The organism is Bacillus sp. S/N-304-OC-R1, assembly GCF_019749375.1.
Lineage (GTDB): Bacteria > Bacillota > Bacilli > Bacillales > Cytobacillaceae > Cytobacillus.
The window spans coordinates 288,358-346,028 of record NZ_JACWFE010000004.1 but is presented as its reverse complement, the minus strand read 5'-3'; the positions used below and the strand labels follow the sequence as shown (position 1 = coordinate 346,028).

The 57,671-nt window shown below is 34.0% G+C and carries 67 protein-coding genes and 2 pseudogenes (2 of these 69 only partly in view); 15 read left to right on the top strand and 54 right to left on the bottom strand.

Annotation, left to right across the window (positions count from 1 at the left end; genetic code table 11):
- From H0173_RS06815 to H0173_RS06800, 4 genes are all read right to left on the bottom strand, one after another.
- Positions 1-90, bottom strand: partial view of an NAD(P)H-dependent glycerol-3-phosphate dehydrogenase gene (locus H0173_RS06815; protein WP_313770618.1) — the 5' portion only. Its footprint begins 834 nt before the window's first position; 90 of the gene's 924 nt are visible here — the first part of the coding sequence; it begins with the start codon at positions 88-90; its stop codon lies off the left edge, out of view.
- Positions 91-340: 250 nt separating this feature from the next.
- Entirely contained in the window at positions 341-751 is a 411-nt protein-coding gene (locus tag H0173_RS06810) for a hypothetical protein (RefSeq protein ID WP_221845581.1), read from the bottom strand.
- Between the two features lie 157 nt (positions 752-908).
- Positions 909-1,214 (bottom strand): hypothetical protein, encoded by a 306-nt coding sequence (locus tag H0173_RS06805; RefSeq protein WP_221845580.1) that lies wholly within the window; start codon positions 1,212-1,214, stop codon positions 909-911.
- Between the two features lie 206 nt (positions 1,215-1,420).
- On the bottom strand, positions 1,421-2,602 hold the full coding sequence (locus H0173_RS06800; RefSeq protein WP_221845579.1) for a YhgE/Pip domain-containing protein: 1,182 nt from the start codon (positions 2,600-2,602) through the stop codon (positions 1,421-1,423).
- 171 nt (positions 2,603-2,773) lie between these two features.
- Here H0173_RS06800 and H0173_RS06795 point away from each other — a divergent pair, with 171 nt between their 5' ends.
- Both H0173_RS06795 and H0173_RS06790 read left to right on the top strand, forming a co-directional pair.
- Positions 2,774-3,382 (top strand): TetR/AcrR family transcriptional regulator, encoded by a 609-nt coding sequence (locus tag H0173_RS06795; protein ID WP_221845578.1) that lies wholly within the window; start codon positions 2,774-2,776, stop codon positions 3,380-3,382.
- 499 nt (positions 3,383-3,881) lie between these two features.
- A complete protein-coding gene (locus H0173_RS06790; protein WP_221845577.1) occupies positions 3,882-4,283 on the top strand; it encodes a hypothetical protein in 402 nt (133 codons plus the stop codon).
- A gap of 300 nt (positions 4,284-4,583) precedes the next feature.
- On the opposite strand, the gene H0173_RS06785 is transcribed toward H0173_RS06790, so the two are convergent.
- The 7 genes from H0173_RS06785 to H0173_RS06755 form a co-directional block, all read right to left on the bottom strand.
- Positions 4,584-5,081, bottom strand: a complete 498-nt coding sequence (locus tag H0173_RS06785; protein WP_221845576.1) for a DinB family protein — start codon at positions 5,079-5,081, stop codon at positions 4,584-4,586.
- A 1,151-nt stretch (positions 5,082-6,232) separates the two neighbouring features.
- Positions 6,233-6,955, bottom strand: a complete 723-nt coding sequence (locus H0173_RS06780) for a class I SAM-dependent methyltransferase (protein WP_221845575.1) — start codon at positions 6,953-6,955, stop codon at positions 6,233-6,235.
- 148 nt (positions 6,956-7,103) lie between these two features.
- The gene (locus H0173_RS22200; RefSeq protein WP_260631081.1) at positions 7,104-7,235 is read right to left on the bottom strand and encodes a YczI family protein; all 132 of its coding nucleotides are present in this window, start codon (positions 7,233-7,235) and stop codon (positions 7,104-7,106) included.
- A gap of 400 nt (positions 7,236-7,635) precedes the next feature.
- Positions 7,636-8,121 carry a GNAT family N-acetyltransferase gene (locus tag H0173_RS06770; RefSeq protein WP_221845573.1) on the bottom strand — a complete coding sequence of 162 codons (486 nt, stop codon included), beginning with the start codon at positions 8,119-8,121 and terminating at the stop codon, positions 7,636-7,638.
- 106 nt (positions 8,122-8,227) lie between these two features.
- A complete protein-coding gene (locus H0173_RS06765) occupies positions 8,228-9,202 on the bottom strand; it encodes a DUF2268 domain-containing protein (RefSeq protein ID WP_260631060.1) in 975 nt (324 codons plus the stop codon).
- A gap of 206 nt (positions 9,203-9,408) precedes the next feature.
- Positions 9,409-9,729: an antibiotic biosynthesis monooxygenase family protein gene (locus H0173_RS06760; RefSeq protein ID WP_221845572.1), complete on the bottom strand. Its 321-nt coding sequence runs from the start codon at positions 9,727-9,729 to the stop codon at positions 9,409-9,411.
- Positions 9,730-9,910: 181 nt separating this feature from the next.
- Positions 9,911-10,810 (bottom strand): DMT family transporter, encoded by a 900-nt coding sequence (locus H0173_RS06755; RefSeq protein WP_221845571.1) that lies wholly within the window; start codon positions 10,808-10,810, stop codon positions 9,911-9,913.
- 146 nt (positions 10,811-10,956) lie between these two features.
- Between H0173_RS06755 and H0173_RS06750 the strand changes: the two genes are divergently transcribed.
- Both H0173_RS06750 and H0173_RS06745 read left to right on the top strand, forming a co-directional pair.
- A complete protein-coding gene (locus H0173_RS06750; protein ID WP_221845570.1) occupies positions 10,957-11,643 on the top strand; it encodes an ArsR/SmtB family transcription factor in 687 nt (228 codons plus the stop codon).
- 249 nt (positions 11,644-11,892) lie between these two features.
- The gene (locus H0173_RS06745; RefSeq protein ID WP_221845569.1) at positions 11,893-12,525 is read left to right on the top strand and encodes a LysE family translocator; all 633 of its coding nucleotides are present in this window, start codon (positions 11,893-11,895) and stop codon (positions 12,523-12,525) included.
- A 362-nt stretch (positions 12,526-12,887) separates the two neighbouring features.
- On the opposite strand, the gene H0173_RS06740 is transcribed toward H0173_RS06745, so the two are convergent.
- The 13 genes from H0173_RS06740 to H0173_RS06680 form a co-directional block, all read right to left on the bottom strand.
- Entirely contained in the window at positions 12,888-13,523 is a 636-nt protein-coding gene (locus H0173_RS06740; RefSeq protein ID WP_221845568.1) for a serine hydrolase, read from the bottom strand.
- 136 nt (positions 13,524-13,659) lie between these two features.
- Positions 13,660-14,229 (bottom strand): nucleotidyltransferase domain-containing protein, encoded by a 570-nt coding sequence (locus tag H0173_RS06735; RefSeq protein WP_221845567.1) that lies wholly within the window; start codon positions 14,227-14,229, stop codon positions 13,660-13,662.
- Between the two features lie 312 nt (positions 14,230-14,541).
- A complete protein-coding gene (locus tag H0173_RS22685; RefSeq protein ID WP_221845566.1) occupies positions 14,542-14,760 on the bottom strand; it encodes a TIGR04104 family putative zinc finger protein in 219 nt (72 codons plus the stop codon).
- A 314-nt stretch (positions 14,761-15,074) separates the two neighbouring features.
- Positions 15,075-15,518 (bottom strand): ABA4-like family protein, encoded by a 444-nt coding sequence (locus H0173_RS06725; RefSeq protein WP_221845565.1) that lies wholly within the window; start codon positions 15,516-15,518, stop codon positions 15,075-15,077.
- 21 nt (positions 15,519-15,539) lie between these two features.
- Positions 15,540-16,433, bottom strand: coding sequence for a hypothetical protein (locus tag H0173_RS06720; RefSeq protein WP_221845564.1), 894 nt, complete (start codon positions 16,431-16,433; stop codon positions 15,540-15,542).
- Positions 16,434-16,566: 133 nt separating this feature from the next.
- Positions 16,567-17,070: a TetR/AcrR family transcriptional regulator gene (locus H0173_RS06715; RefSeq protein WP_221845563.1), complete on the bottom strand. Its 504-nt coding sequence runs from the start codon at positions 17,068-17,070 to the stop codon at positions 16,567-16,569.
- 493 nt (positions 17,071-17,563) lie between these two features.
- Positions 17,564-17,707, bottom strand: coding sequence for a hypothetical protein (locus tag H0173_RS06710; RefSeq protein WP_221845699.1), 144 nt, complete (start codon positions 17,705-17,707; stop codon positions 17,564-17,566).
- The gene (locus H0173_RS22680; protein WP_396021192.1) at positions 17,670-18,059 is read right to left on the bottom strand and encodes a CPBP family intramembrane glutamic endopeptidase; all 390 of its coding nucleotides are present in this window, start codon (positions 18,057-18,059) and stop codon (positions 17,670-17,672) included. The genes H0173_RS06710 and H0173_RS22680 overlap by 38 nt, the downstream gene beginning before the upstream one ends.
- Before the next feature lie 32 nt (positions 18,060-18,091).
- The gene (locus tag H0173_RS06700) at positions 18,092-18,334 is read right to left on the bottom strand and encodes a hypothetical protein (RefSeq protein ID WP_221845561.1); all 243 of its coding nucleotides are present in this window, start codon (positions 18,332-18,334) and stop codon (positions 18,092-18,094) included.
- Between the two features lie 267 nt (positions 18,335-18,601).
- The gene (locus H0173_RS06695) at positions 18,602-19,108 is read right to left on the bottom strand and encodes a hypothetical protein (protein WP_221845560.1); all 507 of its coding nucleotides are present in this window, start codon (positions 19,106-19,108) and stop codon (positions 18,602-18,604) included.
- A gap of 630 nt (positions 19,109-19,738) precedes the next feature.
- Positions 19,739-20,188 carry a CPBP family intramembrane glutamic endopeptidase gene (locus H0173_RS06690; protein WP_260631059.1) on the bottom strand — a complete coding sequence of 150 codons (450 nt, stop codon included), beginning with the start codon at positions 20,186-20,188 and terminating at the stop codon, positions 19,739-19,741.
- A complete protein-coding gene (locus tag H0173_RS06685; protein WP_221845559.1) occupies positions 20,155-20,970 on the bottom strand; it encodes a hypothetical protein in 816 nt (271 codons plus the stop codon). The genes H0173_RS06690 and H0173_RS06685 overlap by 34 nt, the downstream gene beginning before the upstream one ends.
- A gap of 365 nt (positions 20,971-21,335) precedes the next feature.
- On the bottom strand, positions 21,336-21,791 hold the full coding sequence (locus tag H0173_RS06680) for an NUDIX hydrolase (protein WP_221845558.1): 456 nt from the start codon (positions 21,789-21,791) through the stop codon (positions 21,336-21,338).
- A gap of 473 nt (positions 21,792-22,264) precedes the next feature.
- Between H0173_RS06680 and H0173_RS06675 the strand changes: the two genes are divergently transcribed.
- Entirely contained in the window at positions 22,265-23,500 is a 1,236-nt protein-coding gene (locus H0173_RS06675) for an IS110 family RNA-guided transposase (protein ID WP_221845557.1), read from the top strand.
- Positions 23,501-23,679: 179 nt separating this feature from the next.
- Here the strand turns inward: H0173_RS06675 and H0173_RS06670 are convergent, their stop codons facing one another.
- The 5 genes from H0173_RS06670 to H0173_RS06650 form a co-directional block, all read right to left on the bottom strand.
- The gene (locus H0173_RS06670) at positions 23,680-23,970 is read right to left on the bottom strand and encodes a TIGR04104 family putative zinc finger protein (protein WP_221845556.1); all 291 of its coding nucleotides are present in this window, start codon (positions 23,968-23,970) and stop codon (positions 23,680-23,682) included.
- A gap of 212 nt (positions 23,971-24,182) precedes the next feature.
- Positions 24,183-24,533: a topoisomerase gene (locus tag H0173_RS06665; protein WP_260631058.1), complete on the bottom strand. Its 351-nt coding sequence runs from the start codon at positions 24,531-24,533 to the stop codon at positions 24,183-24,185.
- A 207-nt stretch (positions 24,534-24,740) separates the two neighbouring features.
- On the bottom strand, positions 24,741-25,268 hold the full coding sequence (locus H0173_RS06660; RefSeq protein ID WP_221845555.1) for a hypothetical protein: 528 nt from the start codon (positions 25,266-25,268) through the stop codon (positions 24,741-24,743).
- Between the two features lie 312 nt (positions 25,269-25,580).
- Positions 25,581-25,733, bottom strand: coding sequence for a hypothetical protein (locus H0173_RS06655; protein ID WP_221845554.1), 153 nt, complete (start codon positions 25,731-25,733; stop codon positions 25,581-25,583).
- 366 nt (positions 25,734-26,099) lie between these two features.
- A complete protein-coding gene (locus tag H0173_RS06650; RefSeq protein WP_221845553.1) occupies positions 26,100-26,261 on the bottom strand; it encodes a hypothetical protein in 162 nt (53 codons plus the stop codon).
- Between the two features lie 543 nt (positions 26,262-26,804).
- On the opposite strand from H0173_RS06650, the gene H0173_RS06645 reads away from it, so the two are divergent.
- The 5 genes from H0173_RS06645 to H0173_RS06625 are packed head-to-tail and all read left to right on the top strand — an operon-like array spanning position 26,805 to position 29,120.
- Entirely contained in the window at positions 26,805-27,050 is a 246-nt protein-coding gene (locus tag H0173_RS06645) for a spore gernimation protein GerQ (RefSeq protein ID WP_221845552.1), read from the top strand.
- A gap of 16 nt (positions 27,051-27,066) precedes the next feature.
- Complete coding sequence (locus H0173_RS06640) at positions 27,067-27,435, top strand: spore coat protein (RefSeq protein WP_221845551.1); 369 nt, start codon at positions 27,067-27,069, stop codon at positions 27,433-27,435.
- An 18-nt stretch (positions 27,436-27,453) separates the two neighbouring features.
- Entirely contained in the window at positions 27,454-28,590 is a 1,137-nt protein-coding gene (locus tag H0173_RS06635; protein WP_221845550.1) for a zinc-dependent alcohol dehydrogenase, read from the top strand.
- A gap of 17 nt (positions 28,591-28,607) precedes the next feature.
- Positions 28,608-28,802 carry a hypothetical protein gene (locus H0173_RS06630; RefSeq protein WP_053362408.1) on the top strand — a complete coding sequence of 65 codons (195 nt, stop codon included), beginning with the start codon at positions 28,608-28,610 and terminating at the stop codon, positions 28,800-28,802.
- Between the two features lie 18 nt (positions 28,803-28,820).
- Positions 28,821-29,120 (top strand): spore coat protein, encoded by a 300-nt coding sequence (locus H0173_RS06625; protein WP_221845691.1) that lies wholly within the window; start codon positions 28,821-28,823, stop codon positions 29,118-29,120.
- Positions 29,121-29,266: 146 nt separating this feature from the next.
- On the opposite strand, the gene H0173_RS06620 is transcribed toward H0173_RS06625, so the two are convergent.
- The 3 genes from H0173_RS06620 to H0173_RS06610 all read right to left on the bottom strand — a co-directional run bounded on the left by H0173_RS06620 (position 29,267) and on the right by H0173_RS06610 (position 32,401).
- Complete coding sequence (locus H0173_RS06620; RefSeq protein WP_221845549.1) at positions 29,267-30,364, bottom strand: L-dopachrome tautomerase-related protein; 1,098 nt, start codon at positions 30,362-30,364, stop codon at positions 29,267-29,269.
- A 467-nt stretch (positions 30,365-30,831) separates the two neighbouring features.
- A complete protein-coding gene (locus H0173_RS06615; protein WP_221845548.1) occupies positions 30,832-31,494 on the bottom strand; it encodes an HAD family hydrolase in 663 nt (220 codons plus the stop codon).
- A 241-nt stretch (positions 31,495-31,735) separates the two neighbouring features.
- Positions 31,736-32,401, bottom strand: coding sequence for a hypothetical protein (locus H0173_RS06610; RefSeq protein ID WP_221845547.1), 666 nt, complete (start codon positions 32,399-32,401; stop codon positions 31,736-31,738).
- A 138-nt stretch (positions 32,402-32,539) separates the two neighbouring features.
- On the opposite strand from H0173_RS06610, the gene H0173_RS06605 reads away from it, so the two are divergent.
- Positions 32,540-33,409: a helix-turn-helix transcriptional regulator gene (locus H0173_RS06605; protein ID WP_221845546.1), complete on the top strand. Its 870-nt coding sequence runs from the start codon at positions 32,540-32,542 to the stop codon at positions 33,407-33,409.
- A 338-nt stretch (positions 33,410-33,747) separates the two neighbouring features.
- Here H0173_RS06605 and H0173_RS06600 read toward each other — a convergent pair whose 3' ends face one another.
- Together H0173_RS06600 and H0173_RS06595 are read right to left on the bottom strand one after the other, a co-directional pair.
- A complete protein-coding gene (locus H0173_RS06600; protein ID WP_221845545.1) occupies positions 33,748-34,539 on the bottom strand; it encodes a VanZ family protein in 792 nt (263 codons plus the stop codon).
- Positions 34,500-34,862, bottom strand: coding sequence for a PadR family transcriptional regulator (locus tag H0173_RS06595; RefSeq protein ID WP_221845544.1), 363 nt, complete (start codon positions 34,860-34,862; stop codon positions 34,500-34,502). Before H0173_RS06595 ends, H0173_RS06600 begins: the two co-directional genes overlap by 40 nt.
- Positions 34,863-35,306: 444 nt before the next feature.
- On the opposite strand from H0173_RS06595, the pseudogene H0173_RS22880 reads away from it, so the two are divergent.
- Positions 35,307-36,381, top strand: a pseudogene (locus H0173_RS22880) (IS110 family RNA-guided transposase); the annotation flags it as partial.
- 184 nt (positions 36,382-36,565) lie between these two features.
- Here H0173_RS22880 and H0173_RS06585 read toward each other — a convergent pair.
- A complete protein-coding gene (locus H0173_RS06585; RefSeq protein ID WP_221845690.1) occupies positions 36,566-37,066 on the bottom strand; it encodes a GNAT family N-acetyltransferase in 501 nt (166 codons plus the stop codon).
- Positions 37,067-37,340: 274 nt separating this feature from the next.
- Between H0173_RS06585 and H0173_RS06580 the strand changes: the two genes are divergently transcribed.
- Positions 37,341-37,709 (top strand): hypothetical protein, encoded by a 369-nt coding sequence (locus H0173_RS06580; protein WP_221845543.1) that lies wholly within the window; start codon positions 37,341-37,343, stop codon positions 37,707-37,709.
- Between the two features lie 886 nt (positions 37,710-38,595).
- Here the strand turns inward: H0173_RS06580 and H0173_RS06575 are convergent.
- Positions 38,596-39,006 carry a hypothetical protein gene (locus tag H0173_RS06575; protein ID WP_313770614.1) on the bottom strand — a complete coding sequence of 137 codons (411 nt, stop codon included), beginning with the start codon at positions 39,004-39,006 and terminating at the stop codon, positions 38,596-38,598.
- Between the two features lie 468 nt (positions 39,007-39,474).
- Here H0173_RS06575 and H0173_RS06570 point away from each other — a divergent pair, with 468 nt between their 5' ends.
- Positions 39,475-39,768, top strand: coding sequence for a hypothetical protein (locus H0173_RS06570; RefSeq protein ID WP_221845542.1), 294 nt, complete (start codon positions 39,475-39,477; stop codon positions 39,766-39,768).
- A gap of 159 nt (positions 39,769-39,927) precedes the next feature.
- On the opposite strand, the gene H0173_RS06565 is transcribed toward H0173_RS06570, so the two are convergent.
- The 6 genes from H0173_RS06565 to H0173_RS06545 form a co-directional block, all read right to left on the bottom strand.
- Positions 39,928-40,395, bottom strand: a complete 468-nt coding sequence (locus H0173_RS06565) for a DUF3995 domain-containing protein (protein WP_221845541.1) — start codon at positions 40,393-40,395, stop codon at positions 39,928-39,930.
- 256 nt (positions 40,396-40,651) lie between these two features.
- On the bottom strand, positions 40,652-40,783 hold the full coding sequence (locus tag H0173_RS22185) for a hypothetical protein (RefSeq protein ID WP_260631055.1): 132 nt from the start codon (positions 40,781-40,783) through the stop codon (positions 40,652-40,654).
- A 178-nt stretch (positions 40,784-40,961) separates the two neighbouring features.
- Positions 40,962-41,789, bottom strand: a complete 828-nt coding sequence (locus H0173_RS06560; RefSeq protein ID WP_221845540.1) for an ABC transporter permease subunit — start codon at positions 41,787-41,789, stop codon at positions 40,962-40,964.
- Positions 41,789-42,691 carry an ABC transporter ATP-binding protein gene (locus H0173_RS06555; protein ID WP_221845539.1) on the bottom strand — a complete coding sequence of 301 codons (903 nt, stop codon included), beginning with the start codon at positions 42,689-42,691 and terminating at the stop codon, positions 41,789-41,791. The genes H0173_RS06560 and H0173_RS06555 overlap by 1 nt, the downstream gene beginning before the upstream one ends.
- A gap of 543 nt (positions 42,692-43,234) precedes the next feature.
- Positions 43,235-43,891: a response regulator transcription factor gene (locus tag H0173_RS06550; protein WP_260631054.1), complete on the bottom strand. Its 657-nt coding sequence runs from the start codon at positions 43,889-43,891 to the stop codon at positions 43,235-43,237.
- A 10-nt stretch (positions 43,892-43,901) separates the two neighbouring features.
- Complete coding sequence (locus H0173_RS06545; protein ID WP_221845538.1) at positions 43,902-45,077, bottom strand: sensor histidine kinase; 1,176 nt, start codon at positions 45,075-45,077, stop codon at positions 43,902-43,904.
- Positions 45,078-45,258: 181 nt separating this feature from the next.
- Between H0173_RS06545 and H0173_RS06540 the strand changes: the two genes are divergently transcribed.
- Positions 45,259-46,029 (top strand): CPBP family intramembrane glutamic endopeptidase, encoded by a 771-nt coding sequence (locus H0173_RS06540; RefSeq protein ID WP_221845537.1) that lies wholly within the window; start codon positions 45,259-45,261, stop codon positions 46,027-46,029.
- Positions 46,030-46,118: 89 nt separating this feature from the next.
- Here H0173_RS06540 and H0173_RS06535 read toward each other — a convergent pair whose 3' ends face one another.
- From H0173_RS06535 to H0173_RS06480, 12 genes and pseudogenes are all read right to left on the bottom strand, one after another.
- Complete coding sequence (locus tag H0173_RS06535; protein WP_221845536.1) at positions 46,119-46,550, bottom strand: DUF4395 domain-containing protein; 432 nt, start codon at positions 46,548-46,550, stop codon at positions 46,119-46,121.
- Between the two features lie 83 nt (positions 46,551-46,633).
- A complete protein-coding gene (gene nagZ, locus H0173_RS06530) occupies positions 46,634-48,412 on the bottom strand; it encodes a beta-N-acetylhexosaminidase (RefSeq protein ID WP_221845535.1) in 1,779 nt (592 codons plus the stop codon).
- Positions 48,413-48,582: 170 nt separating this feature from the next.
- The gene (locus H0173_RS06525) at positions 48,583-48,939 is read right to left on the bottom strand and encodes a M56 family metallopeptidase (protein WP_313770617.1); all 357 of its coding nucleotides are present in this window, start codon (positions 48,937-48,939) and stop codon (positions 48,583-48,585) included.
- Positions 48,940-49,271: 332 nt separating this feature from the next.
- Positions 49,272-49,688: a VOC family protein gene (locus H0173_RS06520; RefSeq protein ID WP_221845534.1), complete on the bottom strand. Its 417-nt coding sequence runs from the start codon at positions 49,686-49,688 to the stop codon at positions 49,272-49,274.
- 933 nt (positions 49,689-50,621) lie between these two features.
- Positions 50,622-51,188 (bottom strand): hypothetical protein, encoded by a 567-nt coding sequence (locus H0173_RS06515; protein ID WP_221845533.1) that lies wholly within the window; start codon positions 51,186-51,188, stop codon positions 50,622-50,624.
- 609 nt (positions 51,189-51,797) lie between these two features.
- Positions 51,798-52,058 carry a hypothetical protein gene (locus H0173_RS06510; protein WP_221845532.1) on the bottom strand — a complete coding sequence of 87 codons (261 nt, stop codon included), beginning with the start codon at positions 52,056-52,058 and terminating at the stop codon, positions 51,798-51,800.
- Between the two features lie 428 nt (positions 52,059-52,486).
- Positions 52,487-53,035: a DUF6609 family protein gene (locus tag H0173_RS06505; RefSeq protein WP_221845531.1), complete on the bottom strand. Its 549-nt coding sequence runs from the start codon at positions 53,033-53,035 to the stop codon at positions 52,487-52,489.
- Between the two features lie 47 nt (positions 53,036-53,082).
- Positions 53,083-53,328, bottom strand: coding sequence for a DUF3658 domain-containing protein (locus tag H0173_RS22180; protein WP_313770613.1), 246 nt, complete (start codon positions 53,326-53,328; stop codon positions 53,083-53,085).
- Between the two features lie 160 nt (positions 53,329-53,488).
- A pseudogene (locus H0173_RS06495) lies at positions 53,489-54,091 on the bottom strand (class I SAM-dependent methyltransferase).
- 909 nt (positions 54,092-55,000) lie between these two features.
- The gene (locus tag H0173_RS06490) at positions 55,001-55,456 is read right to left on the bottom strand and encodes a hypothetical protein (RefSeq protein ID WP_221845530.1); all 456 of its coding nucleotides are present in this window, start codon (positions 55,454-55,456) and stop codon (positions 55,001-55,003) included.
- An 805-nt stretch (positions 55,457-56,261) separates the two neighbouring features.
- Entirely contained in the window at positions 56,262-57,107 is an 846-nt protein-coding gene (locus tag H0173_RS06485; protein ID WP_221845529.1) for a DUF2785 domain-containing protein, read from the bottom strand.
- 414 nt (positions 57,108-57,521) lie between these two features.
- On the bottom strand, positions 57,522-57,671 hold the 3' portion of the coding sequence (locus H0173_RS06480; RefSeq protein WP_221845528.1) for a hypothetical protein. 117 nt of this gene lie beyond the right edge of the window; 150 of the gene's 267 nt are visible here — the last part of the coding sequence; its start codon lies beyond the right edge, outside the window — the gene reads right to left on this strand; its stop codon occupies positions 57,522-57,524.

Sequence of the window (57,671 nt, the reverse complement as noted above, 5' to 3'; positions counted from 1 at the left end):
TCTCGTTTCTTTTAATCCAGTAAAATTATTAGAACTTTCTCTCCCCCATAGCATTACATCATGACCAATTTTATTAGCATACCAAGCTATAAATGTGCCCTATCGACCGCATCCTAAAACAGAAATTTTCATTATTCTTCAATCAACCTGCTGCTTTACTTCAATTAGATAAAGCCATAATCTGCTTATTCAACAAAAAAACGATAACCAAACTTTGATTATCGTACCTGTTACTTTAAGTAAAAGATTTCACAATGTCTAAAATATTTTTAGAAATTACCTTTTTTGCACAATCCATCAATCTTTGCAATCATCTGATAAGGGTAATTCCTTGGCGAATTTATTTTAATTCAATTATATAAGAAGTGCATTCTTTTACTTTTGAATTATTTCGTGAACTATTAAATTTGAACACGTTACAGAATGCATACCTCTTCCTATTTTCCAATATTAAAGTACCGTTTATTGAACCATCATATCCATGAGTGATAATGTTACTAATGTGCAGTTCTGATACCTCATTATTCTGCATTTGTTTTAATGTTTCGACAGAACTTTCTTTCCCTTTGATAAGTTTTTTTCCGATTATATTCCAATTAAAATCATCTGTAATATTATCAATAATAAAAATCAAATCGTTTTTAACAAGAGCAATGTTGAATTCCTTAAGATGCTGTTTTTTGGGTGCATTTCCGCAATCTTCAGGGCAAATTATTTTTATTTCATTGTATTCGTTCTTGGGAGTATCCAATTTTCAATCTCCTTTAATCCACAAATTTTTATTATTTAATCATAAAATTTATATGTCTGAAAGTAAATATAGGATGTAGCTTAATACAGTACCCTGCCCCGTTCAATAAAAAAGGAGCAATCTCCTACTTGAAGTATTGCCCCCGTTCGTAATATGGTTACTTTCCTACTGGATAGTTTTGTGGATTATGGAAGAAGTCAACGTAGTTGTATCTTCCTATCAAGTCAAAGGTTTTCTTATCCTCATTAAATTCAAGTACAAATACTTCTCCACGCATTCCAGAATTTAAAGTATTATCAACGATTGCTATTCTATTTTCACCAAGTTGTACAACACTCTCACCAGCCGAAATATCAACCGATGACGGAATTTCAGATTGAAATGATGGAACCGGTTTTAAAGCAATTACAATTAAGCATATTAAAATACCTATCATTACATTTTTAGTTGATTTATCAGACATAAACTCCACCCTTTTTATACTTATTTTACCATAACGAAACCAATTGTCTTTATTGAAGTAAACTGCTCCTTTAGTACAATAAGTTTAACAAAAATATGCGTTAACCCTTCTAAGATTAACGCCCTCATTAGTTTAGGTACATTATTTCACATACTTCACAATAAAAGCCGTTTTCTATATATGAGAAATAGCTTTTATTACACTAGTTATTCAAACGATTTAGTTTCATCCTTCATTTTATTTCGTTTTAAAACTGTACCTAGAATTATAATCATGCCCAATATACCAATCCAAACAAGTGCAGAAACCATATCCCATGATAATGCATTACCGAAGAAGAAGATTTTTCTTAAACCTTGGATCATAAAACGCATTGGTAGCCAAGAGTAAATCCAATCCTGATAAAATGGTGACATCATTTCAGGTGCCAAAGCCAATAAAGGAGCCCCGAAGAATAGCAATAATACAAAGATGGCGATTCCCTTTATCCCAACTAACGAAAGTACAGCTAAAATCATTAAAAAGAAGCTAAATGATGTAATTGATAAAAATATAGCTGTATCCATAAAATTCGAAATATTCAACCTTATCATTCCATCTGCAATCCAGGTTAAGCCGAATCCTATGACTAGTGCTCCAATTGCGCCCATTGCTATCTGTCCTATTTTTGTCAAAAGACTTTCTTTACGAGTGGTGATAGGAAGTTTGTTAACGGAAATAAATAGAATAGCTGCCATAGCTAAACTGGCCATCCATAATGGTTGGAATAAAGAAACAGGAGAGTTTCCATTAGCACTATTAGTTCCGACTTCATTTACATTTGAAACTACTTTAGCGATTGGAACGGCAAGGGCTGCTGCCTGTTCAGGTGTTAAATTTCCGCCTTGTGCTTTAAAACCGTCAAGTAGTTGTTGGCGGACCATATTGTTCATGTTGTCAACTACACCGTTCAAAACCTGACCCGCCATCGTTGAAGCAGCAGTATTCATTCCTTGGTTAATAAATATTTGTACTTCAGGTGCAGAAGGTACTTGTGTCCGTAATGATGCTTGTTTAGCACTAAAATCTTTTGGAATGACTAAAGCCGCGTAATACTTTTGATTGTCTAACCCTTTTTGGACTTCCTCAGCGTTTTTTACTTCCATCCATTTTACAGCAGGTTCTTTATCCTTTGTTGTTGCTGAAGACTTTTGTATCATGTCAACAATTATCTGACCCATATTCATCTTTGATTGATTAGGAATTTCCACTCCCTCGTCCTCATTTACGATTGCAATAGGCAGGTTTTTCGGTTGTGGGTGAACCGATGGAAATAATGTTAGTGAAAAAATAAAAATAATTGTAAATGAAATAATTGGTGAAACCAATACCAGTTTATTTTTGAACATTTTTGCCCCTCCTTTGTTTTTGAATAAAAAAGACAACGTGTTGCTTTTTTATTTACATTCAAATTATAATTTGGGTACGAGTATAGTTTCAATAAGCATAAATTGCTCATGTGTTGGTTAAGGAACACTTTATATATTTGTGTCGCAAAAAAGTCAGGAGGGTTATAAAGAATGCAAGAAAATAATACAGATTTACGTGTTATTCGTACAAAGCAATCTATTCGAGATGCTTTTGTAGAATTAATAGAGGAAAAGGGTTTCGAAGCCATTACGGTTAAGGACATTACAACTAGAGCAAATATTAATAGAGGGACATTTTATGCACATTATCAAGACAAATTTGACTTAATGACCAAATATGAAGAAGAAATTATGTTTGATTTGTCCAAAATTGCAGAACAGAACTTCCAAAGTATTGTCACTGCACTTGAATCCAATTCGCCAACTACAGGACCTTATTCTATTGCGGTTTTAATACTTAGGCATATAAACGAAAATAGTGGGTTTCTGAAAGCTGTGTTAGGTCCAAAAGGAGACTTGTCCTTTCAAACTAGACTTAAAGATTTTATGTGGAGAACAATCTTTGGAAATGGTTTTATTAAGGAGGAAAATTTACTTGTTCCTGGGCAATACTTAGCATCTTACATAGCTTCTGCTCATATTGGTGTTATTCAGCAATGGTTGAATAGTGGCAGAAAAGAATCTCCAGAAGAAATGGCTCGTATTCTATCGACCATTATGGTAAATGGTCCCCTCTTTGCTGCTGGTTTTAAAAAGTAAATATCAAAATATAAGGGACAATACATTTCAAATAGGTGCTATTCCTTAATTTTCGATAAGATTATTCAACTAACCTGCTACGTTCCTTATAAGTACAGAATTTCACAATATCTTTTAAATTTTATCCTATAAATCAAATTGTTTTAGAGGCATTGCTCAAAAATTCGGCCCTTTACATAAAAAAAGGGCGGAATTCTTGCTGTGAACTGCATACTTTACTTCAATAGGAAATATAAAAATTAATATACCAATCAGAGATACAATTACTCTTGCCCAAAACAATTTATTATTGATTCCAGCTTTTTTTTCTAAAAAACTGATGTAATTCAATAGTGAGGGAAATTTTGAGAATTACTGGTGATTAGGAATAGCAAACTCTAATTAATGAAGCACCAATTTAAATTATTAAAATACTAAATCTGATGGTACTGGGATTTTTTAAATAAGAAATTTAGGGAAATAGAATGATATCAAAAAAAGTTTGATAAGGAGGTTTAACATGCGTCCTAAGTGGTCAATATGGGTCTTGAAATTACTATGGTTTGCAGGGTTATTGGGATTGTTATTTATTAGTAATCATTTTGAACTTATTGTAAAGAAAAAAGTGAATGAAACTTTTATTACATTGCCTCTAATTTGGTTTTATTCGATTGTACCTTTTATATTTGGTGTATACATTTCTCTTCTTTTAGTAAAAAAGTGGTTGTTTAAAATGAATAAACAATTATTTCTATGTGTGACAGTACCATGTCTGATTATTTCGTTTTACTATCCAATCGTAGCTACTTTTTTTCCAAATGCAGCATTTCCTTTTGTTTTTTGGATCATTAATCCAACCTCTGCTGGAATTGCCTCAATTGTGGCTGGTTTGAGCATTATTATGGCTTTTTTCCGGAGTTAATCAGCAAACAGCCCAATAAGTTTTGAAGTGAAAAATAAAAAAAAGCAGCCTTTTAGCAGCTGAACAATAAATATCAAAAAAAGGTATGGGTTTTTCAATTATATGACCCTTTTCATGAAAGGAGACGCTACTCTTATTCAGAAAAGCGCCCGATTGTTGAACAATGCAATATGCAAGAGATCGCACTGCAAATGCGTTATTTGAATATAACACCCGCTTTACCATTGAGACTGAAAAGTACTTCACACCGTCAATACTGCTTCTACGGCTGTGCAAGGAGGGGAGCTGAATTATGGCGCTTTAGGACCAATCAACACCACTCCAACAGGATTGCAGCTTTCGCAACAGGACAATTTGGCCGAGATGGTACGTATCGTGCATCATAATATTGCTAAGTAAACGCTCAATAGAGTACCTGTTAGCTGCATACGGAGCTTTTAACTTTTCATCGTCAAGGTCCGCAATGACCATTTTTAACTTATTCATGACTTCATTATATTGCTGCACAGTCTGGGCCCACCCAATTTCGTCTTCTGGATCCCCCGGATTTCCAAAAGTTTCTTCATTGCTTTCTGCCTTACACGGATTCTCTGTGCCCTTAATACGATGGATTACATCTTCATTCCAAAATATCAAGTGGTTGACAATCTGCCAAATTGAATTGCTGATTCCCGAATTTGTCCATGCTGCCTCAGCAGCGTTCACTCCATGAAGCGCCTGATCCATGGATGCAAACCATTCATTCTCATGGCAATGCATGTCTAGTTGTTCTAAGAACATTTTGGTTACATCTTGCATACAACCAATCTCCTCACTGTTTAGTTTAATCTTTCATATCATTAATTTTGAGAATACAACAAAATCATGATCACTATGACTTATTCGGCTCATCCAACTTTTATTCCTTCATCTTGACAACTAAAGTACGCTATAGGGCAGACCTTTTTAAGTTGAAATAATCCAGAGTAACACATCTGGGGAGGAGAACTTAGTATAGTTTGTTATTATTAGGAGATTCGGAAGGGATGGTAATATTATAAAAAACATCTCTACCCCTTTTGCACCCCTTTAGGTAAATAGTATATAAAATTAAGAAATTATTTACCCAAAAAATCTCCAGTTAAAATTTCATACAGATTTTCTGAATCTTGTTTTGTTAATTTCACATACCTATCGCTATCGGTGACAATTTCGAGATTTTCACCATTTGAGCTAACAATTGAAATTGATAGTCAGCAAAACGTGCCATTTTTCATCTATTTCCCCCTTATTATTGCTTTCTTATAGCACTAACCTGCCCCGTTGTTCTATGTATAAAGTTTCACGAACTCGTCTAAGCTTTCACCTAGATATCTAGGAGTTAATAACTGAATCTGGCTCTTAATTGAAAATAAGCGTAGCTCTTATTTCAGATAAACGCCCGATTGTTAAAAAACAATTAATAATTAAATTATCTAGGTAGCAGTAGCGTATGAAAGTTTATTTTTAATAACAAAATAAGTTAATACACCTAAAACAAGGTATATAACCAACATGCCACTTCCCATTACAGCCGAATAATCAAATCCAACAATTAAAGAGTATATACTTAATAATAGATAGATAGTTAAAAATACAAAACCTCTCTTTCTACTATTCACAAAAACAGTAGTAAAAATTGCCAATATTAAACTTACACTTACTATGTGACCTAAAAAGAAAATTGAATACATTAATATACTATTCCCCATCTAATTCTCCTCGTTACACACTTCTGCAAATAAAAGTAAAATCAATGGTATACTATACTGTCTTTTAAATACACTTTTTCACGAGCACCATCTATCATTACCGTAAGTATGCAATTTTTCTTGATTTTCTTCCTACATTAAAAGGCCCTTAACATAAAGAAAGAACCTATTTTGCTGCAGATTTGCGCTCTTTTTGGAAAACATAAAAGTCACCACAAGCTAAATGTCCATAAATTTTTTTGACGTAGCTTTTACAATAAGGAAATGAGGGCTGGTCATGAGATAGCAATATGATTTTTCTTTTATTTCTTTCATCTTTTCTTGCGGTTGTGGTTCAATTAGCTGATCTAGATTGAAATATTGAGTAGTTTCACTTACGATGCTTTGAAGGGGTCTTCTGTAAAAGCTAACATCAATTGTAATATTAGGTTTATTCCAGGTTTCTGATAGGAGCTGAGTTTTAAAGTAATCTTCACAATCATGTCTTGTGTAGTCCATAAATGGGTGATGAACTGAAAATAAAAAGGTTCCGCCTGCTTTTAGAATGCGGTTGAATTCTTGAAATGTGTAAGTCCAATCCTTTAAATAATGAAGAGTAAGTGAGCTTACAATCACATCAAAGGAATCTTCCTTAAACGGTAGGGATTCTTGAAGATCATGACAAAGGAATGTTGCCTCTTCCCCTAAACGTTGCTTCGCTGCTTTCACCATTTCGGGACTTACATCAATACCAGTAACTTCTGCCCCTTGATGCAATAATTGATAAGAATACCATCCAGCCGAACAACCAGCATCAAGCACCTTTTTCCCTTTTAATTGAGAAGGCAAAGCCGTAATCATAGCTGGGCGTTCATAGTATGCGTTATAAGGACTCCCCTCATCTACATCGTATCTATACGTATCTGCTAATTTATTATAAATGTCTCTCGTAGTATTGCTCATTTAATTTCCACCCTTCATAGTCCTGATATATTACATCAATTTTATGATCGTTTTTTTCGTGAGAAGTCCTGCTCTTATTGCATTAAATTTAGAAAGGTGAATTTCCTGCTCCTGAAGTACGCCCTTTTATGTCGGAAGTCTTCTTTAGCTAAAATGTATAGATTGAAACAAAGAGTACAAAAACTGATGCGGTGAAAGATATAATTGCATTTGTCTTTCGTTTTACTTTTAGTTCAGAAATTCCTGTACACAACATCATTACTCCTAAGAAAAATAACATATAAGGCATTACCTGATATTTACTAGTTATCAATGAGTACCCTGCTAAACAGAATGCAATCACCGCAAAGATACCCCTTAATGTGTTTAACAAATAAGTCGAACCCCCAATTTTAAAATCGTTTCTATAACTCATTATAACATTTAATCCCATTAATTAGTTTTTTTTACAATTTACTCATTTCACTAAATTCCCCTTTACATATAAGTACCCTCTCTTTACAAGCTTTTCTAACCATTAACATAGATACGCATTTTTCAAAAGGTGTGGTTCCACAATCTGGCCCTTTTCAAGAATAAAGACGCTTTCCCTCTTTAGAAAAGCGCCAAATAGTTGAATAATAATGCTTGTTAAATTAACACAGTAGCAAATACAACTAAAATACAAGAAGTAAATCCAGCTAAGATATTTTGATAGAATAAATGGCTTGTTCTGCTCCAAATCGGGTAATTGTTCGTTCAAAATTCATACCTATTCTCTCTAAAAGTCTACAAGAGGACTTATTTGCAATTTGTGTTTCAGCAATTACTTTTGAAAGTTTTAATTCATTTAAAGCATAGTTAACTATCAACTGAACAACTTCTGTTGCATAACCATTTCCCCACCATTTCGGTAAAAATTGATAGGAGAGTTCATGGTAAACTCCCTCGTGGTGAGGATCAAGTGAAACTAACCCAACGAAACTATCCGTGTGTTTTTCTCTAACAACCCAATAATAAGAGTCAGTGCTGGAATTAAGCATAACTGCAAATACTTCTTTAATCGAGTTTTCATCACGTATTCCACCAAGAAATTTTCTAACTTCCTGATTGCCATATAATTTTTTCACGTCAACATAATCAGATTTTTCTATGATAGTAATAAAACATCTTTCTGACTCAAACAACCTAACTCCCCCTAAAAACATCAAGCTAAAATTGCTTTTTAAATAAGTACATCCTGAATTATTAATTACCTTTATTGTACTAAACTGCACATATTTTAAAAAAATATTAGCGATAATTCTTCAAATAATTTCCTTCTTCATAAATCTCTTTTGCACTTAATCCCGTCCACTCTTTTGGTGTTATATCAGGATTTAAATCAAGATATGACTGTACCATTTTGTAACCTTCACTGTAACCATAATTTCTGGGAAGGCCATTTCCACCTAGAAGGATTTCTAATGATCTTTGTAAATTATGCTTTATAAGATCAGGTTCAATTTGAGACCAATACCCTGTATTGAAACTTGAATAAATAGGGGTGAAATCAATATCTGGATAAACTAATTTCTCAAACGTGACAGCTTTCCCTTCAAATATAAGGTTATCTAGAACTGAAAATGACATATTTTTAGTCAGATGGTTTTCAGTCCAATAGCTATGGTGGTATTCATGTGCGATCCCAGCCCTTAGTACCTCATCTGTGTAATACTTATTATAAAGAACCGTAATCTTTCCCGAACCAACTGTTACCATGGAACCAAAGTTTTGATTTGTGAATGGGAACACACAAACAGTTGTTTCCTTTTCATAAGGCAATATCTCCGATGATTTCAGTAGGGCTTCCTTAATTATTTTGGTCGTTTCTTTACTCTCTATTTTTTCAGTTAATCGCTTAATGTCATTGAGGTTATCAGGGGCTGTATGCAGAATTGAATTGGCCATATGGAGATGTTCACCATTTGCAAAACAATCATTATATATAGGTTCTATCACATCTTTTTTATAAAGTTCCAAAGAGGATTTATCAGAGATATCTTCAGCTTTACTAATAAAGTTATTAAATAATTTATAAGCTTTTACTATTTTAAATTTCTCTTTGGTATCAGGATGTTCAAATACCATAATGATACTGTCATCATCTATCTGGGTACCTTTCTCCATTGGTTTATTATTGTCTATTTCCCTTTGGGAACAAGCGACCAGCAGAAGTAAAATTACTAAAATATAAATTGCGATAGCAATCTTCTTCTTATTCTTCAATAATGCGCATCCTCCTAAATTAAACATTTTTACCATTATTATGAATCGTAATAATTATTTCAAAATTCCGTGGTTTATGCAATTACTATATTCAACAATCTGGCCCTTTAATGAAAATAAGCGCTATTCCTTGTTACAGAAAAGCGCCCTTTAATGGAATAACTAAAATCTTACCTCACGCATAATATCACTTAATTCTTATAAAATTACCTTTCAAAAGAATACTCTCTTTCCATCTTTCGTACTTTATAGTTCTTATACCATTCTTTTTTCCCTTTTATTTGAGCCGCCTTATGAGCTGTATTCTCTTTCCATCTCTTTATATCTTCTAGAGACTCCCAGTATGAAATAGTAATTCCTAACTCATTATCTCTTACACTTTCAATTCCTAAGAATCCTTGTTGTCTTGAAGCTAGATCTTCCATTACTTGAGCCATCTTCCCATATCCATTTTCACCTTCTGATCTTTGTGAAGAAAAAATTACTACAAAGTAAGATTCTTTAAATTCTTTTGTATTAACAGACATTCAATGTATCCTCCATTTATTCTTAATTAAGATTGATTGGCTAGTTTAACTTATTGGATAAAACTAAGAAGCTCCAATAAAAATACTTATTTATAAAGCAACAATGCCTTAATTATTTCATGAAAGTAATCCTTCCAGGTTTTATTCTTCACCTTTAGTTGCTCCTCAATATAATTTTTTATTACTTTGTTTTATTTAGAAGGTAACCAGTATTGTTTACCTCTTCTTTTATAAAATTGTTATTTACAAGATAGATGCCGATTAAAATAAATGTTCCCCCAGCTATAAGCGAATAGGAAATAGGTTCATTTAGCAATACACTCCCAGTCAAAACACCAAAAAAGGGAGCTAGAAATAAATAAGAACTTGTTTTACCTGGATCTCCCTTTTGTAAAAGGAAATACCAAACCGCAAATTGAACAATAGAAGACATTATGCTTAACCATAGGAGAATAAATATAGAATGCTTATTAATATGAAAGAAAGGTTCTTCCAGTAATATACTTAAAAATATAAGAATGCCTCCGCCAAATAGCATTTGATAGGCAGATAGTACCCATGTATCGAAACTCCGACCCCACCTATTAACTAATAAAGTGGAAATAGCCCAAAAAACAGAGGAAGAAGCTCCAAACACTAAACCTATTCTAAAATCATTAATGCCGCCTAATGTAATCCCTACACCTACGAAGCCTAAGACAACTCCACTCCATTGATACCATTTATAACGGTTACCCATTAAAACAGTGCCAAAAATAATGACTAATAACGGATTCATAAAAGTTAAAATAGAAGATTCACTGGCTGTTATAGTTCTTAGACTTATAAATATACATCCCATTACCCCCACTGTTTGTAGAGATCCTATTATTATCACTCTTCCCCAATTTTTCATGCCACTAGGGTGTGGTCTTTTTTGTATCATCACGATAACAGTCATGATAAATCCAGCCAGAAAAAAACGTAACCCAGCCAATAACAAAGGAGAAGAGTAGCCTAATCCTATTTTTCCTATGGCAAAAGATGAACCCATTAAAACAGTAGTCAAGATAATTAATGTAAAAAAGTTGTATTTTTTCATGTATACCGTCCCCTCCCAGACAAATTTTTTATTTTCCTCTAAAATTAAAAATCTCCACCTACCTTGTGAATAGGTCTCTTTAGTATTATTATAAAACCTATATAATACGATATTTATCGAAGTATGGATTACAGAGGTGTTCAAAAATGAGTATACATCCGAATATTACGGCACTAACTGCTCTACTTGCAGAAAAGTCAAGAGCAACCATACTGGCAGCTTTAATGGATGGGAAATTCCATACAGCAAGTGAACTAGCATATATGGCCACCATTAAACCCCAGACAGCCAGTTTTCACCTTGCAAAGCTAGAAGAAAATAACCTTGTAATCAGTGAGAAAAATGGACGATTTCGATATTTTCGAATAGCAAATGATGAGGTAGCAAATACCCTTGAGATATTTATGTCCATTTCTCCTCCACCTGAAGTTCGATCTTTAAAACAATCTAGTCAATTAAAAAGATTAGAAAATGCAAGAACTTGTTACGACCATTTAGCTGGACGTGTAAGTGTTAATTTAACAAATATAATGCAAGAGGAAGGATATTTAGAGAGATGCAATAAAAAGTTTATAGTATCAGCAAAGGGAGAACTCTTTTTTAGAGACTTGGGAGTAGATTTAGTTGGTTTATCTAAAAAGCGCCGTTCCTTTTCTCATTCATGTCTTGACTGGAGTGAACGTACACATCATTTGGGAGGTGCTTTAGGAAATGGTTTATTTGAAAGGTATATTGAATTGGGTTGGATAGAGACTAAAGCAAATTCTCGAGAAATCGTTATTACTACCCGGGGAAAATCCGGCTTTAAAGACTTTTTTGGACTAGAAATTTAGATGTAAAGTTCCCTGTTTCATACTAATGTTTTACAGACTATAATAAAAGACACTTTCTATACTGAAAGTGTTTTTGTTGTCCTTTCTTTATAACATTCTAGCCATTCTTATTACGCTACCCTGCTCCGATAGTTTAAGTGCATTTTTTCACAATTTTGGAATAGCTACATAAAAAAACTTTTATTTTCATAGATGATGCTGTATTATCAATAAGGGCACCCTAAAAATAGAAAGAGGTGCTTAATTAATATGTACGGAATAATTCATTATGAAGTATTTTTACTAACAGGAATTTTGTTGAATTTAATTCCAGGTGCAGATACGATGTATATCGTTGGGAGAAGTATGTCACAAGGCAGAAAAGCTGGTGTATATTCTGTTTTGGGTATTATTACTGGTTCTTTGACTCACACGTTGTTCGTTGCGTTTGGTTTATCAATGATACTTGTTAAATCTGTTTTCTTATTTAATACCATTAAGATAATAGGTGTTATGTATTTAGTGTATTTAGGGATTCGCATGTTACTTGATAAGTCCAATTTAGCGTTTCAGGCAGCTGCATCCGACAAACTAAATATACAGAAACTATATGTGCAAGGACTTTTGACGAGTCTTACAAATCCAAAAGTATCTTTGTTTTTTATTGCGTTTCTTCCACAATTCATAGAAACAAAGGCTTCTGGACCCGTTCCATTTCTCATCTTGGGACTGACCTTTACAACCACTGGGTTGTTATGGTGTTTATTTGTGGCTTATTTTTCTTCTTATGTTACAAAAAAACTTAGAGGAAACCAAGAAATAGGAATGATTTTAAACAAAATTACAGGAATAATTTTTATCGGCATGGGGATTAAACTACTGCAAACAAAAGCCCCTAACTAAACTTAATCTAAGAATGCCCCCTACCAATATTCAAATTTAAGTTGATTCATATATAGAAAGAAGCCCTTCAGAGGTACCTCAGAAGGGCTTCTTTTCTTTACCATAATAGGGATTCGCTAACCATCTTATTCGACAAACCTGCCCGTTACCATTCAGCAGAGCTGCACCACAAAGAATGGAAATGGGTTAACTATCAATACTGATACTGACCTTAATCCAGTCACGCCCACCTCTTTTTTTGACGATTGAGCAGGGTCTTCTTAAGTATTTCCTATTTTAATGTCTAAAGGGATACTTATTTTCATGATAGCTCAATAAAAAACAGGATCGCCGAAGCAATCCCGCTGTTCAACTAAAGGAATCTATATATCTCCTATTATCCCAATATCAACTACAACATTATCTAATCCACCAGTCATATGATTTAAGAAATGGGCTGGTATTCCTTCTATTTCACCTCGTTGCCTAACTAAACCCTTAATAATTGGAATCCATAATTCGGGATTATTTTTGTACCCTTGATATATTAATCGCAAAAGTTCTAACATCTGACTCAATTCTCCGTTATTATCTAAATCCTTTGGATTTTGGGTAATATTTATATTTTTAAAAAATGATTTAATTTTTTTATTAATCTTTTCCAATCCTCCACAATATTGAAGGATTCTATTCGCAACGAAACTATCATGACAGGCTATCATCACTTCAACGGCATCTTGCAATGCCAAGGTCTTTCTGTTTTGTAAGTGAGGATATATTTCATTACTAACTTCTTCTGGATTAAAATTAATCTCCCCTACAATATCATTCCAATTATAGTGTTTTTCTTCGACTAATTTTGCTATACAAAAAGCAATTGCAACTTTAGCAGAAGAAGCAAGAGGAACTGATAATTCTTCATTTAATGAACCTAATATATCCTGTTTTGATACTGAATAAATAATAATTCCAACTTCACCTGATTCTATTTCCCTTATTTTCTCAAGAACCTTCTGCATTTTAATACCTCACTATTAACTATTATTTATTTACTTATTCTCTCTTTTGTAAAATTACTCCTTCTTCAAGAAACCTGCCCAATAGTTAAAGAAGCGACAGCCCTATTCAGCCATCGCCATTCTTAGTTAATCAAACTTAAATTAAAAATTGAAGCCACATATGTTCTGGTTCGTGTATTTCTAAAGCATTTCGAAGCCATTTTTTCTTCTCATCATCGAGATAATCCTTTATGGTGATAAAGTCTTGATGGTCTTTTTCTCTTGTGTTTTTAGCCTTATATAAAAGTACAATTTCTGGATTAAGGTACGGAATACCTGTTTTAGTAATACTGCAAATGGAATTGAGTGGATAAGAAATCCTTAAATCTCTCCTGTATATCCAATCATTTTCTTTGGTTTCATTAAGAAGAATTTCTATTTTGTCGCCGTTTAACATATTCGAAGCGTGTATTTCGTGAATTGGTAACCCTAAATACTCATTTTCCCAAATATGGAACTTACCTTTAATGACCTTTTGGAACTCCCATTCTTTGAGATAATCTTTTAGATATAGTTGGTCTTTTCGAAAAATAGCAAACTCTATATCGTTATGTTCCCTTGTTTGTTTATCAATAAAAAGGTCAATCGCCCATCCGCCAGCAAAAAACCACTTTCTATCAAAGCCTGACATTAATGAATTAATACCCAGGCATTGTTCAAATGACATATAAGATTCCCCCAAAGAAAATGTTACATAATATCTATTCTCTTTCTGTACTCGAATCTCCTTTGCCTTATTCAACTATCATACTCCGTTAGATTAAGTACATGTCTTCACAATCTCCACTTGGCTAAAGAGTTATTCAATTAAATGGCCCTATTATTGAATAAGGTACAATTCCTTTTTAAGAATTGCGCCCTTTAATGGAATAACTGAGTAGCTTATTACTGTTTTAGTTGAAGTATGATTACTGAGCTAGCTTTTTGTATTTAACAAAATATGGTGTAAAAAGAGAACCGATTATTAAAATAGCAATCCCTACACCCATTGTTGCAAAAGCATTATCAAAGGGTAAAAAAAATATCCAAACATCAGCATTGGTATGATAGTCAAAGATACAAATATTAACCTTCCAAGAACTGTTATTCTATGTTCAGTATTACAGTTTTCACATTCAATTGGTTTATACCCCCACCATAAAGATTTATATATATTACTCCAACTAAATTGCGTGTTACAGTTCTTACACTTTTGCATTGAATACACCACCACACTATTCCGGCCCATTTCATAAAGAATGACGCTTTTCCCTATTTCAGATAAGCGCCCGATTGTAGAATAAAGTAGGGGTGAATTGTAAGCTAACGTTTCCGAATAGGAGTGCTTTTCTTTAACATCCAGTGGCCATTTCTGGACAGCTTTTTTCATACAAACAGAAAGCTGGTTTATATACAGTGATGAAATTGAACATAAAAGGGCTTCCTTTAAGATAGTCGGTTTTTTGTACTTTCAAAACTAAATTTATGATACGACAAGATGTGGTTATATATAGTGTGGCTTTCGCGACTGGTCTAGACATGAAAAATCTTCTTCTCTTTTTTCAGTATTTTTCGCAGTATTAGATAACACAAAAATCCAAGAGGGCCGAACATTAGGATAAGGAATAAGATAATTGATTGGACCGGTATGGGTAAATATCGGTGTTCCATGTTATCCTTAAAAACATAATGACCGATAGTCTGGTCGAAACAAAGTATATGAAGCCAGACAAGTATAGCGAAGTTCGGTTGAGACAACAATTTAGTGACACCCTCTACAGAACCAAAATTATGGACGAATCCTAATCCAGATCCTGCAATCGTAATGATTATTCCAATAACATAAAGTGCGGCAAGATAGATAGGAAAAACGGCATTATTCACTAGAAACCGTGTAACTCGCCATTTCGGAACGATTATTAAGACAATCCAAAATGGCATAACTAAGCTTGCAAGAGAAAATAACTTTTCATACATCTTTAATATCCCCTCCTTTGATTAATCACTGTGCGATGATGTATCGAGATTCACCGTCTTCGGCCAAATAAGATTAATTACAATTGTAACAACTGATCCAAACCAGATAAGTAGCATAACGCCTGAAAGGATTGGAAGTGCAGTCCATTCAAAAACGGTACGTCCTAAGGCTGTTTGTACAGCAATCAACAGGATAGATATAGTCCAAGCTAAACTCCCAAAATGGATGTGCCGTCGTGCGTACTGATTTTCAATTCGTGCCTTCTCGGATAACCATCCTAACAGCGGTAATGCTTGCAAAGCATGAAAACCAAGACCATGGAGGACAATTAGGTTTCCTGAATCCCCTGTATATCTACTTTGCATAACAATCATCCATAAACCAGAAGCAAAGGCAAACATGACGGATAGAAATGCATACCGGATGCCCAGAACTACAAGGGGACGTTCATTCGCCTGTCTTTTGCGATAGAACGAGATAGCAATCAGCACAACTACAAGGATGATCAATAGCGAATCAAGCCCGAATAAAGCACCAGCAATTATATCGGCTGTCTTAGAACCAGTTTTTGAAAATCGTGGATTTATCCCGCGAAATTGCTGAATTGTTTCGATCGCATAAGCATAGAGAATTGCAGGAATAAAAAACCAACGAGCAGCAGCACGTTTGCGTAAACTTAGACCCGATATTGGTAAAATGGCTGCTATGGACAAAAGAAACAATGCGATTGCTGCGTCAAAGGAAAACGCACGATCTAAACTTCCTTCTGGTAAAACCACATTCCCAAATATTCCGATATAAAGAGCAACCCCAATTGCAAGTAAAAACCCGAGCAAACTAATCATTACGAGCAGCTTTTCTCCTCTAAATAGCTTCAATTCAGAAATATCAACCTTTCCATTACTCGCTTTCATCAATAAATCATTCCTTTCTTTCATTTTTGAATGGAATTAAAATTTATTTATTAATAAATAAAAAAAATTAGAATAAAAGAGGCAGATTTTCTTCTGCCTTATTTCGTTTTTATAGTTTGATTGGTTTCTTTGATTAAAAACAGAGTAATTGTGGTAAATCTAAAACTTCTGAGACCGTAATTAAGAGTCCTGATCCAATAAATTGTGAAGCTGCTTCCTCCGCTTTCAAAATTCCTGCCGATTTAAACTTCACGACAATAGTTTCATGTATGATCTGAAACTGCTTTCTCACATAATCACGAATCTCAGGTTCAGAAATGGCATGAGCTTGCATGACCATGAGAACCTCATCTCTATGGGCTTCCATGATTTGAATAAAAGCATGCCCCATCGTCTCCATTAATCGATCAGGAGGTGCTTCAACTTGGGTGAACGTTTCATATATTCGATTCATTGCCCTGTCATAAACAGCCTTGAAAAGCTCTTCTTTATTTTTAAAAAAGTGAAACACATACGGTTGTGTAACTCCTACTGCTTTAGCCACCATAGCTGTAGTTGTTTTATAATATCCAAGTTCTGCAAATAGTCCTACCGCTTTATCGATAATTTGTTGTTTGCGATTTTCGTGGCCAGTCAATACTTCCCACTCCTCAATTATTTATTAATAAATAAATTATAAAAAGATGTGGAAAAAAATTCAAGAGTTATTTTCACTTTAAATCAATGTCAATATTGTAAAAACAGATTGCTAAGTACAGCAATCGTTTCATTTTCTGTCCTGTGTCTACTCTTGAAGAGGTTGGTAAATGGTTAATTTATTCAACTATATGGCCCTTTTCATGAAGAAAGACGCTTTCCTTATTTCAAAAAAGCGCCAGTTCGTATTTGGTGAAGTATGAATATTAAACCTTTATACCGAATAACCTTGCTGCTTATTTAATAGGCTCTCCATAACGCACCTTGATGAGGAATAAAACAAGGATCCCCATATTTTATGAGACAAACCGCAGACTTTTTGAGAAACTACCTAATAAATCAATCACTCCAGCATCATTTCTCAATTAGCGTGAGTCCCCGGGCACACTTGAAATTTAATGTGAACGATGATTGCCTATTTGACTAGTCTCATATTACTGATTTAATCGAGCGGATGGCCGCCTTTGGTATAGATTGATAATCATAACTATGAGTATGATATTTACGCCAACAGACACCCACGCAACTGGATCCGACCAATCATAAGAGCTGTGTTTTTCCGTAAATACGACTGTCACTCAATGCAAATGCCCCCATATTCCATCCCCAATGAAGACCTATACTGTGCCATAAAGTAGTAGATTTTATGTATATCAAAGTGAAAACTATTCCAGAGGCAATAAGATGAAATAGATATGGCGATGACAAAAGTGATTCCCATTTTGGGAGATGGAACAAAATAAAAAGAAACATAGAAAAGACTATAGAGATGAACATTGAATGCTCTTCACGAAGCGACGAGAATACAAATCCGCGAAAAATAACTTCCTCCGTCAAAGCTATATAAAAAGTAGTAAACAGATTTATAGCTGCAGCAAGTGCTATCTGGGAAATTGCAGGAATTCCACCTACCTCGAATCCGCCTAACATCCATCTGATGACAAAAACCATTCCATACGAAATTAACCCAAGTAAGAACTATACAAAACCGTGCGTTTCTTCCAACCGCCAAGATCGAAACGAATCTTCGCTAATTTCTTTCTGTTTGTCCACCTGGTAATTTTTATTATTGCCCATGTGGATATACATGCAGCAAGCACCCATAACAAAGGTGATGTGTTCACCGCTCCAAATACAATTTCCACAATCCATGGCAGCATTTGCAAAAAACGCAACACAAAAAAAACAATTGATTTAATCCTCATAGTTTTCACCCCGTTGAATGTTCAATCACAACATGAGCCCCCTTAATTTAATTAAGTTCTAGATAGGTGGCTTTTGGTTTTATTCCACCATTATTACTTCAATAATTAAAATGAAATTACCTGCTTGCTTTTTCTACATATATGATACGGTTCACCTCAATTAATGCTAACTACATCCTCCACAATCTGGCCCAATTACCTAAAAAGGCACAATTCCTCTTCTAGCATTGCCCCCTTCATTGGAATATGACTTTGAAACTCGCAGTTCTATTCCTTTTCTTTCATTGGTTCAATTGTTGTAAGCTTACCTTCATTAGGAGTTTTTAAGTTCCAAATAAAGTTCACAATATACTTTTCATTAACTTTAACTAACTTGTATTCATTCATAGAAACCTTTATTTTTTTATCATCGAATATTAAATAATACTTCCCCTTCTCTTGAAGCTTCTCTTCAAGCTTGAATACTCCTCCAGTTGATACTTCATGAAATTGATGATTTATTATTGATAAAATTGTAATGACAGAGATAATAATAACAGCAGCTTTTATACTTGCTTTAAGATTTTCTTTTACTTTTACGCTTCCTCTTTTTCGAAAATATTTAATTAAAAAATATAAGTAGATAAGAAAGATAACTGGGACAATAAACACTGCTAAATTGAAAGGTAGGTACATTATTTCATGTAATGAATAATTGAAATCTGCAATTGCCTGGACTCTTCCCAGCTGTAAACCTATAAATGCCGAATAAATTAGTCCTAACAACCAATACAAAGCCACCTTTTGAGCCTTATACAATTTTCGAATGTCTTTTCCTCTTCACTGTTTAGTTTCAGATCAAAATACCCCCATATCTTCACAGAGTGCTTCAAAAATACCGACCTTTAATGAAAAAGTTTTTTGTTATTCCGCTTGTCAATTTAACATATATATCTAATTCATTTATAAGGGGTAATTCAACCAAAGCCCTAAAACATAATGAAATAACACAAATCTTGTTACGGAATTGCGCCCTATTCATGAATAAGTAGATACTGTTTACACCTTAGGAGTAGTCAATAAATACATAGCCATAAGGATAACTATTACCATCAAAATGCCGATGAGAATGCGTTTCAAGATACCACCCCCACACTGCTAACCGCCCATATACTGATATTTATTCTTCATTCCAGACCCTTAGTCCTTTTTCACATAATGGCCCATTTCATGAGGAAAGACGTTTTCCTTATTTAAGAAAAGCGCCCTTTAATGGAATAACTTCAATTATCCTCGAATCTAAAAACCAGTTATCCCCAGTTAAACTAACATCAGTTAGCTTAAATATATGATTTTACAAATTTTCGAATAAAAATAAACTCTGAAAATGATTATACCACCCTTTATGTAAATATCCCCGTTTGGTTAGTTAACAGCTTTACCATCCTCATTTATCATTGAATTTGGTGTTAATATGTTTTCTTTATAACTTGAAGTTTTACTTTGATTCTGAATTAAAATAATTGAAGTAAACACAATTACCCAAATTACATTTACAAATGAATAATTAGAAAAATCAACAAATAAAAATAATGGAAGTCCATAATTATTAAGTGCATGTACTATAATGGGTATCCATAAATTTTTTGTTACTATATATAGATAAATAAATATTTGCCCCATTAAAAATAACCCAAAAAGACGATTAATAGCCTCTTCATAATTTAGTTGTTCAAAGCCACCAAAACCAGTTATTGTATGAACAAAAGCAAATAATACCGAGCTTATTAACATAGTAAGGAAGATTGCATGCTTTCTTTTAAAGTAATTACTTAAAAGTATTACAAGGAAGACGGGTAAAAAAAGTCTAAACATTGCTTCCTCAAAGAGAGCGACCCAAATAGCAACCCTACAAATGAGCCAACTAAATTTAAAATGCCTGCATCTGCTATCAAGCTAGAAAGCGGTTGGTTTGAAAGCAGTTCTACTCCAAGAACAAAACCATTAGAAATTAAATAAATGATTAGTAAATAGACAAATCCTACTTTTATTTTATCTAAATGGACTACCTCATGAATCACCCTCTTGAATAAACGAGATGGAATGATTAAAAATAATATAAATGAAACGATTAGAAACAAGCTTGCATTTATTAACAAATCGAAATTTAGTAAACCGTGTGAATATTCCCGTAGTATTTTCGCTGCATTCACAATGGGTGTCTGATATGTATTAAAAAATATACTAAGAAAAGCAAAAAGAATAATAATTGATGAAAGAGACACGATAACACTTTTACTACTAGCTTTTAGATCAAAAGTAACTTTGTCTGTTAATTTTAAAAGAATGAAGCTCCATAAAATACAAGATAGGGAGTTTGCAAAAATAGAAAACAGAGTATAGTTATCCTTAAAAAAATTACTCAGCATCGTTGATATCATAGGTGTTAAACAGAATAAGATAATTGGAAAAGTGAACAAAATAAAGCCTTTTAGTCTTTTTGTAAAATGAAAATATAATAAATATAATCCAATAAACAAAAATATTAAGTCGTTGATAAAATCATTATATTGTTTATAGATATTCGTTTCTAAAATAAAAGCATTTATCAATAGAGATACTAAGATACCCGCCAAAACCCAATAAACATTTCTCAATTTTTAGATTCCCCTTAAGTCATTGTATGAATTACATTATTTGGGTAAAGTATAACAATTTACTATAAAATAGCCAATTAAGCTGTCTAATAATTACATTCAAATTTAGAAATAATATTTATTCTTCAGCAAAATAGACCTTCTCCAAGTGCTTTGGTATGAACGGTTTATTTGGCTAATGGGTCTCTTAGAAAGGGAGAAATTTCTCCTTTTCAGACGACTGCAAGAGTATTTAAATTAAATAAAAAAACTTGTTAAACCAAAATTTCGTTTGTTCAATAGAAAAAAGGACGACCTGGCGCTCCTCGCTTTCTAACTCTTGCCCCTGTTACTTTAAGTACACTTCTGCACAATATTGTTATTTCTTATTGTGAAAAAGACAGCGAATATTGTTTGATAAGATTTTTTATTAAAGGATTTAGTCCTTCTGGTAACTCATTTGCTTTAAAGAACTTAGCTTCACTAGTTTCTTGACCATCAGCTTTAAGAACTCCACCTTTAATTTCCTTTGAAATATATGCGATAGTAACAGGATAGAATTCATCACCGTTTGGTAATTTAACAAAATGCTGTTTTCCTGAAAATACACCTACTAAATCCAGTTTACCAATTTCAATTCCTGTTTCCTCTAAGACTTCTCTTCTTCCTGCTTCTTCAGTAGATTCTCCTAATTCAATAAATCCACCAGGAACTCCCCAAAGTCCATCGCTTCGTTTTTGTAATAATAATTCTCCTTTTTGGTTTATTACAGCTACCGCAACTCCAACTAATATTAGAGGTTGATTTCCAAAAACCTTGCGTAAATCTTCAATATATCCCATAGTCTCCTCCAAAAAAACACTATATTTTTTCTAAGAAACATATTTAGACAACCACGAACATTTTTCCTTCTTTTTCCACTAACCTGCCACTTTTTCTTAATTACAATGTTTCACAAATTCACCAATATTAATATAAAACCCCTTTTTAATTTAGGAGAGTCTTATTCCATTAATTGGCCCTATTATTGAATAAGGCACAATTCCTTTTTAAGAATTGCGCCCTTCGTATTATAAGACCATCCAGAAAATATTTCTGGTTGACCTTTTTTATATCGATATATGATAACGGTAGCCGGGGTAGAACGTTCGCGCCCGTGGGGCTAAGACTCCGTCCGCAAAACAGTTCGCCCCCTACTTGTAGAAACATGTTTGAGGCTGGTTGGGACAATGATCTCGTATAACAAGCGAAGCTATGACACTATAAGGAGGATTTAGGGGTTACCGGCAATTATATTATTGAAGGAGGAATTTTAATGAATCCAGTCGTTGGTCTGGATGTGGCAAAAGGTGAAAGTCAGGTTCAAGCATATTTGGAAAGAAAGAAGCCCTACAAGAAAAGTTTCAAAGTAAAACATGATCTTGATGGGTTAGCTAGTTTATTAGATTTTATTAAAGAGGTAGAACATACTTCAGGAGAACGGCCCCCTCTTGTAATGGAATCAACGGGTCATTATCACACACCTATTGTTCAATATTTTGAGGACAAAGGCTATTTAATCATTATCGTCAATCCACTCATCTCTTATAAAGCAAAAAGTTCTAGTTTGCGAAAGGTAAAAACAGATATCATTGATGCCAATCATCTCTGCGAGCTGTATTATAAAGAGGATTTAGAGCCTTATAAAAAGCGTGGTATCCAACTTACGAACTTGCGTCATCTTACGAGACAGCACGATAATATTACTGGCATGTTTGTACAAACCAAACTACAATTTCAGGCAGTCTTGGATCAAATTTTTCCTGAATATAGTAAGGTTTTTGGAGACTTATATTCGGATGTTTCTTTAAAAACATTACAAAGCTTCCCTACGTCAGAAGAAGTCTTGAAAGCTGATACTGAAATATTAGCAACTAAAATAAAAGAATTCTGCAATACTCGTTCATTGCAATGGGCAAATAAACAGGCTGAAAAGTTAATTAATGCCGCAGCTCAAAACCCTTTTAAGGAGACTTTATACTCTAGTCTTGCCCTAAGCTTAGATATGTATATTAATATGCTCTTTGAACACAAAAAACATCTATCCATGCTTGAAAATGAGATAGATGCTTTAGCAAAAAGTATTGAAGAATCTAAGATTATCCGATCAATTCCCGGTATCGGTGAAAAAATCGCTGCCACGATTATTTCTGAAATTGGGGAAATTGAAAGGTTTAATCATCCTAAGAAACTAGTGGCATTTGCCGGTCTTGATCCAAGTGTTTTTGAATCTGGCACATTCAAAGGTACTTACAATCGAATTACCAAAAGAGGCTCTAGCAGACTACGGCAAGCTTTATATATGGCTGTTAAATGTGCTATTCGTGACTGTCGCAAACAGAAAACAACGGATGAAATCCTTCCTCGTAATAAGAGATTACGAGCGTTTTATGATAAAAAACGGGAGGAAGGAAAACCATTTAGAGTAGCTGTAATAGCTTGTGCAAACAAACTCTTACATTGGATTTATGCCCTATTAAAAAGCAAAACTTCTTTCCTAGATTTAGCTTGATTAAACAATTTAGCCAAGTGGGCCATGACTTTCCAAATATAGTATTTGGACGGTTATTTGGTATGCACAAATTTAGTATAACATGATATTTTTAATATTTTTATTGAAAAATGTTGACAACTATTGGCTGGTTTAATGGAATAACTGAGTAGCTTATTACTGTTTTAGTTGAATTATGATTACTGAGCTAGCTTTTTGTATTTAACAAAATATGGTGTAAAAAGAGAACCGATTATTAAAATAGCAATCCCTACACCCATTGTTGCAAAAGCATTATCAAAGGGTGAAAAAAAATATCCAAACATCAGCATTGGTATGATAGTCAAAGATACAAATATTAACCTTCCAAGAACTGTTATTCTATGTTCAGTATTACAGTTTTCACATTCAATTGGTTTATACGCCCACCATAAAGATTTATATATATTACTCCAACTAAATTGCGTGTTACAGTTCTTACACTTTTGCATTGAATACACCACCACACTATTCCGGCCCATTTCGTAAAGAATGACGCTTTTCCCTATTTCAGATAAGCGCTCGATTGTTGAAGATCGTTATTGAACTAAAGCCCCTGTTTAAGTACATTTATTCACATACTTAGGAAACTACTTTATTTTTAAGACTGTTTGTATTCTTTAAGAACTTCACTGTTAGTATTTCTCAATCTTTATTTTTATTTTCATTTTTTCTTCCTAATTGTTTCTGTTTCAGAAACATTCTTAATAGAATCTTCAACTATTTGTTGAATCAACGTATCATCAATTTTTGCATCCTTCGGGAAACCTACTGAAACTGTTAATTCATCAGTACCACCATCTATCATTATTGCTAGTGAATCACCATCAAGTTCCGTTTGCTCTGTAATAGATACTATTATTTCATTTTTTAATTCGGATATTAAATTTGATATTCCATCATTTCCCCCATCTCTCTGAGAAACTACTACTTGGCTTTCTAATACCTTGGTTGTATTACATCCAACTAACAGGATTGAACAAAATACAATTCCTGAAATCATAGCTTTTTTCATTACTTCTAAATTCCCCTTTCAAAAATAAATTGCACATTCGACAACAATTCTCCATACGTATAGTATGACTTTATATATTGGTAAAAGTTCCAAATCTATTAATAATATTGAACTAACCTGCTCTTTACTTCAATAAGAAAAAGCCATTCTCCTTCTTGAAAAATAGCATTCCGTTAGTTCAATCGGAGAATGATTACTAAAGAATTTTTAATGACTCAGTCCTTCAATTGTTTCAAAAATTCTTGAATATACCTCTTTTATGTTTTCATCAGTTTTTTTATCATTATATAATCCAAAGCCCCAACTCTTTGACGATTTATCTTCTTTTGAGGTAATAACCCCAACAGCATAGCTAATGCCAGCAGTCCAACTCCAAGACTTATTAAATTCTGTTTCTTTTTCGGTAAAAGGGATAAGGCTATTAGCTGATATAAAAAAGAACGGAATAGTTGATTCTAAATAAATATTTGCATAATTGCTTTCAGATGCTTGAGGAAGATTTTCTTCTGTAATAAAAATGGCATCATACGAGCCTATTTCCTCGCCTGTCAGACTATCGAAAGAAATTTCATTGAAAGTAACCTGTTCTTCTTTCACTTCTGGTGGTTCCCCAACTACTGCTATTCTTAAAGATTTACCTTCATATAACTCGAAATCAGGGCTTTGAGTACAAGCCGACAATGCAAATATTAGTATTAGCAATACAAAAGATAAATAGTTCCTTCCCTTTTCCATATTCCAACCCTCACAATTTCATTGTATAATTGCAATCACTTATATATAAGACTACGAGTACAGCTAATAAAGGTTTCACCGTTTGCGTTATTGCACTAACCTGCTCCATTAGCGGAACAAGAAAAAGAGCCGCCGCCGCAGCCCCTTGTTAAACTCTTGCACGTTTAGTGGAATAAGGACCAATCCAAATGAAAATTTAGAAAACTCTCTAACCTAATTCGTGATTGGAGTTATTAATAGATTATTACTTAAAATACATGTAAAGATTAAAACCGATAAGACATCGCTCCAGGGTAATATACTTTTTGTAGGTTAACAACAGCCATGATGGAATCCATGGAGGTGGTGGTGGAAAGGATAGCCTCCATAACCCATGCCCATGCCATAACCAGGATAACCTCCGTATCCCATACCGTAACCAGGATAGCCTCCATAACCCATACCGCCAAAGAATTGTCTTTCCATTTTTTATCTCCTCCTCAAATTGTTTCAAAAATAGTGTATGTGTCCATGTTTAAAGAGGAATAGACGTTTACCTATTATTCGTGTTTTCTTGGCTGTTATTTTGCATATAGTAATATTTATGTAATACTGCTCAAAAAAATTAGATGAATTCTACGATTTACTGTCTTCTTCAATTAACCTGCTCCGTTACTTTAAGTACAAAGTTTCACAATCTTGCCTAAACTTTTACCTAGATATCTAGATTTTATTTAACAATCTGGCCCGATTACTGAAAAAAAGCACAATTCCTCTTCAAGAATTGCGCCCGATTATGGAATAACACTGAAATTGATTTGTGGGGTTGCTTGAAATGTTTTTAAGGGATAATTATTTTCCCCACAATCTAGTCCTATCAATTGGTACAATCTCCAGACCATCTAATCGTTTATGAATTATAGGATTTTTGAAAGGATCATGGTTTTCTTTTTCAATATGATGACGAGCACGAATATTTAAGCCTAAAACATCTAGATAATTACGGTAACTCATTTGGTTCATCTCCTTGAAACGTTTAAAAATATTATCTGTTTTTTTTATCAAAACATTCCAGAAGGAACAATTATCGATTATCTAGTTAACTTCATAAGAAATTAGGTACCATCATTTAACATACAGGGGCTTGGCAGAAATTGAAATACAAAACAAAAAAATGATTAATGATAAAGAATATAAAAAACTAAATTGGTTAATTCATTTTAGGAAATTTAGTTCATAGAAGTATGTATACACCACTTTATCGAATTATTCATTTTTTAATATAAAAAACCCTTATTAAGATGATGTGACCCTGTCAAGTAGACACAAAAATAAGAAAGTTAAGAAACCAGGATTCTATAGTTTCAGGTTAAATTTTTTTAGCTACAAAAAAAGAACACCGCAACAAGCATCCTCACCCATCACAATAAATGAATTTCCCCCACTTTATGAATATATCAACCATTTGGGATAACTTACAAATTTTTAAAAACATTAAAGTCCTCCTTAGTCGTTAATACTATTGATTGAATTAACGACTAAGGAGGTTAATTAGAAATGGATAATCAAAAATTAGCTGATCATGAATCATTGGATTTACATGAAGTTATTAATTTCAAAACCCTTTGCTTAGCAAAATCAAAACTAATGCAAGGATTGGTATTTGATCATGATTTGAGAGCATTAATGCAAAAAGATGTTGAACAATCCATACAAGCGCTTGGGGAATTACAGGCAATTTATCAACGTGCACCTTTTGAATCTCCTGTTCCTCAAAACCGGCCAACACCAATAATCAATTGAAAAGGAGGCAAATTCATTGAACCAGGACTATTTAGACCCTATAAACGCGCTACACGTACCAGAGCTAGCAGATACCACATTTGCGATGGATTTACTTCTTCGTGCCAAAGAATGTGTTCGCATTATTGCGGTGGCATTAACTGAGTCAGCATCACCTGATGTTAGAACGTTCTTACGAAAAAATTTAATGCAAGGTATTGCCATGCACCAAGAAATTACAGAACTTATGATTAATAAAAAATGGTTCCATCCATACGAACTAAGTGAACAGTATAAACTAGATCAACTCTCTGCCAACAATACATTGTTGATTGGCAAAATGAATCTATTCCCTGTTGAGACCAATAGAAAAGGTATGTTTGACCGGACACCTGATGATCACTAACACTGGAGGCTGTAACCAATGAAGGCAGTAACGTATCAAGGTATTAAAAATGTTGTAGTCAAAGAAGTTCCAGATCCCAAGATTGAAAAACCAGATGACATGATTATTAAAGTAACAAGTACAGCTATATGTGGGTCTGATTTACATTTAATTCATGGGATGATTCCTAACCTGCAAGAAAACTATGTTATTGGCCATGAACCAATGGGAATCGTCGAAGAAGTTGGTCCAGGTGTGACTAAGCTAAAAAAGGGAGATCGAGTAATTATCCCCTTTAATATAGCATGCGGTGAATGCCATTACTGTAAAAACCATTTGGAAAGCCAATGTGATAATTCAAATGATAATGGTGATATGGGTGCCTATTTCGGATATTCTGGTACGACGGGTGGCTATCCCGGTGGGCAAGCTGAATATTTAAGAGTGCCATTTGCCAACTTTACTCATTTCAAAATTCCAGAGACTTGTGAAGAGCCAGATGAAAAGTTAGCAGTTATTGCCGATGCAATGACTACTGGTTTTTGGAGTGTTGACAATGCAGGTGTAAAGGATGGAGATACAGTTATTGTTCTTGGCTGTGGTCCGGTTGGTCTTTTTGCTCAAAAATTCTGTTGGTTAAAAGGGGCAAAGCGAGTCATTGCCGTTGATTATGTCAATTATCGCCTGCAGCACGCAAAGCGCACCAACAAAGTAGAAATTGTTAACTTTGAGGACCATGAGAATGTAGGAAGTTACCTGAAGGAAATCACCAAAGGCGGTGCTGATGTTGTCATTGATGCAGTTGGTATGGACGGTAAAATGACTGATATGGAGTTCCTTGCAAGCGGAATGAAGCTTCATGGCGGAGCATTAAGTGCGTTTATCATGGCTTCACAAGCAGTGCGTAAAGGCGGGACAATTCAAGTTACTGGCGTTTACGGTGGCAGATATAATGGTTTCCCTCTTGGAGATATTATGCAGCGAAATATCAATATCCGCTCCGGTCAAGCACCTGTCATCCACTATATGCCATATATGTTTGAATTAGTTACGACCGGAAAAATTGATCCAGGAGATGTCGTAAGTCATGTACTTCCACTTAGTGAAGCAAAGCGTGGCTATGAGATTTTTGACACAAAAATGGATGATTGTATTAAAGTCGTGTTGAAACCTTGAAGAAGGAGGTATAAAAAATGAACTACGCCTTACATGAAGTTCTTGAGGTCCATGAGATGGCTGCATTTAAGACCACTTGTTTAACTAAATCTAAAACGATGAAAGCGTTAGTTACAGATCAGCTATTAAAAGATATTATGCAGCAAGACATTGATGTATCTACGAGACAATTACAAGAATATGCTTCTATCCTTACAAACGCTAAGCAGTAAATTAGGAGATGAATGAACATGAATCCAATCATTGAAACTTTAACTGGCATGGACGCTCTATCGGATCAAGTGGTTGCAATGGATCTACTCAGTTCAGCTAAAAGTGGAATTAGAAATTACGCCATGGCAGTTACAGAGTCAGGAACACCGGAAATTAAAGAAATGCTCACTCGCCATTTAGTGGAAGCTCTTGATATGCATGAACAAATATCCGCATATATGGTAGAAAAAGGATGGTACCATGCTTGGGATACAAACAAACAGATCAGTTTGGATTTAAATAATATCCATACAGCATTGAACTTACCGACATTATAAAAAAATCCCAGGAACAGTTTTACATTCACCAAACAAACTGTTCCTAGTAAACCATTTTGAGTTTATTTCGTAGAAGTAAAAAAAATTAAAACTTCTTACTCCTGTTTGTTTTATACCATATTATGAAAACAATTAATTGAATATTTTTATGAAAAGGTCGGAGCAGGAAATTCATCAATTTTGATACGAAGTAAACTATAAGGTTTCTGTCGTAAGTCTTTTCCATAATGAAATCTAGGCTGTCGATGTAATTGGTTCACAATGACATACAAATATTGATCCGGACCAATTGAAAAAGTATCCGGCCACAAAATTCTCGGATCATGGGCAATAGTTTCCATTATGCCATTTGGCAATATCTTACGGATACTGTTGTTTTCATAATCTCCAGCATAAACAGTTCCCGTTGCATCGGTGATCATTCCATCAGAAGCACCTTTTTCTCCCCAATACTCCACATGATAAGGTAAATCCTTGTCCGGTATCGTTCTGTCTCTCAGGGCTTCTGTTGAGATTGAGAACAAATGACGACTGGTTAGTGGAGCAAAAAATAATATCTTTCCATCGGGAGAAATCGCAAGACTATCAGACGCCAATCTAAATGGAGAAGTTGAACCGTCTTTGTTTCGATTCATTAAAATTTGACCTTCTACTTTCGGTAAAAAATATGGATCGGGTGAAGTTGAATTTGCCCCATTTAACCTTCTAAACGCGTTTCCATTTGATAAATCTACGACTATAATAGCTCCTGGTCCTCTTGAAGAAGAATCTGTTATATAGGCATAACCTGCTTTTCCAACACGAAAATCAAAACGGACATCATTTAGATAAGTTGTAGGCAGGACAACATCTTCTGTAAAGGTATATACTTTTCTTATTGTATTGGTTTCTAAATCAACAGCGACTAATTTTGCCTCCCCTTTAATAGGTTCAGAAAAATTGGGTGCCGCTGTATCTAATATCCAAAGCGTTCCCCTTCCATCAGCAACTACACTTTGGACACTGATAAAAGTCATTGTGATATTCTCGGGGTTAACCAAATTGGTTTGTAAATTAGGAAAAGGCTGCAATTTATCCTCAACAATTTCCGCAACTGTAAATTTAACATCGTCTCCCCATTTCGGAAAGCAAATGAAAATACGACCGGTCTCTGAAACAGTAACACCTGTAGGCATAGCCCCATAAAATGCATAAACTAGTTCTAAATTACCGAAATATTTTTCACTAGGTAACATAGGTTTCATAATATCCTCCTCAAGCATTCAAACGGGATATCACCTATATATGACATATATTTTTTCTAGTGCATGTTTCTTAATAAGTTTTTCTATACGAAAAGATGTTTGAATTGATTGTTTTCAAAATTTAATAAGTCTGTCAGAAGAAAGGAAACATTTTAATTTAAAGGTCTCCAGATGAAGTAGAATTCAATTAGCAGGTATCGAAGTTCAATATTCCCGAATCAACGTTATACTATTGTAAAAAAATAGGGAAAATCCCTTTTTTAACTTTGTGAAGAAATGTACTTAAACTAAACTGCTCCTTTAGATTTCTTCACAATCTCACATAAATATCTAGTTTTGTTTAAAGTCTTATTCTATTAAATGGCCCTTTTCATGAAGAAAGACGCTTTCTTAATTTCAGAAAAGCGCCCTTTAACGGAATAACATCCGAGCTTCTTTCCGTTAGTTTTTCGAGACTCAATTAATTGTTAGTTTAAATTCTTGATAATTAAGGGTAATTCCGTTAAATCATCTACAGTAATATCTGCTTTGACACTTTCCCATTGAAAGTCTTTTTTCCAAATTCCTTTCATCCCTACATTTTGAGCAGCTTTCACATCATTTTCCGGGTGGTCTCCAACAAATATACTTTCATTAGCTAAAACCTTCAGTTGCTCCAAGGCTTTTTTAAATATTTTAGGTGCAGGTTTTTTTATTCCTTCCCATTCAGAAACTAAAATAGTTTTAAAATACTTTTCAATACCTAAAGCCTTTATATTGTCCATCTGAAACTGCCCATATCCATTTGTAATTATCCCTAATAACAGGTTGCCCTTTCTCAAATCTTCTAACATACTTATTAGATTAGGAAAAGGAACACAACTATGCTTAAATTCACTTATATAATCCTGAAGTAAATCTTCCCAATTAACACCAGTTATTTCAAATTCAGCGACTAATTGTTGATACACTTTATCTTTCCAAACATACCCACGGCTATCTAACTCTATGAATCTTATGGTGTATTTCTCTTTTGGAATATGCCCTACCCATTTATTCAATCGCTCGTATTGATTATCAATAAACTTCTTAACTGATTCATCGCGATTTAACAAGGTTCCATCTAAATCAAATATGATAGCCTTAATCATTTTACAACCTCTCCCAAGAAACATAATTCTCCTTAATTTCTTTATCATTAACTAAAATACCTTCTTCAAGTATCTGTCTCAAATATAACAAGGATGCTCATTCATATTAATAAATCGCGCCCGATTCCAGGAAGCTCAAGATAATAATTATGATTGCTACATTAAGCTAATTTAACTAAATTTATATTTTTTGTAATGATAAAATAGGTTAAGTACTGATTATTAAGAGAAGATATAAAAATCAATCAGCACTTGTTCTCCTACGTTCTGACCAAAGAGCATACCCCAACCAAATTAGAGCTAATCCCATCGGTACTGCCAATATCCTATCGAATGGATGAGGAATTACGGCGGCAGCAAAGGTGACCACGGCTGCGAAGGAAAGTAAAGCCCCTGCCATGCGTGGGAAGATTCTTGCACGAAAAGTTGCGATTCCAAACAAGAGTCCACCAAGAGAATATAGAATCGCCGCTATTGGTGCTAATAATGGGAAAATACCAATATTCACTGTGCTTGTGGTTCCACCAAAAATCCCTACTATTCCTTCTACAAACTTCGGAGCATCAGTTGTAAGCAACGGCAAAACAAAAGCCTCGTTAAAACTAAAATTCATAGAAATTAACCAAAATAGACAAAATAAAATAAAACCAATCAGCCCAAGCCAGTCTGCTTCTTCCGCTTGTCTCGTATAGATGCCTGTAATTCCTATCAGACTGAAAAGAGACATAATGCTGGTAGTACATGCAATGACTACCCATAAGCTTGTGCTAACAGAAGATATATGATCCTCTGGGTGAATAAACTGAATACATATATATAAAATCCCTGCCAAAATTGCAAAAAGACCTGCCCATCGCATTAAACTCTTTCCCGTAATTCTTCGCTTTTTTTCATTTTTATTATTCATGTGATTCCCTCCAATTTTTATTTTTACTCTTAAAGTAAATACAAATTTTATAAACGACCTTAGCTATTGCAGAATTAAACTTCATATAGTAAGTTAGATATGCAAGAGATGAATAAATGTTTGAAATTAGGTGACGAAATGGAACATTATGAAGTAATTGAAAAATCTTTATTGTATATTGAAAACAATTTGCAACAACCATTATCATTGGAGTCTGTTTCAAATTCCTTCAATATGTCTAAATACTATTTTCATAGACTTTTTTCTGCAATAATGGGCTGTTCATTAAACCAATACACTTTATCAAGAAGATTAAATTTATCTGTTCAATTTATTCAAAACGAAAACTTATCATTAACAGAAATTGCGTATCAACTAAACTTTGGAACTCCATCGTCCTTCACCCGCGCTTTTAAAAGCCAATATGGTATCGCCCCAAGCTCTCTAAGAAAAAATGGAAAAACCATAGCCCTAGAAGACATTCCTCAAGTAATTAAAAGACCAATTAAAAACATCAATGGGGATATCGTTACCGATTTTACACTAACAAATTTTAAAACAACTCGAATAAGTGGGGTAGCATTTGAAGTTGATTTAGCAAGAAGTGATTTTAAAGAAAAGACTCGATCATATTCGAGAATGCTCGTAAACAGCATTGATGAAACGAACAGTAGTCCTTGTTATATCATCTATTCCAATTGTCAGCCAAACTCAACTAAGTTCAAGGCTCTAGTCGGGATTCCACAAAATCTAAAAATCAATAAACCAAATTATTTTACAGTAGATGTTCAACAATTTTTTTGTGCTAAGTTTAAATATTTTGGTGACCTACTAGATATAGGAAATGTCTTTATTACTGACTTTGCAAGATTTTTAAAGATTTCGAAACAAGAAACAGAGGAATCCGATATTGAACTTATTCAATTTTTTGAGAATATTCATAATCTTAATTCTTCCTATCATATATTCGTACCAATCAAAAAACTCTCCAGTGACGACGTTGATTAGTGTCTAACTACCTATATAAGTTAATAAACTTGTTATTTTAATAAGAAGGATACCATCACAAGTGTAAAGAAACTTTCCATATCTTGCTGTAAATCGTAAACAAGTAGTTTTTTGTAACGCAAAAAAGATGCCTTCCAGTTATTTTGGAAAAGCACCCATTTGAAGTTATTTAAGGACAGTAAACATTCCAATAATCAAAGGTTTTTCTTACCAAGATCTATTTGCTGAACAGTATTTAATCTACTACGTAATATAAAGTTACTCCACAATCTGGCCCGATTACTGAAAAAAGCACAATTCCTCTTCAAGAATTGCGCCCTTTTTCTTGAATAAAAAAATTAACTTGTCGATTTTTCTAATGTTTTCTTTTTCATTAAGCCAGTAAAGTCTCGTATTGTTCTTATAACAAAATACCCCAATGCACATCCTATGGTATATAAAATAATATCATCAATATCAAACTGGCCAATTTGAAACACAAATTGTTGAACTTCAATTGAAAAACTTATAATGATTGAGCTAACAAAAATTCTCGAAAATGTATAGTATTTCTTAAATAACATAGGTAGAAAAATTCCTAGGGGCAAAAAAATCATAATATTTCCTAATGTATTATTGATTATAATATCCATGTTAAATCTGTCAAAACCCATTATGTATTGAATCGTATTCTGAAAAGGAATGATATTTGAATTTAAAAGCCATACTTCTATATCAAAAAAACCATTTGAATCAGGCGGGCTAAAAAAATAGCGATTAAAACTTGGGTTAGGATCACCAAAAGCAACTGCATTAGTATAATCTGTGATGCGTATTAAAATTCGTTGGAATAACAATTTAAACAAGACGATGAATGAGTACAGACAAAATAAAATCCATGTCCCTATTTTGAATACTTTATAATATGGAATTAAGGATTCTTGATAACCACTTTTTAAATGTTTTTGCTCTCCAAAACATTCTAAAGCCTTTTTTGTAGCTTCTTTATCAGATAAACCTTTTTTTATATATTCACATTTCAACAAGTATAAATGGTCTTTCATTTCATCAACTATTTCTCTTTTTTCTGTCTCATCACAAGTTAGTTCACTTACAATTTGGTCAATATAGGATTCAATGTTTTTATCCAAGCGATTCCCTCCGAACAAACCTTTATTAAATTACTAATTTGAGTCCACTCTTTCAATTTTCTGTTCAATTCTTTTTTACCACCTTCTGTAATTCTGTAATATTTTCGTCTCCCTCCTGACTCTGAATTTTCCCAATATGATTGGAGCCAATCCTTATTCTCCAGTCTTTTTAAAGCAGGATACAGGGTACCTTCACTCATGTTATAAAGTTCATTGCTATTTTCTTTCAACGTTTTTACCATTTCATAACCGTACATATCTCTTTTATTCAAGAGTGAGAGAAGTAAAATATCAATGCTGCCTTTCATAATTTCTTTGTCCATCACTATACCTCACTTTCTAGAACCCCTTACATCGTAACACTACATACATCGTGTTACAAGGTGTGGAATTAAAAAAAATTCCATTTCTATTTAGGGATTTACCTCAATAATCTGGCCAGATTACTTAAAAAGCACAATTCCTCTTCATGAATTGCGCCCTTAGCTTAAGTATAGTTCTTCACAATCTCCACTTTTCTATAAAGAGTTATTCCATTAAATGGTCCTATTGTTGAATATCGTTATTGAACTAAAGCACCAGTTAGCCAATAATGAAACGCAAAAATCAGCGCTTCACCACAGAGAATGAAAATGTGTTAGAACCGTCAATGCTGATTCTACGGCTGGAAGAGGAAGGTCGCTGAACTATGGTGCGTTAGAGCCCATCCTTTAGTCTGACTACAACGACCACGGTGCACCACTGACTGTCGCTCCCATACGGGAAGCACCCATGTAGCGATGGAGAGTACAAGTGTATATTGGAAGCCTATTGTTAGTTTACTTGAGGCTGAAGATATTGAATTTTTAGTTATGAATGCTCAACACATGAAAGCAGTTCCAGGTCGTAAAACTGATGTTAAAGATGCAGAATGGATCGCAAATCTTCTTCGTCATGGATTACTTAAAGCTAGTTATATTCCTGACCGAAATCAGCGTGAGTTACGAGAACTTGTGCGTTATCGTCGAAGCATTATCGAAGAGCGTGCTAGGCAACACAATCGGATTCAAAAGGTGTTAGAAGGAGCGAATATTAAGTTAGGATCTGTTGTTTCGGATGTCATGGGAGTTTCAGCTAGAGATATGCTCAAAGCTATTGCCGAAGGCGAAGAAGATCCTGAAAAACTAGCTAACTTTGCTCGACGCACTATGAAAAAGAAGAAAGAAGAAAGAAGAACTGGAACTCGCTCTAAAAGGCTATATTAATTCACATCAACGACTTATGTTAAAAACCATTCTAGGTCATATAGATTTTCTTACTGAACAAACCGAGATGCTTGATAAAGAAGTTGCCGACAGAGTCAGCTCCCATCAAGAAGATATAGAACGACTGGATTCCATTCCAGGTATAGCGACCAGAATGGCTGAACAAATCCTATCTGAAATTGGTACTGATGTGCAGAAACAATTCCCTACTGCAGCTCACATGTGTTCTTGGGCAGGTTTAGTTCCAGGGCAAAACGAAAGTGCAGGAAAAAGAAAATCAGCCAAGACTAAAAAAGGAAATAAGTATTTAAGATCGGCATTAACCGAGGCAACTCATTCAGTAAGAGGATCCAAAAACTATCTTGGAGCACTGTATAGGCGTACAGCATCTCGAAAAGGCAAAAAACGTGCAGGTATTGTTGTCGCTCACGCAATGTTACGTATCTCCTATTATCTATTAACTCGAAAAGAAATGTATGTAGACTTAGGCGAAGACTACTTTGATAAGCAGAGACAACAATCTATCGTTCGGCATTCACTGAGAAGACTCGAAAGTTTAGGATACGCAGTTACGATAGAAGAACCTAAAGCATCTTAATACGGTCACGATTTTTAACCATAAATCCACGAATTTGGCGCTCTTCCCTATTTTAAAAAATAAATGAGCTGCGTCTATTTTAGTATTGCCATTTTACGGTTATCACAGAAGTTAATTTTCATGGTAGTTAAACAACAGAAGGTTTCTTAGTCAAGAACCGGTCCAATCGTATTACGGTATTAAATTATCTATCATAAGGTTCGAGCTTCAAAATAAATTCTTCAACATCCTTGCCTCTTGCGTTGGAAAAACCTTTATCTTCAGAGATGATTTTAAACCTGCATTTTTCCAATACCCTAATGGAGGCGAGGTTATCTTTAGCAGCACGAGCATAGAGCGGGCGTACCTTAATATACTCCAGAAACTCTGACAACGCTTTAGTTGCAATACCATGACCCCAATATTCCTTCCCAATCCAGTAGCTTACTTCGGGTTCGCCGAACCGTTCAAAGTTTGAGACGTGTCCAGTGACAATGCCATTGAATAATATAGTCTTTATTGTGTTAGTCTCGTCAGCGATAATTTTTTTCCAATGGTCAAAAAATGCCTCCTTATCAGTGGGGTCTTTAGCTGTAAAGGCAGCCATATAGTTCGCCGTTGAATCTAGTTGTTGTTCGAAAAAGATAGGAAGATCTTCCTCTGTGATATTTCGTAGCTTCACTTCACATTTGCTAATGGATTCCATATTATTCACAAGCTCCTTAACATATTTTGAATATAAATTCTTCCAAGTTTGGAGAAATTCCTTCTTCAACTAACCTGCTCCTTTCCTTCAATAAGATAAAACCATTCTACTTCTTGGAGAAACTCCCCCCGTTACTTTAAGTGAAATATTTTACATAATACCATTATTATTTATCTTTGAAGCTTGCGAGATAAAATATCTAGGATTGTCGAAATAAGCCGTTTTATGTATTATGGTATCATAGTAGTTATTTTTCACACTCTGGAGGAAAGAAATGAGGAAGTTATATTCCTTTGATTTGGATGAAGAGAAAGGCATTTTCTTTGTAAAAGTATGCGGTTTTTTTAAAGAGGAAGATGCAAAAATATATTTAAGCGAGTTTCAAACCATCGTAAATACTATTAATCCTTCAAGGTATAAATTAATTATAGATGGACGGGGACAAGAAAAAGTGGCTGGTCATGTGACAGGTGATATTACATTCGTTTTAAATTTATATTCAATGGCTAATTTTAAAAAGATTATAATTATTAATCCCTCCTCTCCTGCTTCAAGAATGCAGGTTGAAAATTGTGTAAGGAACATTACCTTTGCTGGATTATTTGTGGATTCAATTGAAGAAGCTTACAGCATACAAGATTAATAATATTGTGAAAGTTATCTGTCAACTTTTAACTGGTTCAGTTAAGTGGTAGATAACGTGTTTTGACACTCAAAATAACAAGTTATTTGAATCAAAATTCACGAAAATAAGGATGGCTCTTGCCATCCTTTTTGACATAAATTGAACATCTATCATTTTTAAGGACCCTTCTTATACAAACGTACCCGTTTACCACCATGCAGCACAAAATCAATTCTGCACGACAGAGTAAGAAAAATATTAGGAAGGACCAATACTCATACTGACCTTGATCCAGTCAACACATTCCATAGATCAATGCATTTTCACTATTTCTATTTCTTTAAAGATGGATAAGGCTCTCTTTTTTATTGCCTTTTTTCGAAGTTGGAGAAGTTTATTTTCATGGTAGTTCAACAACTGTTTAGTTATCCAATTGTGAGTTGCATTAGCTATTTTTTGTGTGTTATCCCAATGAACCATGTGATTAGTTTCTTTCATTGAAACAATTGTGACATCTTTTATGTTCTGTTTTAATTTGGTTATTCCAGCTATTCTAGCATTAAAGAGTGTTGATACCATTTGTTCAATTTTTTCGTTCCATCGTTTTGTATATTGTTGATACCTTATTTCCAAGTCCGTGTAAACTGACTATTGTTGGCTTGTTATTCTGCCCCCATTGTTAAAGTATAATCATTCACAAATTAACTTTGAAATTTCAAAAGAGGTGCCTCAATTACTCCAATAATAAAATTAAAAGTTAATTAGTCAATGTTTATGTCATCTAATCGTATTTCCGCTACTTTTCCGTTTTCATTTAGCCACAATTCAATTGTTGCACGAAGTTTATGGTCAACGTACCCGATAATATCCACACCTTGCTCTGTCCTTGTTTAGTATTTTGAACCTAAGAATCAATAATATCTTGTTTCGCACTGCCAATTGCGATTCCTTTTACTGTTTTAATGCTGGATTTCGTTCTTACTCCTTCTTTTTCTTCCCCAATTATTAAATGAACAATATTCCCTTTTTCTTTCCCAGTGATGATAGAAGCCGTTTTTAATCCATCTTTCCAATGATAATAATCGTATAATTCGTTATCCTCCCAGCTAAAAGGTGTTCCATAATACTCTACAAAAGATTGATTATGAATATTATCATGCAGTTGTACATTCCCTAAAGATTCATTTGAAAGGTTGGTTGAATCTGTATGTTTAAAGTAATAGTTTCGTCCCTCTGTAAAGCGAGAAATTGTTTGAATGCCGATAATCGCTATTAGGATAATTAACGCAAGTAATACAATATATTTTATTCGCATTTTCTCTCCTAATTTATCTATATTTTAATGAGCGTTTATTAGGTTACTTGGTTTTGAAAGATTATTTAACTAATAAATAAGATTCTTTTGTATTATCCTGGTATTTTTTTCATAATCATATTGTACATAGAAATTCTATGTATGTAAATCGAAATTTTTAAAAAGTCTTATTGAGCTAACCTGCTCCATTAGTGCAGCAAGTACAATTTTACAAATATGTATAAATAATTGTTTTAATTCAGTTATCCTTTGATTGATGCTTCGTGCAGATTTATAAACATACTGCCAAAACATTCATTGTTTAATTGCCAGAAATCGTTCAAGTGTAACATCTATCCGCATAATCTCTGAACGCTTAGAAGTACTGGCCATTTCCGTATTTGAGAAGGAGGAAAATCCCAACTTAGCTTTAAGAACATTTTGGGAAAGATACTATTAATACTAAAACACAAAATGGGGTGGCATGAAGTGGATAAACAAATTAAAGAGTTGCAAGAACAAACTGAACACAAAGAAATAGTAAAATATACGCAGCATGTACTGGAAGCCATTGATAAATTAGCGGATGAGCATAGAAGGATTGTATCCTTAAACTCACTAGCTGGGATAAAACCAAGCGGAGAGCGGGAAAATAGTTTTTACACAAGTTTGCGTGATGTAAAGCGAATCCTTATTATTGAATTAGAAAAAACCATTGAGGATTTTAAACATCTTGGTGACAAACATTATGATAGAAATTACACTGACGGCGTAAAAGAATAATAAGCAAATGCGATGCTCTTTAGAGCATCGCAACATTTGGCAAAAAATGTATCTACCTTAATTCCAACTTTGTCAATCTACCTTTGAAATATCGCTAAATTTATAATGGTGCCTTTAATAATAAATCCTTGTATTCGATAAATTCTTAAAGTAATTCTCTCAGTTGTTGAATAAAGATTTATTGCTTTTAATGGAAAAGTAGTAAAAAATTCCACCGATCATCCAAAAAGGTTCCCAGAAAATTAACCTCCAAAACGTTGCGAATGTATCTAAATCAAAATTTAAAATATTAAACAGACTTAAAGTAATGGTGAAGAAATTAAGAAATCCATATAAGAACAATAATGCTCCTACAATTTTTACAACGTAATAGAGAATTCTGGATATTATAGGCTTCTTCCAGTTAACAAGTAGCATCAACAATAACACTACCCCAAGTAATTTAATAAAACCGGTAAGCCAGACAATTATCACGAACGAGGGAGAAGGGTTTAGAGACATCTCATAAATAACCCCTCCTAGAGATCTAACACCATGTAAGCCACCCATTGCCCAATAAAAGCTGATACCTGCAAAAATTATAGTCCAAACAATACCAAAAGCAATGAACCAATAATTCCTCTGCATTGGAAAACACTCCCTTAAAATAGTCTTCCACTTTTATTCACTCCAGCTATTCATATAACAGAACTAAAGATATTTCTTAACATGGTTTAATAGGTTTACTACGCAGCATTCTTCTAGATTACGGTAGAAAGGGTAGAGCGTAGCTGACCACGGTAAAAAAAGCCTGCCACCTAAACAGTTCACTCCATACTCAAATAACCATTTTATGAAGGAAGCTGATAAAAAAAACAGCTATCAAAAAAAATAATCTTAGCTATCACCGTAGCGGCTTCGTGTTTGCATGAAAGCACAATTCCAGTCCGTTCTCCCCAGCCTCCATTTTCACATCATCAACGATTTGTTCAAGTCTGGCAGAAGCGCCAGATTGTTGAATATCGTTATTGAACAAAATTCCCCGTTACATTAAGTGCATATCTTCACAATCTCATTTGTTAATTAACACAAAAAAGGCGATGTTTAAAACACCATCGCCTAATAATGATTTTTTCGATATGCAATAAAAAATCCTTTAAATGGTTTCCAATAAGAAAAAATCCTTTAATTGTATTAATTGGAGCATTATCTCTTTAATGAATTTGCTTTTCAAATAGTACATATCTGTCATTACTTTTTGAAATTCTGCTCCATAACACGAGATTCACAATGAATATTCCTGCTGAAATCAGGATGATTAACTGAACTCCAAGTAAAAACAGTCCACTAACCTGGCCAATCATCATTGCAATTACAGGCAGAACGATAATGCCACCAAGGTTCTGGGCTTCCTGATACGTCTTCACCCTTGCTGATATTAAGATATTCAGCAGCACCGAAAGTAAGATTACCATTGGAGAAAGACAAGTTATTAACGCTACCCAGTTACCCGATGGGAAAATCAGCTCACCAAACAGAGGATACCCCAAAGAATTGATAATGACTCCACAAACTACAAAACTGATGAAAGAAACTAATAATGGCGGTATGAAAGATGCTAATATCTTGCTCAGAAATAACGATTTAATAGAAATTGGTGAAAACAATAAACTTTCAAGCGTTCGGTTTTCCTTTTCTCCAACAAAGCTGTTAGCGGACACTGTCATGGCTGTAATTATCGGAACCAGCAAAAATAAGTTTGGAAGCATAAAATTAATGAACATATAAATAATTTGCTGTTCAAGTGTATAAGAAGAGAACTCACCACCTGTAGTACTCTTAAGAAAAGCATCAATTAGTTTCTGTCCATCATCTCCGGCAATTTTTTCAATATCAAAAATTAAAGCACCTCCCATCACAACCAAAGGGAAAATAACAGAAAACAGAATTGGGATGATAATCATGGTTACCAGCAATGTTTTACTTCTAAAAATATCTTTAAGGTCTTTTTTAATCAAAGCTTTACTAATATATGTACCCATTATTTATCCCCCCTTACCTTGAAATAAATCGATTGTAAATCATTGTTCATAATCGTAACCGAATAAACAGGATCCGTCTTCAGCAAGCCATTTAGCAACTGAGGGATATCATTTTTAGAAGGCAGATCGAAAACCACCATTGATTCTGCCAGCACTCTGCAAGGAAACCCTAAATAATGCTTATCTTGTGGCTTAAATGTCGTATTCACTTTCACGGTGACGCTTTGAACATATTTATTTTCTAACTCTGTTAACGTTCCTTGTTCAGCTATCGCCCCATTCTCAATGAAAGCAAAAGAATCGCAGATTGTCTCCAATTGATGCAGGACATGTGAACAAATGATAATCGTGGTCCCTGTTTCCTGATTATATTTTTTTAAATAGGACAAGACCATCTGAATTCCATCAGGATCCAATCCATTTGTCGGTTCATCCAAAAACAGAATGTCCGGTTTATGCAACAGCGCTTTAGCCAATGCCAACCGCTTTTTCATTCCGGTACTATACTTTCCCACTGGCTTATCCTGATGTTCTTTCAAATCAAACAGTTCGAGAAGCTCTGCCACTCTTTTCTTATCTGTTACTTCATATAATTCAGCGAATAATTCTAGGTTCTCTTTTCCGCTCATTTGATGATACAGTCCTGCACTCTCCGTCACAATTCCAGATATTTTTCTAATTGCATCTCCCACTGAGGCAGGATCCATTCCGTTTATTGAGATCGACCCTTTTTCCGGTTTAATAACACCATTCAAAATTCGGATAAATGTCGTTTTCCCTGCCCCATTTGGGCCCAATAACCCAACTATTTCCCCCTTTTTCACTTCGAAGTTTACATTTTCTAATACTATTTGTTGTCCAAATGATTTATACAAACCTTCTACTTTTATAAAACTAGTCATATTTCACGATCCTTCTTATATGATAAAAAACCAATTTGTGCAAAAATGGTTGTTGCAATGTGTAGGTGGCATGTGAAATAAATGATATTTCAAGACCTTTTTTCCAAAAAAGCCATCCGAATACAACAGCGCCTATTCCATTGAATAAAATCATAGAGACGATATAAATGATAGAATATAGGATATTATTCCAACCAAGCCGAGAAGAATAAATGTTTTAAAAAATCCCAATTTGATTGTCCTCAGAACAGCTAAAATATCAATGTTGTGCCACTCTCAATAGACTTGAAAGTCCGATTACTTTATGGTTGCAAACTCCTATATGGAAAAATTAAATTTGTCTAACTGCGTTTTATTTCCTATAGACGAATCAATTCAGTGTTTTATTATTTTCACCTATAATATTGTCAGCTTCTTGGTGATTGAGTTTTCCATGGATAGAACGCACTTACATTAAATTGCTACATCAAAAATTTATGACGGGTTATTCTTGTATCTTTATAAGTAGAATATTTATATGATAATTGCTATATATTTTCAACCCTAAGCATCAATAATTCCTTCTTCCTTTGCCTTAAACACTGCTTTTTGTCTTCCTGTAACTTCTAATTTGGAATAGATACTAGAAATATAGTTTTTAACTGTGCCTTCTGTTAGGAAAAGCTTTCGGGCAATTTCTCGATTGGTGACTCCGTGTGCAAGTACTTCTAATACCTCAATCTCTCTATCCGTTAATCCGAAGTTATTTTTTTTATTTTTCCCCTCTATTGCATGCTCTGAAGGGTTAACCCACTGGGCAATTAACTGCTTAGCAATCTCCTGTGTGATCAAAGTTCCACCATGATAAACAGACCGGATTCCCACTGCAAGGTCCTGGGGGTGAATTGCCTTTAATAAATACCCTTCAGCTCCCGCTGCTAATGCATCCCGAACATAGCCTAATTCCTCAAAGGTAGTTAAAATTATCACCTTTACATTTGGACATTCGCTTTTTATAATCTCTGTAGCCTCTACCCCATTCATGAGGGGCATATGAATATCCATTAATATTACATCTGGAGAAAGCTGTTTCGTTAATTCGATTGCCCTTTTTCCATTTTGGGCTAATCCAACGATTTCAAAATCCTCTTCTCCACCTAATACAATTGAAAGACTTTCACGAATAAGCTCCTGGTCATCTACAATTAATATGTTTATCATCTTGATTCATTCACCTCTTTAATCTGTTTACGATAACTGGTATAAAACAAGCTACAACAGTGCCTTCATTTTCTACTGATTCAATGGAAAATCTACCTTGAAGAGAATCCAAACGTTCCTTCATGCCACTGAGGCCGAATCCAAACTGAATATCTCTCATCCCAATGCCATTATCCTTAATAAGAAGCACAACATAAGAGTCATCCTCTTTTAACGTAATACTTATTTTGTTCGCCTGCCCATGGCGGACTGCATTCGTTAATGATTCTTGAAGACAACGGATTAGAGTAAGGGTTCCTTGCGTAGATATATTTATGGCTTGTGACCCTATTTGCTCAAACTGAATTTCTATATTAGTGTGTAAAACAAATTCATCAACAATATATTTCAGTTGAGAAGATAGTTCTTCCTTTTCTCCATTCGGCGAAATCTGGTGAATTTGACTTCTAATTTCACCTAAGGATTTTCTCATCACATGACTTAATCGCTCAATTTGTTCCTTCGCTTTATCAGGAGATGACTTTTGTAAGAATGCTGCCGCATCAAGCCCCATAATGACTGAGGTAAAGGTATGCCCAATTGTGTCATGGAGGTCTTTAGCAAGCCGATTTCGTTCCTCCAATAGCGTAATCCTTTCAATCTGCTTAGCATACTCCTCTAAAAGTTGATTTTTCTTCCGGTTTTCTTCAAGTAACAATTTCGTTTTCTGCTCCGCTTCGAGAACTTTTGCGATTGCAATGCCTATACCAAAAAAGAAAAAGCCATCAATAACGCCCATACCCAATTGATCTAATCCAATAGCGAGTACAGCAAGAAAGGGCGCAACGGAAAATCCAGCCCATAATAACCACCTTCCCTTCCCCGCACTACTATAAATACCTGCGCAAAGTGCCGGATACGCCAAGAAGGAGGAATAATTATCAAACAAATAACACCCTATAATTAAGAACATCCCGCTGAAAATTAATTCTAGCAAGGGATAGTTTTTGACACCAAAACTATCTATCCTCGTTCCTGACCATTGAGGAATCAGGAAGGCTGCGAAAAATAATAAAAGAATTAACCAATAGAAAGGCTTTGAGGCTAGAATTAAAACTAGAATCAACATATGGAAGGTAAACCAACCTATTCTGGTTATTTGTGCAGTTTTATACACCCAATGGGTTTCTTGATTAATCGGCAACATACAAAGCTCCTTCATACCTCACTTTTCTCGATTACTATATTCCACATGATATTCTCTATTTCCTTTATCTAAAAAAGTCATAAAAGTCATAATGACCCCATTATGACGAAGTTCACTTTTAGATATGACCTTTTCTATTCCATAATGAGGATACAAATGGATAAAAAAAGGAGAAATAACAATGAAGAAGTTTTTATACCGCCATGGTTTGATTTTGTTTTTGCTGGTGATGTTTGGAAGGGGATTACTCGGGATGCTTGCTGTAAAGGGGGTCCATCTTTATAACCCAACCCTGACAATCGAGAAGGATTTAGGTTGGGTGATTATGCTTATATATGCAGCATGTGCTATCTTAGCTGTCAAATGGGTGAAAATAGATAAGGAAATTGGATTAACAATGCCTACGTCCGCTAAAGACTGGTATGTATGGATCCCAACGCTTATTATTCCAGTGACATTAGCTTTCTATCTTGGTAATAATTCTTCTTGGGGACATGTACCATTCCTTCTAATTGCAGCTGTCGGAGTCGCAGTTAATGAGGAAATTGTTTTTCGAGGAATTTTACTTCGAGCTATTTTACCGTTTGGTAAAACAGTTGCAATAATTGTTCCTTCTGTATTATTTGGAGCAGTACACCTCGGTAATATCTTAGTAGGTGGTGATGTAACGTACGCTCTATTCCAGTTTGGATGGGCTTCATTAGCTGGTATGGCATTAACAATTATGGTTTTGGTGAATAAAAGCTTACTTCCAGCCATAGCATTTCATTTTGTGTTGGATGCAGTGGAATATGCGGGAATAGGAGCATACGGCATTCATAGTGCTGAATACCCACTGGAATGGTTAACTATATTCTTTCTACTTAACTTGGCATTTTTCAGCTATTCACTATATTTATTAAAAAAATCTAAAACAAAAAGTCAAAAGGTTAATTTTATGTTACATCTTTAATTTTAAACTTTATAATTAAAAATTGTTTATGTGCTCCCTAAATTATAAAAAGAACAGGAAATGATCTTCATTTCCTGCCCTCAACCATTTTAATATTTTCTAAGAGATTTTCTAAATTTGTTTTGTTTCCATTGATATCTTATAAAGCATCCAACGCAAAAACCCAAAATTGCAATAAATGCTGCTGCTGCAACCAAAATGGTAAAGATATAGCCTAAGATGTTCCAATTCATTAGAAAACTTATTAATCCTCCTGCAAGACAAATAACGGAAATCTTTTGATTAAATTGCTGCTGATCCCATTCCTCAGGAATATATTGTGATGGATGCTTTCTTAAAAACAGCTTAGCTAAACGCATTACAGGATTAAATCCAAAAGATATGCTCATTAATCCTGCTAATAAAGGGATAGCAAGGATCCAATCTTGCTTAGTTATCCAAGTAAGCATTACAGATACAATAATAAACCATTGGTTTGTTCGAACAAGGGGGCGAGGAACTGAACGTACTTGACTTCCCATCAACTCACCTTCCTTATTGTCTTTGTTTAATTTACTTTGATTTTACTCCTTTTTATAGTATTTTTCTTTCACTAACGGAATAATTAATGTAAATAATTTTTCATTAGGCTATTGATTGAGTGATTTATTTCATTTATCTTAGGACTTTCTACTTTCGTATCATTAATGCTATATTTCCTTTTTAGTACAATAATTCTTTCTACACTTTCATTTAATCTTTGTTCTGAAATTTCCCCATTTTTAACAGCAGCTTTTAAAGAGGAGATTATCTTTACAACATTATTATAGTCACGCCCTACTAAAATAATATCGCTTCCTGCTTTAACTGATTCTACCGCTGCTTTATCAATATCAAAATGTTCTGTTATGGCTCCCATTGTCATATCGTCCGTTATAATGACTCCTGTAAAACCAAGTTGTTTTCTAAGAAGATCCGTCAGGACAGCTTTTGACATGGTCCCTGGATTCGTTTTATCTAATTGAGGCAATAAGATATGGGCGACCATCACAACATCTGCTCCTTGATTAATCGCACGTTCAAACGGAATTAACTCTAATTCTTTAAGTTCCTTAAGGCTTTTATTTACAATCGGAAGGTCCAGATGGGAATCAACCGATGTATCTCCGTGTCCAGGAAAATGCTTAATTGTCGTGATCACGTTTTGAGACTGTATCCCTCTCATCGTTTGAATTCCAAGTTTACTTACTATTTCAGCATTGTTCCCAAACGATCGATCCCCGATTACTGGGTTATTTGGATTGCTGTTAATATCGAGAACAGGGGCAAAATCGAGATTTAAACCAAATTCCTTTAGTTCTTTCCCTAGAAGTGTTCCGACTTTATAAGAAAAATCGGGATTATTTACCTGTCCTATCTGTTTATTTGGAGGAAAGTTCACAAGTCCACCTGGCAATCTTGTCACACGTCCACCCTCTTGGTCAACCCCTAGTAAAAGCGGTAGACTCGAACTATTTCCAGCTTTCAGTTGATTCACAAGATGAATCACTTGTGCAGGGGTTTCAAAATTATATTTGTAAAAAATAATTCCCCCAACATGGAATTTGCCTATTAATTGTTTTGCGTTTGCATCCATTGTAGTCCCGGAAACCCCAGCAAGAATCATTTGGCCAATTTTATCTTCTAAGCTTAGTTTAGAAATCACCTCTGATATGGATTGATTTCCTTGTTGATTCGGTTTTTTAACTTGTGTTTGTTGATTTGGTTCCTTTTCAATCTGTGTAAAAAGTGAGATATGGTCAACTTTAGGATTTGGCTCCTGCTCTGTTTGTACAGGTAAAACCCATAATAAATCAGTAGAAGACGTTGCATGATAGACAAGTATCATTTGGTCAACAGTTGAATCTTTATAGTATCGAATGGCATCGGGTTGTCCACCAGTTTTCTCAATTTCATTTAACGAGATTTTTCGCAGTTCAGAATCATACGATCGTATATCATTTACAGTCTGACCGGCATAGCCGATTGTAGCATGATGACTTTCGTATTCCTCATATTTGCCTTTAGCAGTTTCCGAAATATGATCTGATTTTCCCCACTTTTGATTTACTTCCTTCCATTCTGTTTTGCCAGAAACAAAGGAAATGTTCGGAACCTTGCCTACCTTAGATAAGGAAAACGTTTCCTCTACTAATTTCTCAAGATTTGAATTTTGATCTTTCTTCGAATCCACTGTATTTTTACCGGAAGGTTGAGTAATAATTGTACTTTCTTCACCTTGGGTAGTCTGTTCACTACTATTTTCTTTGATTGCATAATAATAAACGCCAATTATTAAGGCTATTATAAAAAGTGGAATCGTAAAAATAAGTAGTTTATATCGAGATTTTCTTTGTCTTTTCATATTCCAATTTCCCTTTCTAACTTTTCGTTTTTAGCTTTTGTGACGTTTTTTTCACATTTTTCGAGTTCATTTCCGATGGTTATTTCTATTATTAATTATTTAAGTTGTTAATTATTTATTTTGAAAATACAGTTCTCTACGTCTTCTATATCAGTAGTTTTAACAGGAAACTATGAGTTGATGATTTTACCCTGCTTTGCCAATTGCATGATTCTTGAAAGAAGTTTTCTCTGAGTATACCCTTTAGATGATAAAGCATTAGAGATAGAGCTAATACTGCTTGCCGAACTTTTATTAAATTGTGTAATCATAATAATTCCCCGTTTATTGTATTTACTAGCATATCCTAATGTCCCAGTAGTACTCCTTTTTTCTGCTAATAATCTAATCATATTGATTATTGTCACAACATATTTTTTTACTTCTTCTGTCTTTAAAGTGCTGATGACAGACGAATCACAAGCCACTTCACAGTCTTGTTTTATCTGATTAAGTGAATACCAGATTAAGGGGTTGAACCAATAGATTCCTTTAAGCTGGCAATTTCGAATAAATACTATAAATAGTTTTTATCTTTGAATTAACTCTAAGCTTTGATTTTTCTGCTTCTAAAATTTCAATTAAGTCTTCTCAATTCACTGACTGAGCACTTTTCAATTTAGCCCTCATCAAGATATTTACTCATAAAATATAGAGTAAAATCGATGAAACACCAATTATCCAATAAGTCCGGTAAGTATTACTTTAAGTCCATGACTTCACATATATCTAATCTGATAATAGATAAATAAAAAGATGACACCTTTTAAGGCATCATCCCTTAGGATATTAAACTTGATTTGACTTTAAACCTTAAAGTTTATTTTTGATTAATTTCAATCTCATCCATATAAGCAACTTCCCATAAATGACCGTCTAAATCCTGAAACCCCCATATATACATAAACCCATGATCTTGAGGTTCACTAAAAGATTTTCCACCAGATGACAAAGCCTTATTTACTATCTCATCCACTTGATCCCGACTTTCAGTTGAAAAGCTGAGAATTGCTTCGGCAGAAGTTGCCGTATCCACAATTTCCTTCTTACTAAATCCTTTGAAACGTTCCTCATTCATAATCATAGCAAAGATATTGTCACTTATGATCATACAAGATGTGGTCTCATCGGAGAATTGTGGGTTGAACTCAAAACCTAGCTCCTTGAAAAAATTGGTGGAATTGTTCACGTCTTTTACTGATAAATTAATAAAGATATTTTTGGATGTTAATGCCATTTTTTATTTCCTCCTGTGAAAATTGCTGGCAAGAAAACCATGTTAATTAAGTTTTTCATTAAATGTCGCTAAATATTCCACTTTTCAATAAGTACAGTATCATTAAATTGCTCTTAGAGAAACAGCGCATTTCAAATCGGGAATGGCGCCCTTTAATGGAATAACGAAATATGTGTTTAAGTCCTAAATCGATCATAGCTTATTGTATTATTGCCCCCGTTCAACAAGTAAAATTGGATTTGATTATATGCTTTGCTTGTGGTCAGAATCTTTTATTCTATTACCATTAGTATTAATAACAAAAACTAGGAGTGCTACAATGATAATATAGAAAACTAATCCAGTATTAGAAAAATGAATCCCTTCTAAATACGAATTTAACCAAATAACAAAAATAGTAAATGCTATAAAGTTTAATATTATAGTTGCTGACAATATGACTTTCTTTGTTGATTTGTTCTTATGCGAAAATCCATTAAAAAGCTAATAATTTCAAAGGGAACTGACCATATCATTACGAATAAGGAAAAAGCTAATACGGATGTCCAACTAATAACTTCAATTCCCAAGAAGGGAATAAAACTAAGGCAAAATACAATACTGCATAACACCACTAAATATAAAACGATAATTATAATAGCAACAAATATTAAGCCTATAACATTTTTTATTTTCTCCTCATTTCCTCTCCTTTATGGACCCCATATCCTAATTTCTACAAATCCTATCTAATTCCTTGTTCCACTATCTGCCCCTTTAGTTGAATAACGAAAATAAATAAAGTTTGCCGAAACAGCTAACGGGTTCTTTTTCAGGGGACAAAAATTAAAAAAACTTCATAAATAGTAGGTAGTTTAACACACAAAAAAGCATCGGTATTAACACTGATGTTTCTCATTAATGTCATCTTTTAGTACATTTAATAATAAATACTTACTCTTTTTCACTCAAATCAAAACGAGCTATTTCTTCATCGCCTAACATTACAATTAAATTTGCCTCTAAAGCATTATCTTCCAATTTTTCTAACTGCTCTTTAGTTGGAACGAAAAGAGCCTCAGTAGTTTCTACATCAATACCTAAATCATAATGTAGAGTAAATTCTCCTTCTTCATTAGGTCCAAGAATGCTACTAAAGGTATGACCATAACCTAAACCAGTTTCATTATATCCTTCTGGATTAAAAATATTAAACCCCATTACTTCCTCGGAAACAGTCGCTAATTTTTCGCTTGGTTCAATTTTTAATTTCAAAGATTCAACTTCATCTCCAATTTTCTTACTTCCTACGTTTTTAATTGAAAAAGTGTAATACAACGCCGTAGGTACAGCTTCTGTCCCTGCTTTCTCGCCTTGTTGTAAAATCATTGAGCCTAATCTTCCCTTATCGTTGGTAATTTCCACTTTTTTATTCGTAAGCTCCAAAGATGATTCAGACGAACAAGCAGTTAAAATCGCTATAACTGAAATTAAAGTTAAAATTGCAATAAATCTTTTCAATTATATCCTCCCCATTCGTTCACTTTACCATTTAACTGTACTGTATCCTTTATTTTACATGATTTGTGTAATTTTAGTGTATTAGCAATGAATATTTCTTCTGCTCTATTGTGCTAAACTGCCCGTTACTTGAAGAAGAGATGTGTCTTCACTATTTTCGAAACGCATCCTGTCAGTAAAAAATTACAAAATTCTGTTTAACAATAGATCTAATAGAAAATACAAAATGGAGAAACCAACAACAAAATAAATAAACCTAAGAAGATGTTTTCTCCAGTTCGTTTTTTCCTTAAAGAATACAGTTAGGAATATTAAGATACCAACAATCTAGAGTTTGAATGTACATTTGCATAAAAATCACCGTTTATTTTTTGTTAATTTTACTCTTAGTTTTAACAATAATCTTCAATTATTCTATCCGTTGGTGGAACAACAAAGAGGCTGCTACAGCTACCCAGTCCCCAGCTCTTGCACCCGTTACTTTAAGTACAGAATTTCACAATATCTTCTAAATTTCATCCTATAAATCAAATTGTTTTAGAGGCATTGCTTCAAAATACGGCCAGTTATATAAAAAAAGGGCGTAATTCTTGCTGTGAATTGCGCTCTTTACTTTAATAGGAAATATAAAATTAACATACCAATCAGAGATACAATTACTCTTGCCCAAGTTAATTTATTATTGATCCCAGCCTTTTTTTCTAAGAAATTGATGTAACCAAATATTAATGAAGCACCAAATAAAATAAGTGGAGTTTCATAGTAGTTATTATTTTTTGTATTTAGAATTGCAGTTAAAAGAATAATAATTGTTCCTAATGTCGCCAAAATCATATGTAAATACAGTATTGCTTTATTTTCTTTTTCCATATTAATCTCCACTCTTTAACCGATTGATGATAAATTCGCCATTCTGTTGGGAAACACCTCTTTCACTGACTGTTTACGTTAATTCAAGTACAAAGTTTCACAATCTCTCCTAAACTTGTTCAACAATATGGCCCTTTTCATGAAGAAAGACGCTTTCCTTATTTCAGAAAAGCGCCCGATTGTGGAAAAATGGAAATGAGAAAAAACTACAAAAATAACACCGTAGTTATTGTGCTAAAGCACCCGTTAGCTTAAGTGTAATCCTTCACAATCTCCTGTTATTTGGTTTGTTGGTAAAAACTAATTCATTGATATTAATGACATGCTATTAAGAACATTATAAATTTCATTTTCATTGTAACTATCTGTGATTAAATCGGCTTTCCCTTTAACTAATGTTTCAGTTTTTGCATTTTGAAATATTAAAACTATTTATTCAAAGCGAAGGAATCGTAAGCTATACTCTGCTTATTAGGACTATATTTAATTAATAAAATTCCGATTAATATTTTGATGATACTATCGATGGCTCCAAAAACATAAAATGATATATTTGGTAGTATAAGCCCGAAACATGCATTCAAAGTGGTTAATATACCTAACAAAAGAGAAAATTTGCCATGAACAACTATGAAAGGAATAAAATGAAGCCCCACAAATAATAAAATGAGCATCCAGATCAATCGGTAATCATTAGAACCATTTAAAACTGATCCAGTTATTCCACATGCTAAAGCGACAAAGATTAAAGAAAGTTTAGAAACCTTTTCTTGTTTCGCGGTTGCTTCGCCTATTGCTAATTTTCTCCTTAAGCGGGAATTAAACATAATCCCCACTAAACTAAGAATATAGCCTATGAGAAAAATGAGAACTTGCGGAAATTGATCAGTCCCAAAGATAGTAGATAAACCCATAGTTAATCCAACTGCAATGAGAAATATTCCAAAGATTCGTTGTCTTGGGTATGGATAATTCATCTAAACACCTCACCGTAAAAGAGTAATTTTTTAAAGATTCACCTTTTTTAATATACATTAAGTATTGAATGGTATTCAATATATTTTCCGAATGGTGGAATCTGGGGAGAACGAAACTTACCTCTGTAGAATCTCATCGCTTTGAGCACACCTTTTATTTCAAATATCCCGTTTACGATAAGCTCTCTTACTCTATATTCTATAAGTCCATCACCTACAACATGCAAAGCCTTTAGCAAAAAAGCGTAGCTGCTTATTTTGGATACGCACCCGTTTAATAAGGAATTGCACACTACAACTTCCCTAATTAAGAGCGTGATTCTTATTCCAGAATGTGCCCGATTGTGGAATATTGAAAATGAGAAAGAGATGCGAAAATGACTTCTCAGTAATTTTACTAAAGCACCCGCTAGTTTAAGTGCAAATCTTCACAATGATGGTTTTTAAACTAATTTACTTTCCTTTAATCCCTTTTATACAAATCCATTTTTTATTTGCATGTTCATTAATATGTACAACAGCAAATCCTGTATTTTTTAACAATTGCTCAATTTCTTCCTTTGTTTTATAAGATTTCATATGATAATTGATTTTATATAACTCGGCTGTTATTAAGAAGCATCCATCTTCTTTCAATACCCTATAAACTTCTTTTATACTGATTTCTAAATCAGACCAAAAATAATGTGTTTGAAATGCCGTGATTATATCAAAAAAATTTTCTGGGAACGGAATGTCAGTGACACTTGCTTGTTGAATGTTTACCTTACCCGATGCTACATCAATTTAATTTGCTCTTATAGAATCTTTTACAGCCTGTTCAGAATAATCTATTCCGTATATTCTCCCGTTTTTATTAATATGTGACAATAATTGTATCGTTTTTCCACCACCACAACCTACATCCAACACAATCGAATCTTCTCCAATTTTCGTATTCCCCAATGTCCATTTGTTCATTACTGTATGAGCAGTATTCATAATCCTCAACATAAATGAACCTACAATTCTATCAGGATTCTTAGCTTGTTCTATCAACCTATTTAAAAGGTTCATAACCGTACCGCCTCTTTAGACTTCATAATTTCTTTATATTCAATATTAATTTTTATAATTCCTTCTCAAATTAATGTTTTATTTAATTAACCTGCTCCGTTAGCACAACAAGAAAAAAGATGCCCCCACTGAAACACCTTGTTTAACTCTTGCCCGTTAATTGAAAAAGAGAATAAAACAATTAAGCACCAGGAGTAGTCAAAAAATACATTCCAATAAGTATAATCATTATCACCAATATACCTATGAGAAGCCGTTTCAATATAATTCCCCCCAACAAAATATTAATTGCTCCAATAGCTACTTATGTCTGTAATTTCTTCATACAAATCGTATATCCCTTCTTTCACTAACCTGATCGTTTGTTTAAGTACATTACTTCACAATTTAAAGAGACGCGTTCCTAGATAAACGCGCCCGTTCGTTGAATACTATCTATCCAAAATTCTTATCCAAAAACAAAAGAATATAACTACCTGCACAAAGATATAACGCAATTCGAGTTGTGATATAAATTGAAAATTCAAATAAGTTTAATTTTCTTTCTCTCTTAGTTTTTTTAAAGTGTCTATAATAATAGACTGCACATATGAGTAGGATTACTGCTGATATTTGAAAGATGTTTTCCAAAAGGCTAATCAAAAAAATCATCACCTCACATAATAAGTAGAATTTTATGTTACTTCATTAGTATCTACTTCAACAAAGGAGGCACTTCCCCTTCTTGAAATATATGTTTCTACATTTAAGTGTTATGCAAGAGATTCTCAGGATATTTCCTTCGCAATCTGGCCCTTTTCATGAAAATAGAAGCTTTCCTTATTACCGAAAAGCGCCCGATTGTTGAAGAAGAACGATTCCGTTGTTCAGGAATTTCTCCCTATTAATTTTGAATTTTCCAACCCAACGCTATCTCCAAATAAATGGAGTATACTCTATTATTTCCCAATTTAAATCTTGGTTGACTAACATATAAATCGGATTGATCGATGGATTAGTCGTCGAGTATCGTACAGAACCTATCATTATACTATTTCCATCAAATCCAATTTCATAAGAATCTTTATCAGTTTTTATTACTAAAGTAGTCATAATTACTGGAAGTTTCATTGTATTAATTTTTTTTAACTTTATTTGTTCATTTATAATTTTATTTATCAATTTTTCGTCATTAATTGTAGCTGAGGCAGTTTTCATAACAAGGGGTATTTGGCTATAAACTGTTATTTGCTCAACCTTTTCATCTTCATCAATTAAATTTGCAATAACTTCCTCGTATGTAGTTTTCTTTGACTGTTCAAATAAAAAGTAGCCTACCATAATAACAATAAGTACAATGAAACCAACAATTTGCTTCTTGTTCATTTCCATCCCCCCAATGTTATATATGTATTCAATCTTTCTTGGGTTTCTTCCTCCATTAAATGGCCCTTTCCATGAAGAAAGACGCTTTCCTTATTTCAGAAAAGCTCCTTATTGATGAACATAAAAAGAATAAAAATAACTTCTATTTATTTTACTAGACTACTCTTTAATTTAATGGGTTCAGGTTCAGATACTGTCGTATGATCTCGTTCATCTTCTTTGTTGAAGAATTTGATAAGGTAAATATGGTTCCGTTATCCGCTTCTGTTAAATAAGAAAAAACCTTGCATACAACACAGGATTTTTAATCAATCTATTTTATAAAACTACACAACGGTGTCGAGTGATAAAAAAGTCGTGAACCAATTTTGTTAATATTACTAGGCTTGCCTTGGCACATGATAATATCGAAAAAAGAAAGTGTGAAACCACTAGAAATTGCCATGTTAAGAATGTTGGAAACCGCTATTATATAATACCGAAACTTAAAGAAATATCTTCTATTTATGTAAGACTCGTTCGCCTTCCCTATTTAATTAAATCCGAAACAAGCTTAGCAAGGTCAGTTATACCGCAAATTAATTTGCTGTTTCTAATTAGTTCAATCTCTAACTGTCTGGTAATCAATGATTTTCAAACCCTCACCGAAATTTTTGTAAATCTGGAATACATACCTCTACTTTTGTACCTGGTGGGTGGTACTTCCATTTTACCAAGGGATGGTTTCTTTTTGTTTTTCTTGACATACAAAAGGGCAATCCCTCAGCCGATTTTCCATGGCTTTTGGGATAGTCCCTCTAATCCATTAAATGATAGAAAACCTGTTCAATTTTGCCTCAGTACCAAGAATGACATTGTTAAACTCTTTCCCTCGGCTATCTTGTCCCCTTCTGAAATAGAGGCTCCGTAAAAAATTCTTGCTGTTCACGCGAGCAATCACCTGGCTACGACTTCTCGGCAAATTGCAGCATTGCGCTAAGTTGCTAATCCAATCAGCGATTTCTTTATGTGGAAGTAACTCTTTGTCAATCATCGTATCCACGATATTGACCAAACGCTCATCATCCTCATCGCTAAAAATGTGTTTACCATTATGAAGCATGCCAGAAATAGCGACAAGAACCTCATGCACCATTGCAACGCTGCTCTCCTCGCACTGCACCAGCTCGACAAAAACATCCGCACCGTGAGACACGCTGTGAGCCCAGCCTCCTACTGAAAGGTAACCTCGCAGATCCTTCTCCTCTTTATAATAACGGAGCATAGTATGCATTAATTGCTCAATTTCTGCTTGATTGAAAAATCGATTCTGTCTATGGCGTTGCACAATCAAAGCGATAGGCAAGGCAGAAAACGTCCTTGTAAAAACTGACTGATCATCTTCGCTGCCAATATTATAGAACAAATGGTTCTCATCAGTCAGAACAGTTATGAGGCTACGCAACTCCTCTCCACTGAACCTATTCTCTTCCTTAATCCACATATAAAACATTGGATAAATCAGGTTATCCCGTAATTCTGGCTGAGGATCGCCAATATATTGAAGTAACAAAGGTAAGAAATCTTGATGCTGCTCACCTTCGCGTAACTGATACTCATCCTTCTCAATTCTTTGCAAATCCAGCATCAATTTGTTCCTTGAATCGCTCATTTTCTCATCCCTCTCATCATTCGTTCACTCGGCTCGCCGAGATCATGATTCAACAGAAACTCTGCTTATTCCTATTCCCATGCCTTTGATGCATTTAATTAATACATCAATTCATTGCACTGCGGAACTTGTCAGGGTGAAGCCCAAATCCAACACTGAAATGCCCAGGACGCTCAAACACTTCACCAGCAAGAACAGATACTTCCATATTCTAATAAAGTTCCATCTAAATCAATTAAGACAGCCTTAATCATTTTACATCCTCTCCCAAGAAACATTATTCTTTATCATTGACCTAAATACCTTCTTCAAGTATCTTCTCAGATATAAAAAGGACGCTCATTCATATTAATGAATGGCGCCCGATTGTTGAAGATCAATAAGCTTCTACTAGCTGGTTTAGTTAAATAAAACTTATGAATGCAAAACACTATGTACAAAAAATTTTGCATTTTCTGCATCTTTTATCTTAACAGAAACAACATATTGTTTTTCGTAATTCTTGTTCATTCCGAAACTTCCAAAGTTTCCTCTCGATGTACCAGGTCCGAACCATTGCCCTGA

Excerpts from the sequence above, each read along its gene's own strand:
- H0173_RS06780 (WP_221845575.1), bottom strand. The coding sequence starts at position 6,955 with ATGAGCAATACTACGAGAGACATTTATAATAAATTAGCAGATACGTAT.
- H0173_RS06565 (WP_221845541.1), bottom strand. The coding sequence starts at position 40,395 with ATGCAGAGGAATTATTGGTTCATTGCTTTTGGTATTGTTTGGACTATA.
- H0173_RS06485 (WP_221845529.1), bottom strand. The coding sequence starts at position 57,107 with ATGAGCGATTCAAGGAACAAATTGATGCTGGATTTGCAAAGAATTGAG.
- H0173_RS06675 (WP_221845557.1), top strand. The coding sequence starts at position 22,265 with ATGAATCCAGTCGTTGGTCTGGATGTGGCAAAAGGTGAAAGTCAGGTT.
- H0173_RS06615 (WP_221845548.1), bottom strand. The coding sequence starts at position 31,494 with ATGATTAAGGCTATCATATTTGATTTAGATGGAACCTTGTTAAATCGC.
- H0173_RS06625 (WP_221845691.1), top strand. The coding sequence starts at position 28,821 with ATGAATCCAATCATTGAAACTTTAACTGGCATGGACGCTCTATCGGAT.
- nagZ (WP_221845535.1), bottom strand. The coding sequence starts at position 48,412 with ATGAAAAGACAAAGAAAATCTCGATATAAACTACTTATTTTTACGATT.
- H0173_RS22685 (WP_221845566.1), bottom strand. The coding sequence starts at position 14,760 with ATGCAAAAGTGTAAGAACTGTAACACGCAATTTAGTTGGAGTAATATA.
- H0173_RS06690 (WP_260631059.1), bottom strand. The coding sequence starts at position 20,188 with ATGTTTAGACTTTTTTTACCCGTCTTCCTTGTAATACTTTTAAGTAAT.
- H0173_RS06700 (WP_221845561.1), bottom strand. The coding sequence starts at position 18,334 with ATGAGGATTAAATCAATTGTTTTTTTTGTGTTGCGTTTTTTGCAAATG.
- H0173_RS06665 (WP_260631058.1), bottom strand. The coding sequence starts at position 24,533 with ATGAAAAAAGCTATGATTTCAGGAATTGTATTTTGTTCAATCCTGTTA.
- H0173_RS06555 (WP_221845539.1), bottom strand. The coding sequence starts at position 42,691 with ATGACTAGTTTTATAAAAGTAGAAGGTTTGTATAAATCATTTGGACAA.
- H0173_RS06735 (WP_221845567.1), bottom strand. The coding sequence starts at position 14,229 with ATGTCATTTGAACAATGCCTGGGTATTAATTCATTAATGTCAGGCTTT.
- H0173_RS06745 (WP_221845569.1), top strand. The coding sequence starts at position 11,893 with ATGTACGGAATAATTCATTATGAAGTATTTTTACTAACAGGAATTTTG.
- H0173_RS06505 (WP_221845531.1), bottom strand. The coding sequence starts at position 53,035 with ATGAATTATCCATACCCAAGACAACGAATCTTTGGAATATTTCTCATT.
- H0173_RS06620 (WP_221845549.1), bottom strand. The coding sequence starts at position 30,364 with ATGAAACCTATGTTACCTAGTGAAAAATATTTCGGTAATTTAGAACTA.
- H0173_RS06560 (WP_221845540.1), bottom strand. The coding sequence starts at position 41,789 with ATGGGTACATATATTAGTAAAGCTTTGATTAAAAAAGACCTTAAAGAT.
- H0173_RS06575 (WP_313770614.1), bottom strand. The coding sequence starts at position 39,006 with ATGCGAATAAAATATATTGTATTACTTGCGTTAATTATCCTAATAGCG.
- H0173_RS06655 (WP_221845554.1), bottom strand. The coding sequence starts at position 25,733 with ATGGAAAGACAATTCTTTGGCGGTATGGGTTATGGAGGCTATCCTGGT.
- H0173_RS06645 (WP_221845552.1), top strand. The coding sequence starts at position 26,805 with ATGGATAATCAAAAATTAGCTGATCATGAATCATTGGATTTACATGAA.
- H0173_RS22680 (WP_396021192.1), bottom strand. The coding sequence starts at position 18,059 with ATGTTAGGCGGATTCGAGGTAGGTGGAATTCCTGCAATTTCCCAGATA.
- H0173_RS06795 (WP_221845578.1), top strand. The coding sequence starts at position 2,774 with ATGCAAGAAAATAATACAGATTTACGTGTTATTCGTACAAAGCAATCT.
- H0173_RS06805 (WP_221845580.1), bottom strand. The coding sequence starts at position 1,214 with ATGTCTGATAAATCAACTAAAAATGTAATGATAGGTATTTTAATATGC.
- H0173_RS06510 (WP_221845532.1), bottom strand. The coding sequence starts at position 52,058 with ATGGAAAAAGAAAATAAAGCAATACTGTATTTACATATGATTTTGGCG.
- H0173_RS06740 (WP_221845568.1), bottom strand. The coding sequence starts at position 13,523 with ATGCAGAAGGTTCTTGAGAAAATAAGGGAAATAGAATCAGGTGAAGTT.
- H0173_RS06595 (WP_221845544.1), bottom strand. The coding sequence starts at position 34,862 with ATGGACAAAGAAATTATGAAAGGCAGCATTGATATTTTACTTCTCTCA.
- H0173_RS22200 (WP_260631081.1), bottom strand. The coding sequence starts at position 7,235 with ATGTTATTTTTCTTAGGAGTAATGATGTTGTGTACAGGAATTTCTGAA.
- H0173_RS06800 (WP_221845579.1), bottom strand. The coding sequence starts at position 2,602 with ATGTTCAAAAATAAACTGGTATTGGTTTCACCAATTATTTCATTTACA.
- H0173_RS06535 (WP_221845536.1), bottom strand. The coding sequence starts at position 46,550 with ATGGGAAGTCAAGTACGTTCAGTTCCTCGCCCCCTTGTTCGAACAAAC.
- H0173_RS06755 (WP_221845571.1), bottom strand. The coding sequence starts at position 10,810 with ATGAAAAAATACAACTTTTTTACATTAATTATCTTGACTACTGTTTTA.
- H0173_RS06605 (WP_221845546.1), top strand. The coding sequence starts at position 32,540 with ATGGAACATTATGAAGTAATTGAAAAATCTTTATTGTATATTGAAAAC.
- H0173_RS06750 (WP_221845570.1), top strand. The coding sequence starts at position 10,957 with ATGAGTATACATCCGAATATTACGGCACTAACTGCTCTACTTGCAGAA.
- H0173_RS06490 (WP_221845530.1), bottom strand. The coding sequence starts at position 55,456 with ATGAACAAGAAGCAAATTGTTGGTTTCATTGTACTTATTGTTATTATG.
- H0173_RS06520 (WP_221845534.1), bottom strand. The coding sequence starts at position 49,688 with ATGGCATTAACATCCAAAAATATCTTTATTAATTTATCAGTAAAAGAC.
- H0173_RS06540 (WP_221845537.1), top strand. The coding sequence starts at position 45,259 with ATGAAGAAGTTTTTATACCGCCATGGTTTGATTTTGTTTTTGCTGGTG.
- H0173_RS06550 (WP_260631054.1), bottom strand. The coding sequence starts at position 43,891 with ATGATAAACATATTAATTGTAGATGACCAGGAGCTTATTCGTGAAAGT.
- H0173_RS06580 (WP_221845543.1), top strand. The coding sequence starts at position 37,341 with ATGAGGAAGTTATATTCCTTTGATTTGGATGAAGAGAAAGGCATTTTC.
- H0173_RS06680 (WP_221845558.1), bottom strand. The coding sequence starts at position 21,791 with ATGGGATATATTGAAGATTTACGCAAGGTTTTTGGAAATCAACCTCTA.
- H0173_RS06635 (WP_221845550.1), top strand. The coding sequence starts at position 27,454 with ATGAAGGCAGTAACGTATCAAGGTATTAAAAATGTTGTAGTCAAAGAA.
- H0173_RS06760 (WP_221845572.1), bottom strand. The coding sequence starts at position 9,729 with ATGTCTGTTAATACAAAAGAATTTAAAGAATCTTACTTTGTAGTAATT.
- H0173_RS06610 (WP_221845547.1), bottom strand. The coding sequence starts at position 32,401 with ATGAATAATAAAAATGAAAAAAAGCGAAGAATTACGGGAAAGAGTTTA.
- H0173_RS06650 (WP_221845553.1), bottom strand. The coding sequence starts at position 26,261 with ATGAGTTACCGTAATTATCTAGATGTTTTAGGCTTAAATATTCGTGCT.
- H0173_RS06790 (WP_221845577.1), top strand. The coding sequence starts at position 3,882 with ATGCGTCCTAAGTGGTCAATATGGGTCTTGAAATTACTATGGTTTGCA.
- H0173_RS06660 (WP_221845555.1), bottom strand. The coding sequence starts at position 25,268 with ATGGAAAAGGGAAGGAACTATTTATCTTTTGTATTGCTAATACTAATA.
- H0173_RS06670 (WP_221845556.1), bottom strand. The coding sequence starts at position 23,970 with ATGCAAAAGTGTAAGAACTGTAACACGCAATTTAGTTGGAGTAATATA.
- H0173_RS06545 (WP_221845538.1), bottom strand. The coding sequence starts at position 45,077 with ATGTTGCCGATTAATCAAGAAACCCATTGGGTGTATAAAACTGCACAA.
- H0173_RS06725 (WP_221845565.1), bottom strand. The coding sequence starts at position 15,518 with ATGTATGAAAAGTTATTTTCTCTTGCAAGCTTAGTTATGCCATTTTGG.
- H0173_RS06785 (WP_221845576.1), bottom strand. The coding sequence starts at position 5,081 with ATGCAAGATGTAACCAAAATGTTCTTAGAACAACTAGACATGCATTGC.
- H0173_RS06720 (WP_221845564.1), bottom strand. The coding sequence starts at position 16,433 with ATGAAAGCGAGTAATGGAAAGGTTGATATTTCTGAATTGAAGCTATTT.
- H0173_RS06630 (WP_053362408.1), top strand. The coding sequence starts at position 28,608 with ATGAACTACGCCTTACATGAAGTTCTTGAGGTCCATGAGATGGCTGCA.
- H0173_RS06585 (WP_221845690.1), bottom strand. The coding sequence starts at position 37,066 with ATGGAATCCATTAGCAAATGTGAAGTGAAGCTACGAAATATCACAGAG.